This is a genomic window from Pseudomonas sp. MSSRFD41 (assembly GCF_014230245.1).
Taxonomy (GTDB): domain Bacteria; phylum Pseudomonadota; class Gammaproteobacteria; order Pseudomonadales; family Pseudomonadaceae; genus Aquipseudomonas; species Aquipseudomonas piscis.
Genome location: NZ_JACKZK010000024.1, coordinates 1 through 56,146, shown reverse-complemented (window position 1 = coordinate 56,146; position 56,146 = coordinate 1). Strand labels below are relative to the sequence as shown.

The following is a 56,146-nucleotide window of genomic DNA, read 5'->3' as shown; positions in this document are numbered from 1 at the left end:
TGGCGACAGTCTGGGCGGACCTTCCGGCAGCCGTTTCATGATCGAGGACTGGGGCTATCCGGATCTGGGGATCTACATCTGCGACTGCCCGTCCGCCGGGCACGACATGGTGGCCCTGGACTACCGCGAGTGCGGCCCCCAAGGCGAGCCGCGGGTGGTGCACGTGGACCAGGAAGGCGACTACGAGGTGACCGTCCTGGCCCCGAATTTCGAGGCCTTCGTCCGTGGCCTGGTGTCCTGGGAGGTCTACGACACCTCCGAGCAGGACTACCTGGATGACCTGCACAAGGTGGCCAATGCCGAATTCTCGCCGATGCTGGCCGAGCTGCTGGAGCACTTCGCCCAGGTGCCGGACCTGGGCCCGCGCATCCGCCACATCGCCCTGGGCATCGTCCAGGACAAGCGCTACTTCGCCCTGCATGCCGACCCCTTGTCGCAACTGCTGTACGACCTGCAGTTCTGGCTGTACCAGGAGCGCCACGGGGTCATCGGCAAGCAGCAGTACCTGCAGGACTACCGCGAGATGATCGCCTTCGCCAAGGGCTTCGGCACCGGCGGTTACGCCCCGGACTTCATCGACGCCTGGTGGCGCGCGCGGATGGCCGGTGGCCAGTTGCTCCAGGTCGGCGGCGGCTTTGCCTTCAGCGCCGATTATCGCCAGCACTTGCTCGACCAGCTGGCCGGCTTTCCCGCCACCCCACTTGATCTGCAGGAGCAGCCATGAGCAAGGCCACGATCCGCATCACCGGCGAGCAGACCCTCTCCGACAACTGGTATGTGCTGAAGAAGTACAGCTTCGAACTGCGCCGCCGCGACGGCAGCTGGCAGGCCCAGACCCGCGAGGTCTATGACCGCGGTAACGGCGCCACCATCCTCTTGTACAACCTGGAGCGGCGCACGGTGCTGCTGACCCGGCAGTTCCGCATGCCGGCCTATGTCAACGATCACGACGGCTACCTGATCGAGACCGCCGCCGGGCTGCTGGACAACGCCAGCCCCGAGGTGCGCATCCGCCAGGAAGCCGAGGAGGAAACCGGCTACCGGGTCGATGAGGTGCAGAAGGTCTTCGACGCCTTCATGAGCCCCGGCTCGGTGACCGAGCGCGTGCATTTCTTCATTGCCCGCTACCAGGCCGAGGACCGGATCGACGACGGCGGCGGCCTGGAGCACGAAGGCGAGGACATCGAAGTCCTGGAACTGGATATCGACCAGGCCCTGGGCATGATCCACAGCGGGGAGATCGCCGACGGCAAGACCATCATGCTCCTGCAATACCTGCAGCTGCATGTGCTCAAGCCCCGCAGCCTGATGGTGCTGGTGGCCGGTCCTTACCGTTCCGGCACCGGGGACGATCCGGCGCTGCTGGCGCGCAACGTCGAGGCCATGGAGCAGTGTGCGGCGCAGGTCCTGGCCGCCGGGCATTTCCCGCTGCTGGGGGAGTGGGTGGCCCTGCCCATGACGCGCCTGGCCGGTTCCACGGCAGTGGGCGATGAAGTCTACGAAGCGCAGTTCCATGCCTATGCTGCACGCCTGTTGCAGCGCTGCGACGCGGTGTTGCGGATCGGCGGGCCATCGGCCGGTTGCGATGCCATGCTCGAGCAGGCGCGGCGCCAGGGCCTGGCCATCTACCATGGGGTCGAACAGTTGCCGGTAGTCGCCGTCGAACGCAGCTGAGCCATCCAGCTTCTCCTCCCTCGCGCCAGCGGCGCCCGGGTTCACCCGGGCGTTCCGCCGACGTCTGTCCATCCGTACAATGTGGCTGCCAGCCCCGTGGAAAGATACTGCCTATCGTCTCTAGGCAAGCGCGAGCTTCGTCGAACGCCGCGCGGGAGCCGCAGGGACGCGCTGGCGGGCCAGTTCGTCAGGGTGCAGGCGGCGGGCCGTCTGCGAGGGGTCAGGCCGGATCGGCGGCAACGCCCTGGCGCACCGGCAGGACCACGCGGAAAGTGCTGCCGTGGCCCGGCTGGCTGTGGACGGTGATCCGCCCCCCGTGTTTCTTGACGATGCCGTAGGACAGCGATAGCCCCAGCCCGGTGCCCTGGCCGATGGGCTTGGTGGTGAAGAAGGGGTCGAAGATCTTCTGCAGGTGTTGCTCGTCGATGCCGGAGCCACTGTCGCTGACCTCCAGCCAGACCCACTGGTCCTCGACGCCGGTGCGCAGGGTGATGGTGCCGCGTTCCGGACCGATGGCCTGGGCGGCGTTGACCACCAGGTTCATCACCACCTGGTTGAGCTGCGAGGGCAGACACTCGATGTCCGGCAAGGGTTGGTACTCCTTGATCACATCGGCCTTGTACTTGATCTCGTTGGCGACGATGTTCAAGGTCGAGTCGATACCTTGTTGCAGATTCGCCAGTTGCCACTGCTGGTCGGTGTCGACGCGGGAGAAGTTCTTCAGGTCCTTGACGATCTGCTCCACCCGGCCGATGCCTTCCTTGGACTCCTTGATCAACTGCGGGATGTCCTGGCGAAGGAAATCCAGTTCGATGCTGTCGCGCAGGCTGCCCAGGCGCTGGCGCAGGGCCCCGTCGGCGATGGCCTCTTCGCTTTGCCGGTAGGCCTCGAGCATCTGGTCGATCTGTTCGAGGTATCCGGCCAGGCTGCCCAGGTTGGATGAAACGAAGCCAATGGGGTTATTGATTTCGTGGGCGACCCCAGCGGCGAGCTGGCCCAGGGACGCCAGTTTCTCGGATTGCACCAGTTGGTTTTCCAGCTGCTTGCGTTCGTCGATCTCCTGGCGCAGCGCCGCCCCGGCCCGTTCCAGGTCCTCGGTGCGCTGTTGCACCAGATGTTCCAGATGATCCATTTGCAACTGCGCCCGGGCAGTCATTTCCCATTTGCGGGTCAGGGTGCTGGCCAGTTGCTGGACTTCGATATTGTCGAATGGTTTCTTCAGGATCAGCAGCCGGTCGTAGCCTTGCAGGCGTTCCAGCAATTCTTCCCAGGAATAGTCGGAATAGGCGGTGCAGACCACCACTTGCAGGCGCTGGTCGCGCAGCCAGAGCTGTTCGATGGTCTGCGCCCCGTCCCAGCCCTGGGGCATGCGCATGTCGACGAAGGCCAGGGCATAGGGCCGCTGCTGCTCCATGGCTCGGCAAAGCTTGTCCAGGCCCTCCTGGCCACCATAGGCCGATTCCAGTTCGAAGGCCTGCTGGCGGCTCTTGCCCTGGCTACCGAACAACTGGCTTTCGAGGTCGTCCAGGGCGTCGTTCGTAGCCGGCGCGGGAGTGAGGATCTTGCGAAAGTCCTCATGGATCGACGGGGTATCGTCGATGAGCAGGATACGGCGGTTGGTCAAGTCGTCCATTATTGGCCCTCGGCACTGATCAGGGGGATGTCCAGGGTGAAGGTGGCGCCGGTCCCCGGGCCATCGCTGTGTACGCTCAGTTGCCCATTCATCTCTATCGCGGCCAGGGCACAGCTGTGCAGGCCGAAGCCGTGGCCTTCCTTGCGAGTGGTGAAACCATGGACGAAGATCTTGGTCAGGTTCTGCGCGGTGATGCCTTCGCCTTCATCCTTGACCCGGATACGCAAAGTCCGCCCATCGACCACGTGGGCGCTCAAGGTCAGTTTGCGCGAGTGTTCGTCCAGGCTGGACATGGCGTACTTCGCATTGCTGATCAGGTTGATCAGGATGAGCAACAGGCGATGCTTGTCGCCCATGATCGGCGGCACATCGGCATAGTCGCGGATCACCGTGACCTGGTGGCGAGTCAGGGCGCCGGAATTCATCCGCAGGGCATCGTCCATCAGGTCGGCTACCCGCAGGGGCTCGACCAGGCGCGAGGCCCCGGCGTAGGACTGCTGGGTGGCGACGATTTCCTTGATGTGGTCGACACTGCGGCTGAGCTGGGCCAGTTCCTCGCCCATGCTCTGCTGTTCGTCGGCAATGGCTACCACCAATTGGTTGAGGTAGCCGGGAAGCATCTTGCCTTTTTCGTCTTCACAGAAGAAACGCCCCAGGTCGTCGCTGTGCTGGTTGACCAGTTGCATGGCCTTGCCCAGTCCCAGGGCCTTGCTGCTACGCAGCTTGCGGCTGAGGATCTCGCTGGAGATATTGACGCTGTTGAGCACGTTGCCGACGTTGTGCAATACATTGGTAGCGATCTCCGCCATGCCGGCCTGGCGTGCGGTATCCAGCAGTTCGCTCTGGGTTTCCTTGAGCTCCCGGGTACGTTCCTCGACCCGCTGCTCCAGATGTTCGTTGGCGCTCTGCAAGTCGGTGTTGACCCGGCTGATCACGGCATAGCTGCGTATCAGGCGCAGGGCCAGGTACAGGATCAACAACACCAGGAGCACCGAGAACACCAGCAGGTACCGATGGGCCTTCTGGTCTTGTATATCCGCCTGCAACTGGTCGCTGTTGAGCAACACGGTGATGTCATCCAGGCGTTCGGCTACCGGGATCGAGGTGATCCGTTCGAGCAAATCGTTGACGATCGGCTGTTCCCGCAGGATGACCGAGACGTGGTTGCTGAGGATTTCCACCGGATCGTACATCGCCTCGGGCAGGCGTGCCTTGTTCACCGCCAGCTTGTTCAGGCCCACCAGGATGTCCGCCGCCTTGTCGTCGCTGGAGACCTGGGCGAACTCGAGGCTGCTGAGCAGCAAGTCATAGGTGTCGATCGCGATGTTCTGCTGGGATATCCGTTGCTGGTCATCCAGGTCGGACAGTTGCCGCTGGATGTCATCCTCGGCACTGGGCAGGAAGGCCAGGGAGTTGCGCAGTATCGAGTTGTGCGACTTGAAGCGTTCAACCAGTTCGGCCTTTTCCCGGAAGGCCTGGAGAAACGCTTCCTGGCTGGTTTGCCAGGCTTGCAGGTTGCTGTGTGGCTGTTTGGAGACCTGATCGAACTGGCTCCAGAGCTGGTTGATCTGTTGCACCGGAGATACCAGTGGATCGTAGTTGTGGGTGATGGCGATCCGTGCCTTGAGCACTTCGGTTTCCCATTGGGCGTTCAACTGCTTGATGTGCCCGACCAAGTCCCTGGACAGGGTGTAGTTGGTCGATGGGTCCGTCACCATCTTCAGGTAGAAGAACCCGAGCGCCGTGACCAGTGTCCCGGCCAGCAGGATCAGCAATGTAGTGGGCAGGCGGCGAGATGCTTTCATAGGGGCTTGCCTTCCCATTCGCCGGTCAGGGTCTTGAGGAACTTGACGATCAGGCTGGTATCCAGGGGGTTTGGCGGGCGCCCCAGCTGGTACTTGAACATCACTTCCACGGCCTGTTCCAGGGTCTGGGCCGAACCGTCGTGGAAGTATGGCGCAGTGACTGCCACGTTACGCAGGCTGGGAACCTTGAAGACATTGCGGTCCTGCTCGTCGCCAGTGACCAAAAAGCGTCCCAGGTCAGCGTCGGTGGGCGAGCCCCGAGCGCCGAAATAGTCGCCCATCACACCGAACTTCTGGAACATATTGCCCCCGATATTCACCCCTTGGTGGCAAGCGATGCAGCCATAGTCCTTGAAGCGCTGGTAGCCATATTTCTCCTCCAGGCTGAGGATGTCGGTATTGCCCAGCAGGTACTGGTCGAAGCGTGAGTTGCGGCTCAGCAAGGTCCGCTCGTAAGTGGCCAGGGCGTTGCGCACGTTGGCCGCGGTGAGGGCATCCGGATAGAGCTGGGCGAAGGCTTGGCGATATTCCGGGGCCTGGTCCAGGGTCTGCAGCAGGCCCTCCCAGTTGTTGCCCATCTCGATGGGACTTTGCAGCACGCCGTCGATCTGCTCCTCGAGGGTTTCGGCACGGCCATCCCAGAACTGGCGGAAGTTCAGTGCAGCGTTGAACACGCTTGGGGCATTGACCCGGGTGAACTGGCCTTTGATGCCTGGTGACCTGGGCTGTCTGTCGGTGCCACCCAGGTCCAGGCGATGGCAGCTGGTGCAGGAACGGCTGTTATCCACCGACAGGCGCGGATCGTTGAACAACCGGCGGCCCAGTTCGACCCGCTGGGGATCCAGGTCGGGAGGCGGGGGCAGGGGCTTGAGAGGTTCATCCAGGGGCGCGGCCAGGGCAGGCAGGCTGCCCCAGGCCAACAGCAGGCCCAGCACGGTATGGACGAAGTACCGGCGGCTGGCCGGCAGGCATTCACTGGGCATGACCGGCCATCCATGGGCGCAACGCCCGGTTGTCGAGTAAACGGGCAAAATCTTCGGCCGGCAGGGCCTTGCTGAAATAGTAGCCCTGGCCTTCCTCGCAGCCTTGTTGCTGGAGGTACGCCAGCTGCTGTGCGGTTTCCACCCCTTCGGCGATGACGTTCAGGTTCAGGCTGCGCCCGAGGTTGATGACGGCGCCGACCAGGGCCGCGTCGCGGGGTTCGTGGCTCAAGCCCTGGACGAAGGATTGGTCGATCTTGAGCACATCCACTGGAAACTTGCGCAGGTAGCTCAGGCTTGAATAACCGGTGCCGAAATCATCGATGGCCAGACGTATCCCCATGGCCTTGATGGCTTGCAGGGTGGCCAGGGTCGTATCGACATTCTGCATCAGCACGCCTTCGGTGATCTCCAGCTCCAGCCATGCCGGGTCCAGCCCGCTGTCATCGAGCAGTACCCGGATGTGCTCGAGCAGGTGTGGCCGCCGGAAGTCGCTGGCCGACAGGTTCACCGACAGCCGGATGCGCTCCAGGCCTGCCCGTTGCCAGGCGCGGGCCTGGCCGATGGCCTCGCCCAATACCCAATGGCTGATGCGATTGATCAGGCCGCAGTCCTCGGCCACTGGAATGAATTGCGCGGGACTGATCCAGCCCTGCCGCGTGTCGTACCAGCGGATCAGCGCTTCGGCGCCCACCACTTCACCGGAGTCCAGATGGACCTTGGGCTGGTAGTGCAGCTGGAATTCCCCCTGTTCCAGGGCCAGGCGAATACCCGATTCCAGGCGCTGTTGTTCACGCGCGCGGAGGGTCATGTCCTCGGTGAAGAATGCGTAGCCGCCCAGCGCTTGATCCTTGCTGTTGCGCATGGCCATTTCGGCTTGCTTGATCAGGGCCAGGGTTTCCTGGCCATCCCCTGGGTAGAGGCTGATACCCAGGCTGGTGGTGACTCGCAGTTCGTGTCCGGCGATCTCGTGGGGCTGGTTGACCAGGGCCAGGATCTTCTGGGCGACGTTGTGTAAATGGGTCGGTTGCAGGGCGCAGATCAATACCACGAACTCATCGGAGCCATAGCGGAATACCGAGTCCGATTCACGCATGCCATGTTGCAGGCACTGGGCGATCCTTTGCAGCAGTTCATCGCCCGCCGGATAGCCCAGGGCATTGTTGATCCGCTTGAAACGGTCCAGGCCAAGGAACATCACCGCCAGTTCCTGCTCATAGCGCCGGGCGCGGGCCATGGCCTGGCCCAGGCGGTCGCCCAGCAGGACGCTCGACGGCAGCCCGGTGAGCAGGTCGTAATGCAACAGGTGCGAGACCCTGAGCAGTTCGGCGACCCGTTCTTCGATGGTTCGTTGCAGGTCGTCCAGCTTCTGCCGGGCATCCTGTGCCATCTGCCATTTCCAGGTCAGGGCGCTGGCCATCTGGCGAATCTCCAGGCTGTCGAAAGGCTTCTTCAGGATCAGCAACCGATCGCCGAACGCTAGGCGTTGGGCCATGGTCTCCCAGGAATAGTCCGAATAGGCCGTGCACAAGGCGATCTGCAGGTCCGGATCGGCTTGCCACAGTCGTTCGACGGTTTCCAGGCCGTCCCAGCCAGGAGGCATGCGCATGTCGGTGAAGGCCAGGGCGTATGGCCGTCCCTGCGCTACCGCCTGCTCAACCAGGTTCAAGGCCTCCTGGCCTTGGTAGGCCGAGTCCAGTTCGAACGCGAGGGACGCCGGCGGGCGGGTGCCGAACAGTTCTCGTTCCAGGCTGACCATGGACGCCTGGGGAATGGCGTCCGGGCAAAGGATCTTGCGAAAGTCCTCATGGATCCGCGGGGTGTCGTCGACGATCAAGATGCGGCGGTTGGATGGGGGGAAAGGTACCTTCATTCCTCATCCTCCTGTGGGAGCGGCGCTCCCTTGTTTCTTTCCTTGAGCAACAGGATGGCTTGCTGCGGGCTGACCGCCTCGCTGAAATACAGGCTCTGTACGCTGGGCAACAGGCTTGGGGCAGGCGCGGCTGGTTGCTGAGGCGAAGGGGGAGCTCCTTCGGCGATGATGCCGATGTCCAGGTCCCGGGCGAAATTGACGATGGCCCGCAAGGTATTGGCGTAGCCCGGGTCTTGGGCGGCACCATTGATGAACCCATGGCCGAGCTTGAGATGATTGACCCGATAGGTCCTCAGGTAGTCGAACGAAGAATATTCGGTGCCGAAGTCGGCGATGGCGATCCTGACCCCCAGTTCGCGCAGTCTTGGCAATACATCGTTATGGGACCACTTGGTCTGGGCCAGGGTCGCTTCGGTGACATCGAAGCGCAGGTCCCAGGGCGCGATCCCCCATCGCGCGGTGGTACGCAATACATCGTAGATGAGCTCGGGCCCGCTCTTGAGCTGGGCCAGGGAGATCTTGAGCGCCATGACAGGTGGTGTCAGCCCCTCGGCGGACCACCTGTGCAGTTGCTGACAGGCGTGATCCAGGATCCAGCGTCCCAGGGCAATGATGGTTCCGGTCCTTTCCGCCACCGGTACGAAGTCAATGGCACGCAGCAGGCCTCGCCGCGGGTGTTTCCAGATGACTTGTGCCTCCATGCCCAGGACCCTGCCATCGTGCATGTCCAGTTCCGGTGCATATTGCAGCTCCAATTCATCGCCTTCGAGCGCCACGAGTAATTCACTGGCGATGACCATGCGCTCGGCCACTTCCTGAGTAATGGCATGGGAGTGGAAATGATACTGGTTGCGGCCCAGTTCCTTGGCCCGGTACAGCGCCATGTCGGCCTGGCTCAACAGGCTGTCGGCGTCGAGGCTGGAAGGGGTGTAGCTGCTGATGCCGAGACTGGCCGAGATGTGCACGGAATTACCGGACAAGCTGTAGGGCGCCTGCAGCGCATCGAGGATATTGCCGGCCATGGCGGCCGACTGGGTCGGATCGCCGACGTCCAGTTGCAAGATGGCGAACTCATCGCCACCCAGGCGCGCCACCACATCGTTTTCCCGCACGGTATAGCGGATGCGGCGGGATACTTCCTGCAACAGCTGGTCGCCCACCGGATGGCCCAGGGTGTCGTTGATCCGCTTGAAGTGATCCAGGTCCAGGTAGAACACCGCGAAGGCTGGCGCACCACGCCGGGCCGCGGCGAATGCCTGGTGCAGGCGCTCGATCAGGGTGGCGCGGTTGACCAGGCCCGTGAGCGCATCGGTGCGGGCCAGTAGTGCCATCTTTTCTTCGGCCTGCCGGCGTTCGGTGATGTCGAGGATGATGCCCTCGATCTCCAGGAGCCGGCCATCCAGGTCGCGGACCGGGACATAACGGTTCTCGACCCAGCGCCAGTCGCCTTGTCCGGTACGCAGGCGAAATTCGATCGAGGAGCCCTGGGCGTGGCGGTCGAGGACCCGGGCCATGGCGGCATCGACATTGGGCTGGTCATCCGGGTGGATCAGGGCTTGGGCCCAGTCGGCCGCGCCCACCAGGTTGCTGGCGCGATGGCCGTAGCGGGTGATGTTGTGGGAGATATACATCAGGGGAAACGATGGCTCGCCGCGCAGCCGGTAGAGAATCGTCGGGCTGTTCTGCACGATGATGTTGGCGTTGGACAGCTCCCTGGTACGTTCGCTTACCGCTTGTTCCAGTTCTTCCATCTTGAGCGCGGCATCCTCGGTCATTTGCCATTTCACCGTGAGGGTGTTGGCCATTTGCCGGATCTCGATGGCGTCAAAGGGTTTCTTCAGGATCAGCAGACGGTCGCCCAGCGCCAGCCGCTGGTCGATGTCTTCCCAGGAATAGTCCGAATAGGCGGTACAAAGCGCTACTTGCAGTTTCGGATCGGCTTGCCACAGCCTGGCAATGGTTTCCAGGCCATCCCAGCCCGGCGGCATGCGCATGTCGATGAAAGCCATGGCGTAGGGCCTGCCCGCGGCGAGCGCGGCCTCGAGCTTTACCAGGGCTTCCTGCCCCTGGAACGCCGAATCCATTTCGAAGCACTGCGCGGGCCTGTTGCCCGATGGGCCGAACAGCAGGGCCTCGGCTGCATCCAGAGGGCCCTGCGGCGCGTTGCACAGGATCTTGGCGAAGTCGTCGTGGATCGACCGGGTATCGTCGACGATGAGTACCCGGCGATTGATCCGTGTACAGGGCGTAATCATGCGGCAGCGCTCGCCGATCCACGTCCACATCCGCAACCCAACGGGATCATCCTTTTCCCCTCATCATGGACCTGTTCGCCGGACACCCGAACTCGGCGTATGGAGCATAGTTAGCTCGCCGTCATTTCGCCTGTGGTTGGCATGGCCGGTGGGGAAAAATCATCTAGCCTTGTCGAAGGCGGGCCACAGGGGGCGGTCCGTCCCCACCTCTTTGCTCGAGAACAGCCATGGAAGAACAACCAGCCCTGATCCCGGCCGAGCGGCCAAGAGTGCTCCTGGTCGATGATGAAGAGCCGATTCTCAACAGCCTGCGTCGCTTGTTGCGCGGCCAGCCTTATGAAGTACTGCTGGCCAACAGTGGGGCCCAGGCCCTGGATATCCTGGCGCGGCAGCCCGTGGACCTGGTGATGAGCGATGCGCGCATGCCCGGCATGGACGGTGCCACGCTCCTGGCGAAGGTGCGCGAGGGCCACCCGGCCACCCGGCGCATCCTGCTGACCGGCTATGCCGACCTGGACACCATCGTCAAGGCCGTCAACGAAGGCCAAATCCATCAGTACCTGAACAAACCCTGGAACGACCAGGAGCTGTTGCTGGTATTGCGCCAGAACCTGCAGTACCAGCAGGCCGAGCGGGAACTCAAGCGCTTGCAGCAGCGAGTGCTGGAGCAGAACCGCGAGCTGAAGGCCAACAACGCCACCCTGGAGCAACGGGTGGCCGCGCGGACCGCGGAGTTGCAGCAGACCGCGGACATGCTGGACCTGGCCTACGAAGAGCTCAAGCACAGCTACGTGACCGCAACCGAGGTGTTTTCCTTGTTGGCCAACCTGCGTCTTCCGGCGGACAAGCAGACCAACCGCAAGATCATCGAGCTGGTCAGGGCCTGCTGCAAGGATCGTGGCCTGGACGAAGCCGCGAGTCGCGACCTGACCATGGCCGCCGCTCTCTACAACATCGCCAAGCTGGGCTGGAGCGATGCCATGCTGACCGCACCGGCGGACCTGCTGCGCCATTCCGAGCAAGAGCGCTACCGGGCCTATCCGGGACAGAGTGAAACGCTGTTGATGGCCCTGGAACCGATGCAGGATGCCGCCCGGCTGATCTTGCATCACCAGGAGCGCTGGGACGGCAGCGGTTTTCCCCAGCATCTCAAGGGCGAAGCCATTCCCTGGGGCGCGCGACTGCTGAAGCTGGCTGTGGATTTCATTGAGCTGCAGTCCGGGCTGGTCCTGGAGCGCCACTTGAACAGCGACGAGGCCTTGTTGTTCATCCGCAAATATGCCGGCCGCCTGTACGACCCGAACCTGGTGGAGGATTTCGTCCGGGTGTGCGCGGCCTATCTCGACGACGTGACGGTCGATGACCCGACGGTGAAGGTCCTGGGGACCCGTGAGTTGAAGGGCGGCATGATCCTGCGACGCAACCTGAATGCCGACAATGGCATGTTGCTGCTCAATGCCGGCAAGGTGCTGAGCGAACCCCTGGTGCAGAAACTCATCGCCTTCGAGGCCATGGAGGGCGCGCGGTACAGCGTTTTCGTCCAGGAGCCGGATCCATCGGCGAGCGCGAAGAACCTCTCTCCCTAACCGCGGATCTTGCGCTCGACCCTGGGTTGCCGTCCTGCTTTCGTCCGGGTTCGCTGGTATCTTGGCGCGCCGACGCTGACCGGCTATCCGGGGGCGCCTTGGCGTTCCTGTCATGTTCCTGCAACGCCTGCGTGCCAATAAGGATCCGCCCTGTTGGATCGGCAGCGTCCCGCAATCCGGGCAGGGACACGTCTGTTTTTCAAGGAGAGGTCACGATGAGAAAGTTTTTCACCCTGCTGGCAGCCCTGGCGCTGACCCTGGGGATGGTGGGGGTCAGCGACGCGCGTTCGCCCAAGCAGCAACGCGATTCGGTAGCCGGCAGCTTCGACTACTACTTGCTGAGCCTGTCCTGGTCGCCGACCTTCTGCCTGATGCATCCGGACAACGAGCAGTGCTCGGGCAAGGGCTACGGGTTCGTCCTGCATGGCCTGTGGCCGCAATATGCCCGGGGCGGCTGGCCGCAATCGTGTCCCCCCTTGACCCAGCTCAACCGCGAGGAAATCGCCAAGGGCCTGACCCTCTTCCCTACCGAGAAGCTGCTCAAGCATGAGTGGAGCAAGCACGGTACCTGCAGTGGCCTGGGTGCCATGGGTTACCTGGATAAGGCCGACCAGGCCCTGGGCAAGGTGAAGATTCCCGAGACCCTGCAACCCTCCACCAGCGTGCGCTACTACGAGGCGGCGGAAATCGCCCAGCAGTTGCGCCAGAGCAACCCGGGCATCACTGAAAATGGCGTGGCGGTCCTGTGCAGCGGGCCGGAGCTGTCTGAAGTGCGGGTGTGCCTGGGCAAGGACCTGGAGTTCGCCGACTGCGGCAAGGGCGTGAAGACCCAGTGCCGCTCCGGGCAGATCCGCGTTCCTCCGGTGCGCTGAACGGCCTGCCGGCTCCTGCCGCGAGGGCTGGAGCCGGTTTGCGGGCTACAAGGCGGCCAGCAGGCGCTGCAGGTGCCCGGCGGTTGCTGCGCTGCAATCCTCCATCGGTGCCCGCAACTGTGCTTCGAGCAATCCCTGATGGGCCAGCAAGGCCTTGACCGGCGCCGGATTGGGCTCGCTGAACAAGCCCTGGATCAACGGCGCCAGGCGCATGAAGGTGGCGCGGGCGGCGTCCAGCTGCTGGTCCACCACCTGGCGTTGCAACTGCACGAACAAGTCCGGGCGGATATGCGCCGAGGCGGCGATCGCGCCACTGGCGCCCAGGCAGAGCGCGTTGAACAGTTGCAGGTCTTCGCCGCACAGCACCTGCGCTTCACCGCTGGCCAGCACGGCCAGGGTCTTGTCCAGGTTGCCGCCACAGTCCTTGACCGCCGCGACCTGCGGGTGGCGGATGATCGCCAGCAACGTCTGCTGGTTCAGGGCCACGCCGGTGCGATACGGGATGTCGTAGATGATCAGCGGCACGCTGGATGCATCGGCCACGCAGCCGAAGAAGCTTTCCAGGGCGGCCTGGGAGGGGCGGATGTAGTAGGGCGCCGGCACCAGGAGGCCGGCCACCGGACGTTCCAGGATGCGTTGTTGCAGGTCCAGCAGGGCCGGCAGGTTGTTGCCCGCCAGCCCCATGAGCACTTTCCCGGCAGGCGCCAGTTCCAGCAGGGCGTCGAGCACCGCCAGTTGTTCGGCCTTGTCCAGGGCGGCGGCTTCACCGGTGGTGCCGCAGGCTACCAGTCCGGCCACGCCGCTCTCCAGCAGGTGGGCGGCGAGGCGGCGCAGGGCGGCGAAATCGATGGCGCCGTGGCGAAAGGGCGTGACGATGGGGACCCAGATACCTTGAAACGATGACATGCATATTCTCCTGATGCTTGACCGTCGGGTCGTCGTCAGAAGAGTAGAGGGGCGGTCGGCAAGGGGGTGTTCCGTGGCGAGGTCCTGTCAGCTCATCTGACGGGACACAGCGCCCCGGTCACATGAGCGGCTGTTTCTTCGATTTGCGGCTGCAGGCCATCCACGCCGGGGCCTTGGCAACTTGGCCAATGGCGCGCGGAGCGTGGAAGGTGGCGTGGGGCATGGTGGTGGCCGGCTCGCAAACAAGGCGCCCAGTTTCAATAACCGTCCGGCGTTTTGTCAATCCTCCCCGGGTGCGACGCAGGGTCCCGGGACCAGGCTTGTGCTACACCATCACGAAGCTTTCTCAGAAAGGTTTTCAGTTGCCAGGCTATGTATTGATCCACGTCAAGGATTTTGCAGATTGTTGCCGGATCGTTCCTGCCTCCACCGCGTATTCGATAGCGCTCACCAAGCCGCTATCTACACTCGACTCCACCGGCGCCGACTGCCGGGGAAGTCCTGCCGGGGGCAGGAGCAGTCTTCGAGTCATCGCAGGATGCGCAGTTGCGGTTCGATCATGACGGGCAATCAACAGACTTCCTGCGAGGTTTTTTCAAGGTGAAGAACAATCTCCCAGTGACCCAGCGCGAGCGGGTGTTCCCCGCCGAGCAGCGGCTCATCTCCGCCACCGACTCCCACGGCAAGCTGACCTACTGCAACGACGAGTTCGTCGAGGTCAGCGGTTTCACCCGCGAACAACTGATCGGCAGCCCGCACAACATCGTGCGCCACCCGGACATGCCGCCGGCGGTGTTCGCCCACATGTGGTCCTACCTCAAGGACGGCAAGAGCTGGATGGGCATCGTCAAGAACCGCTGCCAGAACGGCGACCACTATTGGGTCAATGCCTATGTCACGCCGATTTTCAGCGCGGGGGTGATCACCGGCTACGAGTCGGTGCGGGTCAAGCCCGAGCGCGAGCAGGTCGAGCGGGCCGCAGCCCTCTACCAGCGCATGCGTGGCGCCGACATGGCCATGCCCTGGAGCCAGCGGCTGCTGGTGGCTGGCGAGATCCTGCTACCGCCGCTGCTCGCCCTGGCCGCCATTGCCCTGGCCAGCTGGCTGGGTGGACCCTGGGCCGGATTGGCTTGCGCCGTGGCCGGGCTGTTCGCCGTGCAGGCCCATGGCGCCTATCGCACCCGGCGGCTGTTGGCGCGCATCAGCGCGGTGTCCCTGGGCAGCTTCGATAGCGAACTGATTGCCCGCACCTATACCGACGAGCGTGGGCCGGTAGCGCGCCTGCAGATGATCCTGATCAGCGAGGCGGCGAAGATCCGTACCGCCCTGAGCCGCCTCGGGGACTATGCCAACCAGGCCGCGGAGCTGGCTTCCACCAGCCAGAACCTGTCGCGCCAGGCGGAGTCGGCCCTGGGCAAGCAGCGTGACGAGGCGGACATGGCGGCCACGGCGATGAACCAGATGGCGGCGTCCATCGCCCAGGTCTCGGTGCATGTGCAGGACACCGCCTCGGCGGCCGACCGGGTCAACGAGCTGACCCATGTCGGTTCCGAGGAAGCCCGGCGGACCCGGGTCATGATCGAGAAACTGGCCGCTACCGTGGACACGGTCAGCCAGTCGGTCCAGGGCTTGGCCAATGAAACCCAGTCGATCCAGCTGGCGGCGAACATGATTCATTCCATTGCCGAGCAGACCAACCTCTTGGCGCTCAACGCCGCCATCGAGGCCGCGCGCGCCGGCGAGCAGGGCCGCGGCTTCGCGGTGGTGGCCGACGAGGTGCGGGCCTTGGCGTCCAAGACCCGGGAGTCGACCCAGAGCATCCAGCAGATCATCGCCACCTTGCAGGAGGTGGCCAGCCAGGCGGTGGAAGTGGCGCGCCAGGGCAGCGTCGAGGCGCGGTCCGGGGTGGCCCAGGTCATCAGTACCGAGCAGGCCCTGGATGGCATCAATACGGCGATGGAGCGCATCCAGCAGATGAGCCAGCAGATGGCCGCCGCTTCCGAGCAGCAGGCCCATGTGGCCGAGGAGATTTCCGGGCAGATCACCAATATCGCCCGGGTCTCGGACCAGAACGCGGATATCGCCGTGCACTCCTGCAGCATCGGCGGCGACCTTGAGTCCACGGCCCATGAGCTCAATGCCCTGGTCACGCGTTTCAATAGCTGAACGACGATTGCAGGGTTGTTTTCTTCAATACGTGATGTTGCTCGCTTCGTAACCTGTCGGCGGTCGATTCGATCCGGACAAGAGAGGCGAGAGATGAGCGTAGTGTTTTCCATGGCGGCCTTTGCCCTGGCCGCATCCATTACCCCGGGGCCGGTGAATATCCTGGCCCTGGGCAGCGGGGCCCGTTTCGGTTTCAAGGCCAGCCTGAGCCACGTCGCTGGCGCGACCTTGGGCTTTACCTTGCTGCTGGTACTGACGGGCCTGGGGTTGAACGAACTGTTGCGCCAGTGGCCGGTGCTGACCCAGGGCATCCGCCTGTTTGGCGTGGCGTTCCTGCTGTACATGGCCTGGAAGCTGGTGCGGGATGATGGTCGAGTGGCTGCCGACGGTCAGGTCCGCGCACCTTCGGCCTGGTACGGCGCCCTGATGCAGTGGCTCAATCCCAAGGCCTGGCTGGCTTGCGTGGCTGGCATCGGGGCGTTTGCCGCCGACGGCGATACGCGGCTGGTCTGGCTGTTCGCCGCGGTGTATCTCGTTATCTGCTACCTGTCGATTGCCTGCTGGGCCTATGCCGGCAGTTTCCTGCGCCACTACCTGGACAATCCTGCGGGCATGCGCCTGTTCAACCGCAGCATGGCGGCGTTGCTGGCCCTCAGTGCGGCGTACCTGTTTACCTGAGGCCCTGCTGGTACTGCCCGGGGGTTGCGGCCAAGTGCTGCTTGAACGCCCGCTGGAAGTGCGCCTGGTCGGCGAAACCGGCCTCCAGGGCCGCCTCGGCGATCGATGCGCCGCTGCGCAGGCGGGCCTGGGCGAACTGCACTCGCTGGTTGACCAGGTAGGCATGGGGCGGCATGCCGAACTGCTGGCCAAAGGCGCGGGTCAAGTAGGAGGCCGAGAGCTCGGCGGCCTGGCAGATATCTTCCAGGGCCAAGGGCTGGGTGCAGTGTTGGCGGATGTAGCGGGCGGCCCGTTCGAGCTTTTCGTTGCTGTCCCGGGGGCGGCTGTCGACCGGGTTCAGGCGCTGGTGCAGGTCGCTGAAGAATGCCACCGCACAGCGGTGCTTGTGCAGGGTATCGCCGCGTTCGTCCACCAGGACCTGGTACAGCGTCTCGAGCTCGGCAAACAATTGCGGGTCGTCGCTGTGGGGGGTACTGAACGGACGAAAGCCCGAAGCCGCATCGAAGCCCAGCTCATGCTGCAAGGCGGTCAGCCAGGGAGTGTCGACGTAGAGCATGCGATAAGACCAGGGCTGGTCGTCGATGGGGTTGCAGGCATGCACCACGCCGGGGTTCATCAGCACCACGGTGCCGGCACCGACCTGCCACTGTTCGCCTTCACTGAGGTAGGTGCTCTGGCCCGCGGTGATGCAGCCGATGGAGAACTGCTCATGGGCATGGCGGTTGTAGCAGACCTTGCGTCCATCGGCGATGGACCGGGCCTCGATGAAGGGCAGGGCCGGGTCGCGCCAGAAACGCGGGGCGATGTCAGGGTGCAGGGCGCTCTTCATCAGGGTCGTCCATTGTCCAGGGTGCCGGCGATTGTAGAGGGGATGGCTCAGGATTTGCCATCGAAGGCGCGCTGCAGGCGCTGGATATCCAGTTTTTTCATGCCCAGCAGGGCTTGCATCACCCGTTGCGAACGGCTCGGGTCGGGGTCGCACATCATCTGCGCCAGGACCTGCGGCACGATCTGCCAGGACAGGCCGAAGCGGTCCTTGAGCCAGCCGCATTGCTGGGCCTGTGGCGGGCCGCCAAAGCCCAGGGCGTTCCAGTAGTGGTCCAGTTCGGCCTGGGTCCGGCAATGCACCTGCAGCGATACCGCCTCGTTGAAGGTGAAGGCCGGACCGCCGTTGAGCGCGGTAAAGGCCTGGCCGTCGAGTTCGAACACCACGCTCATCACCGAGCCCTCGGCACGGCCATGGAACTCGAAGCCGGCCTTGCCGTAGTGACTCACGTGAGTGATGTGCGAGCGCTCGAAGACCGTGCAGTAGAACTGCGCCGCCTCCTGGGCCTGGTGGTCGAACCACAGGCAGGGTGTGATGGTCTGGATACGCTGCATGCTGGCGCCCCTCTGTCGACTGCTGCCCCTTGAACAAGCGTAGCCAAGCCCTGGCCGGGCACGGGCGATTGAATGCTTGCTGACACGGGTTTCTTCAGTGGTATCTTCGCTATCAGCCTCGAGCGGTCATAGAACGCCGCCGTGCGGGGGTGAAGCGCTACCTGAAATGCCTGCCGGTAGCAGGTCGGTAGTGACTGCAAGGGAGGGGAAGCTGATGCGCCTGCCGCGACTCAAGCTGTTTTTCACCCATCGCCTGGCGCTCCTGGCAGGGGCCGAGGCTTTGCGTTCGATCCGCGAGGGCCTGCTCTGGCTACTGCCGTGCCTGCTGGTTTCGGCGGTGCTGCTGATACTCGCCCAGTGTGTAGAGGCCCTCGGAGCTCCGGGGGCGGTGGTGGAACTGCTGACGGGGCTACACGATCGCATCAGCTCGATCATTCCCTTGCTGGTCGCGGCTTCCATCGGCTACATGCTGGCGATCCAGCATCGTCTGCCGCAGCTTCCCGTGGCCTTTCTCTGCCTGTCCCATGTGGTGATCGCCACCTACGTGTTGCGCGATTACCCGCTGGCGGCGGCGACGTTCGTGCTGTTCATCGCCATCGCCTCGCCACTGGCCAATGTTCCGATCATCGGCTGGCTGCACCGTCGGCGCTGGACCCGACTGATCGCCGAGGACCTGGTGGGCTACAACCTGCAGAGCACCATCAATATGGTGCTGCCGGGGATCGTCACTTCGCTGTTGCTGGTACTGGTGCTGCAACTGTTGCTGCAGATCCAGGAGTTTGCCTATATCCAGCGGCCGCTGGACCTCGACGAGCTGGGCAGTCCCTACCTGGGTGGGATGTTGCTGACGGCCAGCAATTCGCTGCTGTGGTTCTTCGGGATCCATGGCAGTCACGCCATGCAGCCATTCATGGACGTGATGGATCAGGCGGTGTCGCTCAATGCCCTGGACCAGGCGGTTGGGCGTCCTGTGCGCTATGCCCTCAACAGCGGCTTGCTGGGCTGTTTCGCCTTCATCGGTGGCTCTGGCGGTTCCTTGGCGCTGATCCTGGCGATCCTGGGTTTTTCTCGCAATCGCTCGATGCGCCTGTTGGCCCTGGCCAGCCTGGGGTTGTCGCTGTTCAACATCAACGAGCTGCTGTTGTTCGGCCTGCCGATCATCCTCAACCCGAGATTGCTGATGCCATTCATGCTGGTGCCCATGGTCAACGTCAGCCTGGCGTTGCTGGTGGTCCAGCAGGGGTGGGTGCGCCCGGCACTGGTGGAGGTGCCCTTCACCTCGCCGGTACTGCTCAATGCCTACCTCAGTACCCAGGGCGATTGGGGCGCGGTGTTGTTGCAACTGGTGCTGCTGGGGATCGGTACGCTGATCTACATTCCCTATATCCGCAGTATCCAGTACCAGGGCGAAGGCGCCGAGCAGGTCTACCTGAAGACCTTCGACACCACCTTTCATGGCCTGGAAGAGCGGGGCCGCCTGTTCGAACTGGACCCGATGGTGACCTCCTATCGGCAAGCGGCCCAGCAGTCCTTGCAATTGGCGCGAATCCAGCAGTTGAGCGAATACGACTTTCACCTGGAGTACCAGCCGCAGGTGGACAAGGACAGTGGCCGTTGCACCGGGTGCGAGGCGTTGATCCGCGCTCGGGACCGCGATGGCCAGGTGCGCTCGCCCTGGGAGTTGCTGCAGTGGCTGGGGCAGGCCAGGTTGATGCCCGAGGTGGATTTCTGGGTCGCTTCCCAGGCGGTACGCCAGCATCAGGCCTGGCGTCGCGAGGGCTTCGAGCTGCCGATCACGATCAATATCTCCAGTGCCACCCTGGCGTCGGCGGAGCATGGTCGGCGCCTGCTGGAGATCCTTGCCCGAGCCGGTGGCCAGGTGTCGGTGGAAATCACCGAGGATGCCCTGGTGGGCGATGCGCTGTTGACCCAGCGCTGGATCGGGCAACTGCATGCGCTGGGGGCACGGGTCTACATCGATGATTTCGGTACCGGTTTTTCCGCCTTGAGCTATTTGCACCAGTTTGCGGTGGATGGGATCAAGATCGACCGCAGCTTCGTTCTTGCCCAATGCGAGCCCAAGGGTGCACTGGTACTCAATGGCCTGCTGCGTTTTTGCGAGACCCTGGATCTCAAGGTGGTGGTGGATGGCGTGGAGACAGGCGAGCAGCTGGATTTCCTGCATTCAAGCTCGGAGTTGGTGATCCAGGGGTGGTACTACAGCAAGTCGCTGCCCGCCCGGCAGCTCCCCGAGTTCGTCAAGCAGCGGGCGCAGGATGCCATGGCGGCCCGCGGTACGTGAGCGGGCGCGTTATCGCCTGGCGACAGCTCTGGCCCAGGCACTGGCCATTTTGGACTACGCTTGCCGTCTTAGCCGCGAATGGAGTCAGCTATGTTGTACCCAAGCAAACCGAACAATGAGGCCCTGCGAATCCAGACCCTGCGGGCGCTCAATGTCCTCGACACGCCGCCGGAGGAACGGTTCGACCGCCTGACCCGCCTGGCCAAGCGCCTGTTCAACGTGCCTATCGCCCTGGTCAGCCTGGTGGATGGCGATCGCCAGTGGTTCAAGTCCTGCATGGGCCTGGAGGCCAGCGAGACGGCGCGGGATATCTCGTTTTGCGGGCACGCGATCCTTGGCGACCAGATCCTCACGGTCTGCGATGCCGAACAGGACATGCGTTTCCATGACAATCCGCTGGTGGTGGGCGACCCCGGGATCCGCTTCTACGCCGGTTGCCCGCTGACGGTGGCCAACGGCAGCAAGCTGGGCACCTTGTGCCTGATCGACGTCAAGCCCCGGGACCTGGACGACGAGGAACGGGCGCTGCTGCGGGACCTGGCGCGCATGGCCGAGCAGGAACTGGCGGCCGTGCAGATGGCCAGCATGGATGAGCTGACCCTGCTGTCCAACCGCCGTGGTTTCGAGGCCCTGGCCCGGCACGCGCTGGGCGTCTGCAGGCGCCTGGAGAAACCGGCGACGCTGCTGTTCTTCGATCTCAATGATTTCAAGCAGATCAACGACACCTATGGCCATGCCGAGGGCGACGGGGCATTGAAGACCTTCGCCGATGTGCTGCGCATCGCCTTTCGTGAGAGCGATGTGATCGGCCGCTTGGGCGGCGATGAGTTCGTGGCGTTGTTGACCGCCGCCGATCATGTGGAAACCTCGAACATCATGGCCCGATTGCGCGAGATCCTCGATGAACGCAACGCCACGTTGAAGCGCGGCTACGACATTCGCTTCAGCGTTGGCCAGATCGAATACAACGCCGAGCGCCATCCGGACGTGGAGGCGCTGCTGGCCGATGCCGACAAGGCCATGTACCTGCAAAAGCAGGCCAGCAAGCGCCAGCATCGAGACTGATCGGCAGGCAGTGGCTCAGGCCCCGGAGCCTGGTTTGAGTCGCGTCAGGCAGCGTCTTGGGATGTTGCCCTGATAGTAGGTACTGACCAGGAATTTCCCGGGCTTGTTGACCTTGAGATTGAGGAATTCATCAGCGCAGGCGGGAAATCGCTCGACGAACTCGCCCTGCGTCGGGTCGTAGATGAACACCCGGTGGATCGTGTAAGTACCCATCCCATCATCGACATGCCAGATGGCGAAGTCGCCGGCCCCATCGAAGTTGAAATCGTCGAGCTCGATGTGCAGTGGCTTTTCGGCCTGCACCCGCAGTTCTCTGGATTGGGTGTGACCGTTGCGTTGTACTTCCAGGTTGACCTGCTGGCCATGCAGGGCAAGCGTGACGGTGCTGTGCTTGTCCGGCTGGAAAGTCATCGGTTGGGCCTGGACGCTCATTGCGAAAAGACCGCCCAGGGCCATCATGGTCCATTGTTTGTCATGCATGGATTTGGCATCTCCGGTGATGAGGCAGGGCCTCGTCACCGGTCTCCTGTCAGGGGTTATCCGGCGTTTGCCGGTACCAGGAACGCGGCTTCCAGCAATTGCCGGGTATAAGGGTGTTGCGGCGCGTCGAAGATCTGCCGGGCGTCGCCTTGTTCCACCACCTGGCCGTGCTTGATCACCATCAGTTGGTGGCTCAGGGCCTTGACCACCGCTAGGTCGTGGCTGATGAACAGGTAGGTCAGGTTGTACTTGCCTTGCAGCCTGCGCAGCAGCTCCACCACCTGGCGCTGGACGGTGCGGTCCAGGGCCGAGGTCGGTTCGTCCAGCAGGATCAGCCGGGGCTTGAGCACCAGGGCCCGGGCGATGGCGATGCGCTGGCGTTGGCCGCCGGAAAACTCGTGGGGGTAGCGGTGGCGGGTCTGCGGGTCCAGGCCCACTTCCTCGAGCGCCGCGATGATCGCCTGTTCTTGTTCCTGCAGGGTGCCGATCCCATGGATGCGCAAGCCCTCGCCAACGATCTGGCTTACGCTCATGCGTGGGCTGAGGCTGCCGAAGGGGTCCTGGAACACCACCTGCATTTCTCGCCGTAGCGGTCGTACCTGTTGCTGGGACAGGCAGTCCAGCTGCCGGCCTTCGAAGCGGATCAGGCCCTGGCTGGCGATCAGCCGCAGGATCGCCAGGCCCAGGGTCGACTTGCCCGAGCCGCTCTCGCCGACGATGCCCAGGGTCTGGCCCTGGGGCAGGCTGAAATGGATGCCGTCCACCGCCTTGAGGTGATCCACGGTGCGGCGCAGCAGGCCCTTCTTGATCGGGAACCAGACCTTGAGGTCATTCACTTCCAGCAGTGGCGCGCCGACCTGGCTGGCGACTGGCAGGCCACTGGGCTCGGCGGCCAGCAGTTCCCGGGTATAGGGATGCTGCGGGGCCCGGAACAGCTCTTCGCAGGGCGCCTGCTCGACGATGCGGCCCTTCTGCATGACGCAGACCCGATGGGCGATGCGCCGCACCAGGTTGAGGTCGTGGCTGATCAGCAGCAGGGCCATGCCCAGGCGCGTCTGCAGTTCCTTGAGCAACTGCAGGATCTTCAACTGCACGGTGACGTCGAGCGCCGTGGTCGGTTCGTCGGCGATCAGCAGTTCCGGCTCGCAGGCCAGGGCCATGGCGATCATCACCCGTTGGCGCTGGCCGCCGGACAGCTCGTGGGGCAGGGCCTTGAGGCGCTTGCGCGGCTCGGGGATGCCCACCAGCTCCAGCAGTTCCAGGGTGCGCCGGGTGGCGACCTTGCCGGTCAGGCCCTTGTGGATCGCCAGCACCTCGTTGATCTGCTTTTCGATGGTGTGCAGCGGGTTCAGCGAGGTCATGGGCTCCTGGAAGATCATGGCGATGCGGTTGCCACGAATGTGCCGGATGCTCTTTTCCTTCAGGGTCAGCAAATCGTGCCCGGCATAGTTGATGCTGCCCGACGGGTGCTGGGCCAGCGGGTAGGGCAACAGGCGCAGGATGGAGTGGGCGGTGACCGACTTGCCCGACCCGCTTTCGCCCACCAGGGCCAGGGTCTCGCCGCGCTTGATGTCGAAACTGAGGCCTTCGACCACGCGCTGGCGCTGTTGGCCGGCGACGAATTCCACCGCCAGGTCGCGGACTTCGATCAGGTTGTCCTGGGTCATGTCATTTCCTCGGGTCGAAGGCATCGCGGGCGGATTCACCGATGAACACCAGCAGGCTGAGCATCAGGGCCAGCACGGCGAAGGCGCTCATGCCCAGCCAGGGCGCCTGCAGGTTGGACTTGCCCTGGGCCACCAGCTCGCCCAGGGATGGTGCGCCGGGAGGCAGGCCGAAGCCGAGGAAGTCCAGGGCGGTGAGGGTGCCGATGGCGCCGGTGAGGATGAACGGCATGAAGGTCATGGTCGAGACCATGGCGTTGGGCAGGATGTGACGGAACATGATGGCGCCGTTCTGCATCCCCAGGGCCCGGGCCGCGCGCACGTATTCCAGGTTGCGCCCGCGCAGGAATTCGGCGCGCACCACGTCCACCAGGCTCATCCAGGAAAACAGCAGCATGATGCCCAGCAGCCACCAGAAGTTGGGCTGCACGAAGCTGGCGAGGATGATCAGCAGGTAAAGCACCGGCAGCCCGGACCACATCTCCAGGAAGCGCTGGCCGGCCAGGTCCACCCAGCCACCGTAGAAACCCTGGAGGGCGCCGGCGGTGACGCCGATGATCGAACTGAGGATGGTCAGGGTCAGGGCGAACAGCACCGACACCCGGAAGCCGTAGATGATCCGCGCCAGGACGTCGCGGCCCTGGTCGTCGGTGCCCAGCAGGTTGTCGCTGGAGGGCGGCGCCGGGGCTGGCACCCGCAGGTCGTAGTTGATGCTCTGGTAGCTGAAGGGAATCGGCGCCCAGAGCACCCAGGCATCCTTCTGCGCCAGCAGTTCGCGGATGTACGGGCTCTTGTAGTTGGCTTCCAGGGGGAATTCGCCGCCGAAGGTGGTTTCCGGGTAGCGCTTGAGCGCCGGGAAATACCAGCCGCCGTCGTAATGCACCACCAGGGGCTTGTCGTTGGCGATCAACTCGGCGCCCAGGCTCAGGACGAACAGCACCAGGAACAGCCACAGCGACCACCAGCCGCGCTTGTTGGCCTTGAAGCGCTCGAAGCGCCGGCGATTGAGGGGGGACAGGTTCATCTCAATGCTCCCGGCTGTCGAAGTCGATGCGTGGGTCGACCAGGGTGTAGGTCAGGTCGCCGATCAGTTTCACCACCAGGCCCAGCAGGGTGAAGATGAACAGCGTGCCGAACACCACCGGGTAGTCGCGGTTGATCGCGGCCTCGAAGCTCATCAGGCCCAGGCCGTCCAGGGAAAAGATCACTTCCACCAGCAAGGACCCGGTGAAGAAGATGCCGATGAAGGCCGACGGGAAGCCGGCGATCACCAGCAGCATGGCGTTGCGGAACACATGGCCATAGAGCACCCGGCGCTGGGTCAGGCCCTTGGCCTTGGCGGTGATCACGTACTGCTTGTTGATCTCGTCGAGGAAGCTGTTCTTGGTCAGCAGGGTCATGGTGGCGAAGTGGCCGATCACCAGGGCCGTGACCGGCAGCGCCAGGTGCCAGAAGTAGTCGAGCACCTGGCGCCCCAGGCTCAGTTGCTCGAAGTCGCTGGAGGTCAGGCCGCGCAGGGGAAACCAGTTGAGGTAGCTGCCACCGGCGAACACCACGATCAGCAGGATGGCGAACAGGAATGCCGGAATCGCGTAGCCGATGATGATCGCCGAGCTGGTCCAGACGTCGAAGTGGCTACCGTGGCGGGTGGCCTTGGCGATCCCCAGGGGGATCGACACCAGGTACATGATCAGGGTGCTCCACAACCCGAGGGAGATCGAGACCGGCATCTTTTCCTTGATCAGGTCCACCACCTTGGCATCGCGGAAGAAACTGTCGCCGAAGTCCAGGGTGGCGTAGTTCTTGATCATGATCCACAGGCGTTCCGGCGCCGACTTGTCGAAGCCGTACATGTGCTCGATTTCCTTGATCAGCGCCGGGTCCAGGCCCTGGGCGCCACGGTAGCTGGATCCGGCCACCGAGACCTCGGCGCCACCGCCGGCGATGCGGCTGGTGGCGCCGTCGAAGCCTTCGAGCTTGGCGATCATCTGCTCCACCGGCCCGCCCGGGGCGGCCTGGATGATCACGAAGTTGATCAGCAGGATGCCCAGCAGGGTCGGGATGATCAGCAACAGGCGGCGAACGATATAGGCCAGCATCTCATTGCACCGCTTCGGCCGCGGCCGCCTGGTTGTCCGGCGCCGGTTCCACGGCGGGCTTGGCATCGGGCTTGATCCACCAGGTATTGACCCCGATGTCGTACTTGGGCGCGACCTGCGGGTGGCCGATGTGGTCCCAGTGGGCCACGCGCCAGGTCTTGATGTGCCAGTTGGGGATCACGTAGTAGCCCCATTGCAGGACCCGGTCCAGGGCCTTGGCATGGGCCACCAGGCTGGCCCGGGAGTCGGCGTTGATCAGGCTCTCGACCAGCCGGTCGATGGCCGGGTCCTTGAGGCCGATGTAGTTGCGGCTGCCGGGCTTGTCGGCGCTGCTGGACATCCAGAACTCACGCTGCTCGTTACCCGGGGAGTTGGACTGCGGGAAGCTGCCGACGATCATGTCGAAGTCCCGCGAGCGGACCCGGGTGATGTACTGGGACACGTCCACCCGGCGGATCACCAGGTCGATCCCCAGGTCGGCGAGGTTGCGCTTGAACGGCAGCAGCACGCGCTCGAACTCGGTCTGGGCCAGCAGGAACTCGAGCACCACCGGCTTGCCCTGGGCGTCCACCATCTTGTCGTCGACGATGTGCCAGCCGGCCTCCTGCAGCAGCTGGTAGGCCTGGCGCTGTTGGGCGCGGATCATGCCACTGCCGTCGCACAGGGCCGGGGCGAAGGCCTGGGTGAACACCTGCTCGGGAATCTGCCCGCGCAAAGGCTCGAGGATCGCCAGCTCGTCCGGGCCTGGCAGGCCGGTGGCGGCCATCTCCGAGTTCTCGAAGTAGCTGCGGGTGCGGGTATAGGCGCCGTTGAACAGCTGCTTGTTGCTCCATTCGAAGTCCAGCAGCAGGCTCAGGGCATGGCGCACCCGCACGTCCTGGAACAGCGGGCGCCGGGTGTTGAAGACGAAACCCTGCATGCCGGTAGGGTTGCCGTTGGGGATCTGCTCCTTGATCAACCGTCCCTGGGCCACGGCCGGGACGTTGTAGGCGTTGGCCCAGTTCTTCGCGCTTATTTCCAGCCAGTAGTCGAACTGGCCGGCCTTGAGGGCTTCCAGGGCCACGGTGTTGTCGCGGTAGTAGTCGCTGGTGATGGTGTCGAAGTTGTAGAAGCCGCGATTGACCGGCAAGTCGCGGGCCCAGTAGTCCTTGACCCGCTCATAGCGGATCGAGCGCCCGGCCTTGACCTCGGTCACCCGGTAGGGGCCGCTGCCCAGGGGTACTTCGAGGTTGCTCTTGGCGAAGTCGCGGTGCTCCCACCAGTGCTTGGGCAGGATCGTCAGCTGGCCGAGGATCAGCGGCAGCTCGCGGTTGTTGCTGTGCTTGAACTTGAACAGGACCCGCAACGGGTCTTCGGCGATCACCTGCTCGACATCGGCGTAGTAGCCGCGATACAGCGGCGAGCCGGCGTTGGTCAGGGTCTGGAAGCTGAACACTACATCCTCGGCGCGCAGCGGGTGGCCATCGTTGAAGCGTGCCTCGGGCCGCAGGTAGAAACGTACCCAGCTGTTGTCCGGCGCTTTCTCGATCCGCCCGGCCACCAGGCCGTACTCGGTGAAGGGTTCGTCCAGGCTCTGGGCCATCAGGGTGTCGTACACCAGGCCGATATTGCTCTCCGGCACGCCCTTGCTGATGAACGGGTTGAGGCTGTCGAAGCTGCCGAAGCCGGCCATGCGGAAGGTCCCGCCCTTGGGGGCGTCGGGCTTGACGAAGTCGAAGTGCTGGAAGCCCGCCGGGTATTTCGGCGCTTCGCCGTAGAGGGTCACGGCATGTTGTGGCGTGGCCTGGGCGCAGCAGGCGATGACGCCGAGCAACAAGCCGCTGGTGCGCAGGAGCAGGGCACGCAGGGGCATCATTGGGTGGTCTCCAAGGACTTCAGCCACCAGGCGCCGAGACCCAGGGTATAGGGCGGCGTGGTGACGAAGGCGAACCGGTTACGGTAGGCCAGGCGGTGATAGTTGAGGTACCAGTTGGGAATCATGTAGTGCTGCCACAGTAGCACCCGGTCCAGGGCACGGCCGGCGGCCAATTGCTCATCGCGGCTCTGGGCCGCCAGGAGCTGCTCCAGCAGGTGATCGACGATGGGGTTGTCGATGCCCGCATAGTTCTTGCTGCCCTTGACCGCTACCTGGCTTGAGTGGAAGTACTGCCATTGCTCCAGGCCCGGGCTCAGGGTCTGGTTGAGGGTCATGAGGATCATGTCGTAGTCGAACTGGTCCAGGCGCTGCTTGTATTGCGCGCGGTCGACGGTGCGCAGGCGCGCGTCGATGCCGATGCTGGCCAGGTTCTCCACGTAGGGCTGGAGGATGCGCTCCAGATTGGGGTTGACCAGCATCAGCTCGAACCGCAGCGGTTGCCCGGCACTGTTCTGCAGGCGCTGGCCGTTGAGCTTCCAGCCAGCCTCACCCAGCAGCCCCAGGGCTCGGCGCAGGGTCTGGCGCGGGATGCCGCGGCCGTCGGTGCTCGGCAAGCTGAAGGGCTGGGTGAAGAGGCTGGCGGGCAACTGCTCGCGATAGGGCGAAAGCAACAGCCATTCGCGGCCCTGGGGCACGCCCGTGGCGCAGAACTCGCTATTGGGGTAGTAGCTCAGGGCGCGCTGGTAGGCGCCGCTGAACAGCGCGCGGTTGGTCCACTGGAAGTCGAACATCATGCCCAGGGCTTCACGTACCCGCGCATCGGCGAAGGTCGCGCGCCGGGTGTTCATGAACAGGCCCTGGGTCTGGGTGGGAATCTGGTGCGCCACCTGGGCCTTGATCACCTCGCCACGGCGTACCGCCGGGAAGTCGTAGCCGCTGGCCCAGTTCTTGGCCTGGTGCTCGATGTAGATATCGAACTCACCGGCCTTGAAGGCCTCGAACGCCACGTCGCTGTCGCGGTAGAACTCCACCTCGACCCGGTCGAAGTTGGCGAACCCGCGGTTGACCGGCAAGTCCTTGCCCCAATAGTCCTTGACCCGCTCGAACACCAGCTGGCGGCCCGGCTGCACCTGGGTGATGCGATAGGGGCCGCTGCCCAGGGGCGGGGTGAAGGTGGTGGCCTTGAAGTCGCGGTCCTTCCAGTAATGCTGGGGCAATACCGGCATTTCCCCCAGGCGCAGGATCAGCAGCGGGTTGCCGGCGCGCTTGAGCACGAAGCGGATACGCTGCGGGCCGAGGATGTCGACCCGTTGCACTTCCTGCAGGTTGGTGCGGTATTGCGGATGGCCTTCCTTGAGCAGCAGGCGGTAGGAGAACGCCACGTCCCGGGCGGTGATCGGCATGCCGTCGTGGAAGCGGGCCTCGGGGCGCAAGTTGAACACCACCCAGCTGCGATCCTCGCTGTACTCCACCGAGCGGGCGATCAGGCCGTAGCTGGAGGTGGGTTCGTCGCCGGAGGGCGCATAGAGGCCTGTGCCCACCATCAGCGGCTCGTTGAGCTCGTTGACCCCGTATTGCAGGAAGTTCGGCGTGGCCACCGGGCTGGTGCCCTTGAAGGTGTAGGGGTTGAGGGTGTCGAAGGTGCCGAAGGCCATGACCCGCAAGGTGCCGCCCTTGGGCGCGGCGGGGTTGACCCAGTCGAAGTGGGTGAAGCGGGCCGGGTACTTGAGCGTGCCGAACTGCGCATAGCCATGACTCTCGATGAGCGTCGCGCTAGCGGGAAAGCTCAAGGCCAGGCTGATGAGGAGCGGGAGCAGGAGACGCATCGAGTCAGAGATCCGATCCAGGCGGCTTGGGCTATGTGTCCGGTACAGTAACAGCTTGTATCGGCAGGAAAAAGCTCGTTCTGGCGGGACGCGCGGATGGCTCCGGAGCGGGGCGTGTCGGTATTGCCGGGTGCCCAGGGAAGCTCAGGCGCAGGGCTTGCCGGTGCTGGCACCGGCAGGCCCCGTCGGCACTCAGTGCGGCAGGTAGACGGTGAGCGTCTGGCCCGGCTTGAGGGCCTGGCCGGCCCGTGGGTTCCAGCGCTTGAGGTGCTGCATCTCGACGTTGAAACGCTTGGCCACCATGTACAGCGAATCGCCTTGCTTGACCTTGTACTGGGTCGACTTGCGTTTCTCGGTAGCGGCCACGGTGGTCTTCTTGCCGACGGCCTGGCGCGCGTCCTGCAGGACCAGGGTCTGGCCGACCTTGAGGTTCTTGCCGCTGAGCTTGTTCCAGCGCTGCAGGTCCTGGACCCCGACCTTGTTGGCCTTGGCAATCAGCGCCAGGTTGTCGCCGCGCTTGACCCGGTAGACCCGCTTGCGCAGCGAGTCGCGGCCTTCATCGCTGGCGAACGCAGCCTTGAGCGAGCGCTTGCTGATCAGTTCCTCGGGTTTCATGGTCGACAGGCTGGTGGTCAGCAACTGCGCCTTGGAGGTCGGCACCAGCAGGTGTTGCGGACCGTCGATGGTGGTGCGCTGCTTGAACGCCGGGTTGAGCTGGAACAGCTCGTCCTCATCGATGTTGGCCACCGCCGCGACCTTGGACAGGTCCATGCGCTGGTTGATCTCCACCACCTGGAAGTAGGGCTCGTTGGCGATGGGGTTGAGGTTGATGCCGTAGGCCTCGGGGGCCAGCACCACCTGGGACAGGGCCAGCAGCTTGGGCACGTAGGCCTGGGTTTCCGATGGCAGCGGCAGGTTCCAGTAGTCGGTGGGCAGGCCCAGCTTCTCGTTGCGCTCGATGGCCCGGCTGACGGTGCCTTCGCCGGCGTTGTAGGCCGCCAGGGCCAGAAGCCAGTCGCCGTTGAACATGTCATGCAGGCGGGTCAGGTAGTCCATGGCCGCGGTGGTCGAGGCGGTGATGTCGCGGCGGCCATCGTAGAAGCGGGTCTGGCGCAGGTTGAAGGAGCGGCCGGTGGCCGGGACGAATTGCCACAGGCCCACGGCATCGGCCCGGGAATAGGCCAGCGGGTTGTAGGCACTTTCGATCACCGGCAGCAGGGCCAGCTCCAGCGGCATGTTGCGCTCTTCAAGACGCTCGACGATGTAGTGGATATAAAGGCTGCCGCGCTCGCTGGCGTTCTGCAGGAAGGACGGATTGCTGGCGAACCACAGGCGTTGTTGTTCGATACGCGGGTTGACGCCCAGGTTTTCTTGCAACTGGAAGCCCTGGCGCATGCGCTCCCAGACGTCCTGGGGTACTTGCGGGCTGGGCTGTTTGCCGAGCCAGATGGGTTTCTGCTTGATGCGGGCGTTGAGATTCGGAGTGTGTGTCGCTTCAGTCTGCGGGACGTGACCGGTGCTTTGGCAGCCCGCAAGAGTCGCCGACACAGCTACCGCGATGGCCTGGGCCAAGCGCGTCAATGCGTCTGAACTGATGGCGTAACGAATAAATGACGACATTGGCTGGAAGTCAGTTCCGGGCAAAAATGTCGGGCGATTCTAGAAAGCACCCGAAGAGCGGTCAACCATTCAGAATTTCTATGCCAATGCCGGGGTCTCTTAGAATTTATCTTTCCAGGCTCTCAACGCCGCAAAGACCGCACTCTGCGACGGGGTATCCCGGCCGTTCCGTTCGTCTGCTTTTTGTTTAACAGATGTTTCACCCGTACGCAGGAATGGGTTGGTCAGCCTCTCCAGGGCCAGGGTCGATGGCAGGGTCATGACGCCTTGCTCACGCATTTGCACTACCTTCTCCAGGCGCTGGGCGATGTCCGGGTTGTCCGGCTCCACGGCCTGGGCAAAGCGCAGGTTGCCCAAGGTGTATTCGTGGGTGCAGTAGACCAGGGTGTCGTCCGGCAGCGCCGCGAGGCGGCCCAGGGACTGGTGCATCTGTTCGGCGGTGCCCTCGAACAGGCGACCGCAACCGGCGGCGAACAGGGTGTCGCCACAGAACAGCAGGCCCCGGTGGTAGTAGGCGATGTGCCCCAGGGTATGGCCGGGCACCGCCAGGACCTGGAAGTCCCAGCCGAGGATGTTGAGCTGGTCTTCGTCGTCCAGGGCCACATCGCGGGCGGGGATCTTCTCCCGGGCCGGGCCATAGACCCTGGCGCCGCTATGCTGTTTCAAGCGCTCGATGCCGCCGACGTGGTCGTGGTGGTGATGGGTCGCCAGGATGTCGCTCAGGCGCCAGTCCGGGTGTTGTTCCAGCCAGGCCAGTACCGGTGCCGCATCCCCCGGGTCGACGACGGCGCAGCGTTGGCTGCGATGATCTTGTAACAACCAGATGTAGTTGTCGGTGAAGGCGGGCAGGGCACTGATCTGTATCATCTTCGGATTCGCCAAGGGGAAAACAATGGCGCATCTTAGAACTTCCTGGCGTGTTGGAGAATGCAATGACCGATAAAGCCTTCGCTCAGGCAGATCCCGACTGGCTGGCCCTGATCAGCACGGCCCGGGACTGGCTGTCCGGGCCGCTGGGGCAATTCCTGCTGGATGAAGAGCGGCGCATGCTCGAAGAGGAGCTGGGACGGTTTTTCGGCGGTTACCTGGTGCACTACGGCCCTTCGGCGCAGACCCCGCCGCCGGCACCCCAGGTCCAGCGCAACGTTCGCCTGGGAGCGCCGCTGCCGGGGGTGGAGATTGTTTGCGAGGAGCAGGCCTGGCCCCTGAGCGAACATGCTGCCGATGTAGTGGTGCTGCAGCATGGCCTGGATTTCTCGCTGTCGCCCCATGGCTTGCTGCGCGAGGCGGCCAGCAGCGTGCGTCCGGGAGGCCACCTGCTGATCGTCGGGATCAATCCCTGGAGCACCTGGGGCTTGCGCCGGGTATTCGCCCACGACGGCTTGCGCCAGGCCCGTTGTATCGCACCCTCGCGCGTCGGCGACTGGCTCAACCTGCTGGGCTTCGCGCTGGAGAAACGGCGCTTCGGGTGCTATCGTCCGCCGCTTGCTTCGCCAGCATGGCAGGCGCGGCTGGCCGGTTGGGAGCGCCGGGCCGGCGAATGGCAGCTATCGGGGGGCGGTTTCTACCTGCTGGTGGCGCGCAAGATCGCCGTGGGCCTGCGCCCGGTACGCCAGGTCCGGCGCGAGCCGGTGGGCAAGCTGGTGCCGCTGCCCATGGCCAAGGTCAACCGGCGCAACAGCGAGCCCTGACCCGCTGCTGCAACCCTCTCTTTATATAGATCGGCCGGGCTTGCCCGGCCTTGGCCCTGTCGGCGGTGGCTGGCGGGGCGATGGCAATTTCTGATGGAAGGCGTGGATGAGCGATAGCGTAGAAATCTTTACCGACGGTGCCTGCAAGGGCAATCCCGGCCCGGGTGGCTGGGGCGCGCTGCTGGTGTGCAAGGGCGTCGAGAAGGAACTCTGGGGGGGCGAGGCCAATACCACCAACAACCGCATGGAGCTGCTGGCGGCGATTCGCGGCCTGCAGGAACTCAAGCGCCAGTGCGACGTACAGCTGATCACCGACTCGCAGTACGTGATGAAGGGCATCACCGAGTGGATGGTCAACTGGAAGAAGCGCGGCTGGAAGACCGCTACCAAGGAGCCAGTGAAGAATGCCGACCTGTGGCAACAGCTGGACGAGCAGGTCAACCGGCATCAGGTCACCTGGAAATGGGTGCGCGGCCATACCGGCCACCATGGCAACGAGCGGGCCGACCAGTTGGCCAACCGTGGCGTGGACGAGGTCCGTGGCAGCAAGGGCTGATGGCTGTCGTCCTGCCGTTCAATGCATTCATGTGCGCTGGGCCGGTCTTGCCGCCCCCGTGCGCAGTCTCCGGGCGGGGCGTGCTAAAATCCCGCTCTTTGCCAGATTGAGAACTGACCACTGATGGCCAACAGATCTATTGTCCTCGATACCGAAACCACCGGTATGCCGGTGACCGACGGCCACCGGATCATTGAAATCGGTGGCGTCGAGTTGATTGGCCGACGCCTGACCGGGCGTCATTTCCACGTCTACCTGCAACCTGATCGCGAGAGCGACGAGGGCGCCATCGGCGTCCATGGCATCACCAACGAATTTTTGGTGGGCAAGCCGCGTTTCGCCGAAGTGGCCGATGAGTTCTTCGAATTCATCAAGGGCGCACAGCTGATCATCCACAACGCGGCGTTCGACGTTGGCTTCATCAACAACGAATTCGCCTTGCTGGGCCAGCATGAGCGGGCGGATATCACCCAGCACTGCAGCATCCTCGATACCTTGCTGATGGCCCGCGAGCGGCACCCGGGCCAACGCAACAGCCTCGACGCCTTGTGCAAGCGCTATGGCGTCGACAACTCCGGCCGTGAGTTGCACGGCGCCCTGCTCGACTCGGAGATCCTCGCCGACGTCTACCTGACCATGACCGGCGGCCAGACCAGCCTGTCCCTGGCCGGCAATGGCGCCGATGGCGGGGCGGGCGAGGGTCGTGCCCAGGCCTCGGCGATCCGGCGCCTGTCGGCCGATCGGCCACGCGGACGGATCATCATGGCCAACGAGGCGGAACTGGCCGAGCACCAGGCCCGCCTGGAAGCCATCGCCAAGTCCGCTGGCGGCCCGGCGCTCTGGACTCAACTGCTCGACACCCAGCATTGATCCTGTAGCCGCTGTCGCAGCCTCTCGGGCCCGGCGGCGGCTCCAGCCGGTTGTTGTTCCAGTGCGACGTTTTGTTACAGGGTGTCCCCAGCCGGGGTGACACGCCAGCCGTGCAGCTTCTACCCTGAGTCCATTGGCGGGGCTTACCCGTCGTCTCAGGACTTGTCGCCCCATGTATAAAGACCTGCAGTTCCCGATCCTGATCGTGCACCGTGATATCAAGGCCGACACGGTCGCGGGGGACCGGGTGCGGGGTATCGCCCGGGAGCTGGAAAAGGATGGCTTCAGCATCTTTTCCGCAGTGGACTATGCCGAGGGCCGGTTGGTGGCCTCCACCCATCACGGCCTGGCCTGCATGCTGATCGCCGCCGAGGGGGCGGGGGAGAACACCCACCTGTTGCAGAACATGGTGGAGTTGATTCGCCTGGCCCGGGTCCGGGCGCCGCTGTTGCCGATCTTCGCCCTGGGCGAGCAGGTGACCCTGGAAAACGCCCCCGCCGATGCCATGAGCGAACTCAATCAGTTGCGCGGCATCCTCTACCTGTTCGAAGACACTGTGCCATTCCTGGCCCGGCAAGTGGCCCGCGCCGCCCGGGGTTACCTGGATGGCCTGCTGCCACCCTTCTTCAAGGCCCTGGTACAACACACCGCCGACTCCAACTATTCCTGGCACACCCCGGGTCACGGTGGTGGCGTGGCCTATCGCAAGAGCGCGGTGGGGCAGGCGTTCCACCAGTTCTTCGGCGAGAACACCCTGCGTTCGGACCTGTCGGTATCGGTGCCGGAGCTGGGTTCGCTGCTCGACCATACCGGGCCCCTGGCGGAAGCCGAGGCTCGCGCGGCGCGCAATTTCGGTGCCGACCACACCTTCTTCGTGATCAATGGCACCTCCACGGCCAACAAGATCGTCTGGCATTCCATGGTCGGTCGCGATGACCTGGTGCTGGTGGATCGCAACTGCCACAAATCGGTGCTGCACTCAATCATCATGACCGGGGCGATCCCGCTGTACCTGTGCCCGGAGCGCAACGAACTGGGAATCATCGGCCCGATCCCGCTGGGCGAGTTCAGCGTCGAGTCGATCCAGGCCAAGATCGACGCCAGTCCGCTGACCCGTGGCCGGGCACCCAAGGTCAAGCTGGCGGTGATCACCAACTCCACCTACGACGGCCTGTGCTACAACGCCGAGTTGATCAAGCAGAGCCTGGGCAACAGCGTCGAGGTGCTGCACTTCGACGAGGCCTGGTACGCCTATGCGGCGTTCCACGAGTTTTTCGCTGGGCGCTACGGCATGGGCACCTCGCGTTCGGCCGATAGCCCGCTGGTGTTCACCACCCACTCGACCCATAAGCTGCTGGCCGCCTTCAGCCAGGCGTCGATGATCCATGTGCAGGACGGTGGGGGCCGGCAACTGGATCGTGACCGCTTCAACGAAGCCTTCATGATGCACACCTCCACGTCCCCGCAGTACAGCATCATGGCTTCGCTGGACGTGGCCTCGGCCATGATGGAAGGCCCGGCCGGCCGCTCGCTGCTGCAAGAAATGTTCGACGAGGCCCTGAGCTTCCGCCGCGCCCTGGCCAACCTGCGGCAGAACATCGCCGCCGATGACTGGTGGTTCTCGGTCTGGCAACCGGAGCGGGTCGAGGGCATCGACCAGGTATGCACCGCCGACTGGCTGCTGGAGCCCGAGGGCGAGTGGCACGGCTTTGCCGGTGTCACCGATGACTACGTGTTGCTCGACCCGATCAAGGTGACCCTGGTCATGCCTGGGCTGACCGCGGGAGGGGCCTTGAGCGAGCACGGGATTCCGGCGGCGGTGGTCAGCAAGTTCCTCTGGGAGCGTGGGCTGGTGGTGGAGAAGACCGGCCTGTATTCGTTCCTGGTGCTGTTCTCCATGGGCATTACCAAGGGCAAATGGAGCACCTTGCTCACCGAGCTGCTGGAGTTCAAGCGCAGCTACGACGCCAACGCCAGCCTGGCCAGTTGCCTGCCCAGCGTCGCCAGCCAGGACCCGCAGCGCTACCAGGGCATGGGCCTGCAAGACCTGTGCGACCAACTGCATGCCTGCTATCGGAGCAATGCCACCGCCAAGCACCTCAAGCGCATGTACACGGTGCTGCCGGAGGTGGCGATGAAACCCGCCGATGCCTATGACCACCTGGTGCGCGGCGATGTCGAGGCGGTGTCGATCGATCAGTTGCAGGGGCGCATCGCTGCCGTGATGCTGGTGCCCTATCCGCCGGGCATCCCATTGATCATGCCCGGCGAGCGCTTTACCGAGTCCACCCGTTCGATCATCGACTACCTGGCGTTCGCCCGGGATTTCGACAGTCGCTTCCCCGGGTTCGTCGCCGATGTGCACGGCCTGCAACATGAGGACCTGGACAACGGACGGCAGTACACCGTCGATTGCGTCCGGGAGTGAAGAGAGAGTGTCCATGCCGCCTGCAATCTGCCCGCCTCAGGGGCTCGCGGTCCGTGTTGCCGATGACGGTTTCGCGGCCTATATCAACGACAGCGACTTCAGTTTCCAGGTCGAAGCCTACGCCGAGGCCGAGCGCGGTGTGGCGGTGGCCAGTTGGCCGTTGCGCCAGGTTGCGCCTTATCGCAAGTGCTACGGCATCGACCCGGAGGAATTCAGCAGCTACCGCGATGCTCCGGACAGCGAGGTCTTCATGGCCTACCTGGATGAGCATCCGGTGGGGCATGTGGTGGTCAGTACCAACTGGAACGGCTATGGCCATATCGATGAACTGGCGGTACATGCCCCGGCGCGGCGCCATGGGGTGGCCAGGGCCCTGCTGGAGGTGGCGCAGTTCTGGAGCCGCAACAAGGGCCTGCCGGGGGTAATGCTGGAAACCCAGAACAACAACCTCGGTGCTTGCCGCTTGTACGAACGTTGCGGCTACGTGGTGGGCGGCGTGGATCACTTGCGCTATCGCGGCATCGACCCGCAGACCGCTGAAACGGCGATCTTCTGGTACCTGCTGTTCGCCGAAGAGCCAGCCTAGCCTGCCAGCAACGCCGTGGCTTGCTCGGCCAGCAACTCCAGCAGGGCATTGAGCAGGGGCGAGCTGTCGCTGCCGTGGCGGCGCAAGGCGTAGAGGGTGACGCCCACGGGTGGCGACAAGGGGCTGATGTCGAGCCCCGAGCCCCGGGCCCCGGCGGCGGTGAACGGGTCGACGATGGCCAGGCCTTCGCCGGCCTCCACCAGGCTGCGCATCATCTGGTAGGTCTGGACCCGGGTCTGGATCACCGGGCTGGGCCGCAGGTTCTGCAACTTGCCGGCCAGGGCCGCGCTCAGCGGGTCGTGTCCCTCCAGGCCCACCATGGCCTGGCCGGCCAGGTCCTGCAGGGACACGTATTTCTGCTTGGCCTGCAGCCAGCCATGGGGCGCCAGCAGGAACAGCTTGCCCTGGGCCAGGGCCTGGCTGTGGATGTCCGGATGTTCGGGGTCATGCAGGCTCAGGCCCAGGTCGCAATGGCGCAACAGCAGGCTGTCGATGATCTCTCGGGTGCTCTGGCACAGGAGGCTGCACGGCGTATCGGCGAAGCGCCGGCGCAGGGCGGCGATGCAGTGGGGCACCAATTGCTGGACCAAGGGGGCGGTGCCGACGATGCGCAGAGGCGGCGCCTGGTGGAACCTCAGGCTGTCGGCCAGGCGTTGCACGGGTTCGAAGGCGTCATAGACCCGGGTGATTGCACCCTGCAGCTCCCGCGCTTCGCGGGTGGCCTGCAAGCGTCCGCGCACACTGGCGAATAACATGAAGCCCAGCTGGCTTTCCGCATCGCGCAGCAGGGCCTCGACTTCGGCCACCGATAGCTGCAGCAATTGGGCGGCGGTGCCCAGGTGAGCGGTTTGCAGGAGCGCCTGAATCACTTCGATATGACGTAAACGCATGCTTGAAATCCATATCCAGCCGGTTAGGGACGCAAGCGTCGAATCCTACCCCAAGTCCGCGCCCGGAATCTGTAGCGGTTGTCGCAGGGGCAGGCCGGGGCGAATGCCCGGCGCGCAAGGAGGGGAGATCGCAGGTCAGGGAGTCACGGGGAAGTCGGGTTCGCGTACCAGGGTCACGTCCAGTTGCACCAGCAGGAAGTTATTGTCGTCGAGCTTGCGAACCCGGTCACCGATGGCCAGGCGGTAGGTGGTCACGGGTTCCGCGCTGGCCTCGCCATCTTGCGCTGGCATGGATTCCTGGAATTCGTGGACGGAATACACCCGCCCCTCGGCATCTCTTGCATGGAACTGTCCGACAAGTACTTCTGCCATCTTTTTAGAGCCTCTGGAGATAGAACACGCAAATTTCGGTGTTGTAGACCCAGCTGGCGGGGCGGAAGTTTTGCCCAGGGGAAAAAATATTCGAGGGCGCCTGGCGCCGGGGTAGCAGAGTCCGCCTTGGCTCATCTATAACTAGCACTTCCCCCAAGCCAACGGTTGGAAACTCCAATGAGCAATGTCTACAAGGTTGCCGTACTGGTCGGCAGTTTGAGAAAGCAGTCCCTGAACCGCAAGGTTGCCTTGACCCTGGCTGAGCTGGCCCCGGCCAATCTCCAGCTGAACATTGTCGAGATCGGCGACTTGCCGTTCTACAACGAGGACATCGAGGCGACTCCCCCGGCCAGCTACGTGGCGTTCCGCCAACGGATCGTCGAGGCCGATGCGGTGCTGTTCGTGACCCCCGAGTACAACCGCTCGGTGCCGGCGGTGCTGAAGAATGCCATCGACGTCGGTTCGCGCCCCTACGGCAAGAACAACTGGAGCGGCAAGCCGGGAGCGGTGATCAGTGTGTCCCCGGGGGCCATCGGCGGTTTCGGCGCCAACCATCACTTGCGCCAGTCCCTGGTGTTCTTGAATGTGCCATGCATGCAGCAGCCCGAGGCCTACCTGGGCGGCGCCGGTTCCGCATTCGATGAGTCCGGCAAGCTGGCGGAGGCCACCCGGCCATTCCTCCAGGGGTTCATCAACGCCTTCGGCCAGTGGGTCGAGCAACAGAAGCGCACCTGAGTTCCCTCCAGTTCGGCGGTCCCGGCTTGCGAAATGGCGGGACCGTCGCTCCTCAAGCCCTACCCATGGGGCGTTGCCCGCGAGTCATGGATGCCTGCCAAGACATGCTGATTGCCCTAGCGATCTTCCTGCTGACCATCATCCTGGTGATCTGGCAGCCCCGGGGGCTGGGCGTGGGCTGGAGCGCGCTGGGCGGTGCGCTGCTGGCGCTGCTCTGCGGGGCAGTGCAGCTCGCCGATATCCCGGTGGTATGGCAGATCATCTGGAATGCCACCGGCACTTTCGTCGCCTTGATCATCATCAGCCTGTTGCTGGACGAGGCCGGCTTCTTCGCCTGGGCCGCGTTGCACGTGGCGCGCTGGGGGCAGGGCAAGGGCCGGAGGCTGTTTGCCTGGATGGTACTGCTCGGGGCACTGGTCTCGGCGTTGTTCGCCAACGATGGCGCGGCGCTGATCCTGACGCCCATCGTCATCTCCATGCTCCTGGCCTTGCGCTTTTCCAGGGCAGCCACCCTGGCCTTCGTCATGGGCGCCGGGTTCATCGCCGACACCGCGAGCCTGCCGCTGGTGGTGTCGAACCTGGTGAACATCGTTTCCGCCGACTTCTTCGGTATCGGTTTCAACCGCTACGCCGCGGTGATGCTGCCGGTGAACCTGGTAAGCGTCGTCGCCACCCTGGTGGTGTTGCTGTGGTTTTTTCGCCGGGATATTCCCCAGGCCTATGACCCCCGGCAACTGGCCGACCCGGCAAGCGCCATTCACGATCGCGGCACCTTTCTCGCCGGCTGGTGGGTGCTGTCGATCCTGCTGCTGGGCTGCTTCGCCCTGGAACCCCTGGGCATTCCCATCAGCGCCATTTCAGCGGGCTGCGCCTGCCTGTTGTTGAGCGTGGCTGCCCGGGGCCAGAGGATTTCCACGCGCAAGGTGCTCAAGGAGGCCCCGTGGCAGATCGTGCTGTTCTCCCTGGGCATGTACCTGGTGGTGTATGGCTTGCGCAATGCCGGGCTTACCGCGCACCTGGCCGGCTGGCTGGACGCTTTCGCCGCCGGCGGGGTCTGGGGTGCGGCGCTGGGCACCGGGCTGCTGGCAGCCGGCTTGTCGTCGGTGATGAACAATCTGCCGGCGGTGCTGGTCGGCGCCTTGTCCATCGACGCCAGCCAGGCCACGGGCGTGGTCAGGGAGGCGATGGTCTACGCCAACGTGATCGGCAGCGACCTGGGGCCCAAGATTACCCCCATAGGCAGCCTGGCGACCTTGCTCTGGCTGCATGTGCTGGACCGCAAGGGCATTCATGTCGGCTGGGGTTACTACCTGCGGGTCGGGCTCGTGCTGACCCTGCCGGTGTTGCTGGCGACCCTGGCGGCGCTGGCCCTGCGCCTGTTGCTCTGAGGCGGGCTAGGGCTGGGGTACGGCGGGCAGGTCGGGCCACTGGTCGGCTACCAGGAACAGGCGCTCGGCCTCGATCCAGTCGCCTTCGGCGCTCTCTTGCAGGCGCACCAGCAGTTGCGCCGGAGCCTGGGGATCGAGCTCGGCCAGCCATTGCTGCAACTGGGCGGCGCTCCAGGTGTGTTCGCCGGGGTAGCGCGCCGGGGCCAGCCAGGCATGCCGGGGCAGGGGCTGCCAGCGTCCCGGCGGACTCTTGCCGATGAACGCCGGCCAGTCGCGCTGATGCAGCCAGCGCCCGCGCAAGTGCTGCGGATGGGCGCCCAGGGGCGGGTCGGCATGGCCCGGCCAGGGATACAGCAGATAGCCGCCGAGCCACAGGTGGGCGCTGGGTTGGCCGACCTCCAGCGCCGCCAGGGTGGCGTGGCTTTCTTCCCGGGCCGAAAGCGGCAGCTGGTGCGCGGCCAGGTGGGCCAGCTTGCGGTCCAGGCGGTCGTGGCAGCCCGGGCCCAGCCATTGCGCGCTATCGCCGCCGGGCCCTTGCTGCGGGCCGAGGTAGAGCTTGATCGCCAGTTCCAGGTGGTGCACCCCGTCGCGGTCGCGCAGGAGCATGTCCAGCTCGCCCAGGGTATGGCCGTCACGGCGGATCGGCAGGTTGGCCGCCAATAGCTCCACTCCCGGGGCGTGCTGCACGGCGAACTGCCAGAGCCGCTCGTAGTACAGGCCCAGGCGCCGGGTCGGGCTGCGGCTGAGCCACTGGCGCAGTGCGCCGCTGTCCTGGTCCTGCACTTGTAGCCAGTGGGCCAGCCGTTGCGGCTCCAGGGTCCAGTCGCTGCCGGCCAGGGGGTGGCGTTGGGGCCAGGGCGTGGCGCTGAGCATTGGCGGGGCGAGGATCACCCAGGCCAGATCGCGCACTTCGGGCTGGCGTAGCTGGCGGGGGAGGTTGAGCAAATCGGCGAACGGGAGCATGTTGCGAGCATAGACGCAAACCGCGGCGGCTCGCGATAAATACCTGCCACCCGGGCGCCGGCCGAGCCTGTACGGCTGAAAGGATTTTGTCTGGCGCCGGGTTTCGCCCATAATCCTCGGTTTCGCCCGAACCCCCGCAGGAGCCCCATGGAGCAATTTCGCAATATCGGCATTATCGGTCGCCTGGGCAGTTCCCAGGTGCTGGACACAGTTCGCCGACTGAAAAAGTTTCTGCTCGAACGCCACCTGCACGTGATCCTCGAGGACACCATCGCCGAAGTCCTCCCAGGCCACGGCCTGCAGACCTCCTCGCGCAAGCTCTTGGGCGAGGTCTGCGACATGGTCATCGTGGTCGGTGGCGACGGCAGCCTGCTGGGCGCCGCCCGGGCCCTGGCGCGTCACAATATCCCGGTGCTGGGGATCAACCGCGGCAGCCTGGGCTTTCTCACCGATATCCGTCCCGACGAACTGGAGATCAAGGTCGCCGAGGTGCTGGACGGCCATTACCTGGTGGAGAACCGTTTCCTGCTGCAGGCCGAGGTGCGCCGGCATGCCGAGGCCATCGGCCAGGGCGATGCCTTGAACGACGTGGTGCTGCACCCGGGCAAGTCGACCCGGATGATCGAGTTCGAAATCTACATCGACGGCCAGTTCGTCTGCAGCCAGAAGGCCGACGGCCTGATCGTCGCCACTCCCACCGGCTCCACGGCCTATGCCCTGTCCGCCGGTGGCCCGATCATGCATCCCAAGCTCGATGCCATTGTGATCGTGCCGATGTACCCCCATACCTTGTCCGGACGGCCGATCGTGGTCGATGGCAACAGTGAGCTGAAAATCGTCGTGTCCAAAGATATGCAGATCTATCCGCAGGTTTCCTGCGACGGGCAGAACCACTTCACCTGCGCACCGGGCGATACCATCACGGTCAGCAAGAAGGCCCAGAAGCTGCGCCTGATCCATCCGCTGGACCACAACTACTACGAGGTCTGCCGGACCAAGCTCGGCTGGGGCAGCCGCCTGGGTGGTGGAGGCGACTGATGCTCGATCCCGCGCGTAGCTACGACCTGGTCGGTGACGTGCACGGTTGTGCCCTGACCCTCGAACACCTGCTGGACCGGCTCGGTTACCACAAGCAGGGCGGCGTTTGGCGGCACCCGTCACGCATGGCGGTGTTCCTTGGCGACATCATCGATCGCGGCCCGCGGATTCGCGAGGCTTTGCACATCGTCCACGACATGGTCGAGGCCGGCCAGGCGTTGTGCATCATGGGCAACCACGAGTTCAACGCCCTGGGCTGGAGCACCCCGGCGGCCGAGGGCAGCGGCAAGCAGTTCGTGCGCGAACACACCCCGCGCCATGCCCGGCTGATCCACGAGACCCTGGTCCAGTTCGAACAGCACCCCGGCGACTGGCACGACTTCCTTGAGTGGTTCTACCGGATGCCGTTGTTCGTCGACGCCGGGCGCTTCCGCGTGGTGCACGCCTGCTGGGATTCGACGCTGATCGCCCAGCTACGCCAGCGCTACCCGGACGGCTGCATCGATCGCGACTTCCTGCAAGCCTCGGCGCTGCCTGACAGCTTCGCCAGCCATGCTTTCGACCGCCTGCTGCGGGGCACCGACATGCGCCTGCCCCATGGCCTGACCATGACCAGCGGCGATGGCCTGACCCGTTCGTTCTTCCGCACCAAGTTCTGGGAAGACGATCCGCAGACCTATGGCGACATCGTCTTCCAGCCCGATGCCTTGCCCGAGCCGGTGGCTCGCACGCCGTTATCCCGGGACGAGAAGAACAGCCTGCTGCGCTACGGGATCGAGGAGCCGCTGCTGTTCGTCGGCCACTACTGGCGCAGCGGTACGCCGGCGCCGATCCGGCCCAACCTGGCTTGCCTGGATTACAGCGCGGTGCTCTACGGCAAGCTCGCCGCCTATCGCCTGGACCAGGAAACGCGCCTGGACCCGAACAAGTTCGTCTGGGTCGACGTCGAGCGGCCCGAGGTAAGGCGATGAGTGCTGTAGCGATTTTGCGCCTGCCCCTGGCCACCGACCTCAGCGGTTTCGTCAAACTCTTGCAACGCATGCAGGTGCCTCATCGGGTCAGCGAGGAAGCCGGGGAGCAGGTGCTGTGGGTGCCCGAGTCCCTCCGCGAGGACGTGCTGGACCTGTATCAGCGCTTCCCAAAGGGCGATCCCGAGCAACAGCTGGACATTCCCCAGGCCACTGCCTCCGAGGGGCCTGGCCTGGCCCAGCAGCTGTGGCGCAGCCCGGTGACGGCACTGGTGCTGGTCCTGAGCCTGGTGGTCTGCGGCATCACGTTGCTGGGGGACAACCTGCAAGTGCTGAGCTGGTTCACCTTCCTCGATTTTCGCGTAGCCGGCGACTACCTGCAGTTCCGCCCCCTGGCCGACGGCCTGGCGGCAGGGCAGTGGTGGCGGCTGGTGACGCCGATGCTGATCCACTTCGGCATCCTGCACATCGCCATGAACGGCATGTGGTATTGGGAGCTGGGGCGGCGCATCGAGTGGCGCCAGGGCAGCATCAACCTGCTGGGCCTGACCCTGTTGTTCAGCCTGGTTTCCAATTACGCGCAATATCATTTCAGCGGCCCCAGCCTGTTCGGTGGTTTGTCCGGGGTGCTGTACGGCCTGCTGGGGCATTGCTGGATCTATCAATGGCTGTCGCCCAACCCCATTTATCGCCTGCCCCGTGGTGTGCTGGTGATGATGCTGGTGTGGTTGCTGCTGTGCCTGTCCGGGCTGGTCTCGATGATCGGCTTCGGTGAAATCGCCAATGCCGCCCATGTCGGCGGGTTGCTCGTCGGTTGCCTCACTGGTTTGTTGGGCGGCTTGTACAGCCGCCGTAAACTGGCCCTCTAATTCCTGGAGTCCTGTATGTCGTCCTTTGTCGAAATGATCGAAAACATCACCCCCGATATCTATCGCAGCCTGAAGCTGGCGGTGGAGATCGGCAAATGGTCCGATGGCCGCAAGCTCACCCCCGAGCAGCGTGAGCTGTCGCTGCAGGCCATGATCGCCTGGGAAATGCACAACCTGCCCGAGGAAGAGCGCACCGGCTACATGGGCCCGCAGGAGTGCTCGTCCAAGGCCGAGGCCGTGCCGAACATCCTGTTCAAGTCGGATGCCATCCATTGATCGAGATCGGCCGCGGCTCCATCCGTAAAATGTCGACCCGTCTGGACGGGCCGAACGTGCAATATGCCTTCCGCCTGGGCGACAGCGAAGTGCCGGTCAATCCCTTGATCGGCAGCAAGCTGCGCCTGGAATACCTGGGGGCAATCCACTGCACCCATTGCGGGCGCAAGACCAAGACCAGCTTCAGCCAGGGCTACTGCTATCCGTGCATGACCAAGCTGGCCCAGTGCGATGCCTGCATCATGAGCCCGGAGCGTTGCCACTACGACGCCGGCACTTGCCGCGAGCCGTCCTGGGGCGAGCAGTTCTGCATGACCGACCACGTGGTCTACCTGGCCAACTCCTCGGGGATCAAGGTCGGCATCACCCGGGCCACCCAGTTGCCCACCCGCTGGCTCGACCAGGGCGCCAGCCAGGCGCTGCCGATCATGCGCGTGGCCACCCGCCAGCAATCGGGTTTCGTCGAGGATCTGTTCCGCACCCAGGTAGCCGACAAGACCAACTGGCGGGCCTTGCTCAAGGGCGACGCACAGGCCGTGGACCTGGTCCAGGTGCGCGAGCAGCTGTTCGCATCCTGCGCCGAGGGTTTGCTGGCCTTGCAGCAGCGTTTCGGTTTGCAGGCGATCCAGCCGGTGCACGATATCGAGCCCCTGGAAATCCGCTATCCGGTCGAGCAGTACCCGGCCAAGATCGTCAGCTTCAACCTGGACAAGAATCCGATCGCCGAAGGCACCCTGCTGGGGATCAAGGGCCAGTACCTGATCTTCGACACCGGCGTGATCAACATTCGCAAGTACACGGCCTACCAGCTGGCCGTGCATCAGTAGAAGGAATTCGCCATGCGCACCGAACAGCCGAAGATGATCTACCTGAAGGACTATCAGGCCCCCGAGTACCTGATCGACGAGACCCACCTGACCTTCGAGTTGTTCGAGGATCACAGCCTGGTCCACGCGCAACTGGTGATGCGCCGCAACCCGGCCCGTGGCGCCGGGCTGCCGCCCCTGGTGCTCGACGGCCAGCAACTGGAGCTGCTGTCGGTGAGCCTGGCCGACCAGCCCCTGGGTGCGGCCGACTACCAGCTGGACGACAGCCACCTCACCCTGCATCCGACCAGCGCCAGCTTCACCGTGGATACCAGCGTGCGGATCCACCCCGAAAGCAATACCGCCCTGGAAGGCCTGTACAAGTCCAGCGGCATGTTCTGCACCCAGTGCGAGGCCGAGGGGTTTCGCAAGATCACCTATTACCTGGACCGCCCGGACGTGATGAGCAAGTTCACCACCACCGTGGTGGCCGAGCAGCACCGCTACCCGGTGCTGCTGTCCAACGGCAACCCGATCGCCAGCGGCCCGGGCGAAGACGGCCGGCATTGGGCGACCTGGGAAGACCCGTTCATGAAGCCGGCCTACCTGTTCGCCCTGGTGGCGGGGGACCTGTGGTGCGTCGAGGACAGTTTTTGCACCATGAGCGGCCGCGACGTGGCGCTGCGCATCTATGTCGAGCCGGAGAACATCGACAAGTGCCAGCACGCCATGACCAGCCTGAAGAAGTCCATGCGCTGGGACGAGCAGACCTATGGCCGGGAATATGACCTGGACATCTTCATGATCGTCGCGGTCAACGACTTCAACATGGGCGCCATGGAAAACAAGGGCCTGAACATCTTCAACTCCAGCGCCGTGCTGGCTCGCGCCGAAACCGCCACCGACGCGGCCCACCAGCGGGTCGAGGCCATCGTCGCCCACGAGTATTTCCACAACTGGTCGGGCAACCGGGTGACCTGCCGCGACTGGTTCCAGCTGTCGCTCAAGGAAGGTTTCACGGTATTCCGCGACGCCGGGTTCTCCTCGGACATGAACTCGCGCACGGTCAAGCGCATCCAGGACGTGGCCTACCTGCGTACCCACCAGTTCGCCGAGGACGCCGGGCCCATGGCCCATGCCGTGCGCCCGGAGAGCTTCATCGAGATCTCCAACTTCTACACCCTGACCGTGTACGAGAAGGGCTCGGAAGTAGTGGGCATGATCCACACGCTGCTGGGCGCCGAGGGCTTCCGCAAGGGCAGCGACCTGTACTTTGCGCGCCACGACGGCCAGGCCGTGACTTGCGACGACTTCGTCAAGGCCATGGAAGATGCCAACGGCATCGACCTGACCCAGTTCAAGCGCTGGTACAGCCAGGCCGGCACCCCACGACTGGCAGTCAGCGAGGCCTATGACGCAGCGGCTAGGACCTACAGCCTGACCTTCCGCCAGAGCTGCCCGCAGACGCCGGACAAGGTCGACAAGCTGCCGTTCGTGATCCCCGTGGCACTGGGCCTGTTGGACGCCGCGGGCAACGACCTGGCGCTGCGCCTGGTCGGCGAAGACGCCGCCGTTGGTACCAGCCGTGTGCTGTCGGTGACCGAGGCCGAGCAGACCTTCACCTTCGTCGACGTCGCCCAGCGTCCGCTGCCGTCGCTGCTGCGTGGTTTCTCGGCGCCGGTGAAGCTGAGCTTCCCCTACGATCGTGACCAGCTCATGTTCCTCATGCAGCATGACAGCGATGGTTTCAACCGTTGGGAGGCCGGCCAGCAACTGGCGGTGCAGGTACTGCAGGAACTGATCGCCCAGCACCAACAGGGCCAGGCCCTGGCCATGGATCAGCGACTGGTGACCGCCCTGGGCAGCGTGCTGGCCGACGAAAGCCTGGACCAGGCCATGGTCGCCGAGATGCTGTCGTTGCCGGGCGAGGCCTACCTCACCGAGATCAGCGAGGTAGCGGACGTCGAGGCCATCCACGTGGCCCGCGAGTTCGCCCGCAAGCAACTGGCCGAGCAGTTGTTCGCTGCCTTGTTCAGGCGCTACCAGGCCAATCGCGAGCAGTCCCGGGCCACCGCCTATGTGGCCGAGTCCGAGCACTTCGCCCGCCGCGCGCTGCAGAACATTGCCTTGTCCTACCTGATGCTGGCCGGCAAGCCGGAGGTCCTGGCGGCCGCCATCGAGCAATTCGACAGTGCCGACAACATGACCGAGCGCCTGACCGCGCTGGCGGTGCTGGTCAATTCGCCGTTCGAGGCCGAGAAGGCCCAGGCCCTGGCGGTGTTCGCCGAAAACTTCAAGGGCAATGCACTGGTCATGGACCAGTGGTTCAGCGTCCAGGCGGCCAGCCCGTTGCCCGGCGGCCTGGAGCGGGTCAAGGCGTTGATGCAGCATCCGGCGTTCAACATCAAGAACCCGAACAAGGTACGGGCGCTGATCGGGGCCTTTGCCGGCCAGAACCTGATCAACTTCCATGCCGCCGACGGTTCGGGCTACCGCTTCCTGGCGGACCTGGTGATCCAGCTCAACAGCCTCAACCCGCAGATCGCCTCCCGCCAGCTGGCGCCGCTGACTCGCTGGCGCAAGTACGACAGCGCCCGGCAAGCGTTGATGAAGGCCGAGCTGGAGCGCATTCGTGCCTCGGGCGAGCTGTCCAGCGACGTGTTCGAAGTGGTCAGCAAGAGCCTGGCCTGACCTGCCCCTGGGCACGGCAACCCTGTCGTGCCTTCGCGCCCGGTGCTGCCCAGGCAGCGCCGGGCTTTTTGTTTGCGCACTCCCTCTCTTAAGTCCCGGCGAGCTGTCGGCAGGCTGCGATGAGCGCTGCCTGGGTATCGATCACTTCGACGAATGCCCGAATATTCAGGCCCGGCGCTGGGGGCTGCGATTAACAAAAGATAACGTGGCGTCGATTGTCAGACGTTTCCAAAGCCCGATAGGATAGCCCGCAGCCAAAGGGGCTCTAGCTTGCAGGTTTCAGGACGATCGGCTGGATCGGACGAACACCCGCCAGACCCTGCAGGTGCCCTGAGAGGTTGAACGACCTGACAATAATAATGGGGAGAGGTCCATGAGTGAGCCTGTCATGGGTGTGGTTGCTGGCCGCCCGCCGGCGTTGCGTAGGGTCGCATCGTTGGCCGCAGCGCTCTTGCTGTTGAGTGTCGCGACACTGCCGGCACCGGTCCTGGCCGCTGCCAGCGCTGCGGATACGGTTGTCTATTCCATCGAATCGCCCAAGGCGGCGAAGAACCTGATGCTCGATGTGGTCCACGCCGGCAAGCGCCTGGTGGCGGTGGGCGATCGTGGGCACATTCTCTATTCCGATGACCAGGGCGCAAGCTGGGTCCAGGCCAAGGTGCCCAGTCGCCAACTGCTGACCGCGGTGTATTTCGTCGACGAGCAACATGGCTGGGCCGTGGGCCATGATGCGCAGATCCTCGCCAGCCAGGATGGCGGTGTCACCTGGACCCGGCAGTTCCAGGACCTCAAGCGCGAGGCACCGCTATTGGACGTATGGTTCAAGGACGCCCGGACCGGTTATGCGGTGGGGGCCTATGGCGCTTTCCTGGAAACCACCGATGGCGGCCAGCACTGGGAAGACGCCAGCGAGCGCCTGGACAACGAAGACCAGCTCCACCTCAACGCCATTGCCCAGGTCGGGGGCTCGGGGCTGTTCATCGTCGGTGAGCAGGGCAGCATGTTCCGCTCCGCCGATGAGGGGCAGACCTGGGAGCGCCTCGAGGGCCCTTACGAGGGCTCGCTGTTCGGTGTGATCGGCACCGGCCAGCCGGCGACCCTGCTGGTCTACGGCCTGCGCGGCAACCTCTACCGCTCCACGGATTTCGGTGGCACCTGGGAACAGGTGCGGCTCGAAGCCACGCGCGGCGCCCTGGAATTCGGCTTGTCTGGCGCCACGCTGCTCGACGACGGCTCGCTGGTGATAGTCGGCCATGGCGGTAGCGTGATCCGCAGTACCGACCAGGGCCAGAGCTTCAGCGTATTCAACCGTCCGGACCGCATTTCCCTGTCATCGGTGAGTGCGGCCGGCAACGGCAACCTGATCCTGGCCGGGCAGGGCGGCGTTCGCGTCGCGGCGGCAACGGGCGCTGAACTCGGCAATAAATAGGCCGGGCACATAATAAGAAGGTGGGGAATTCCATGAGCAGTCATCACCAGGACAAGGCGAACTTTCTCGAACGCCTGATTTTCAACAACCGCCCGGCAGTCATCTTCATCTGCTTGCTGGTCAGCGTCTTCCTGTTCTGGCAGGCAACCCTGATCCGACCCTCCACCAGCTTCGAAAAGATGATTCCGCTCAAGCACCCGTTCATCGAGCGGATGATGGAGCACCGCAATGACCTGGCCAACCTGGGCAACACCGTACGGATCTCGGTGGAGGCCAGGGACGGCGATATCTTTACCCAGCAATACATGGAGACCCTCAGGCAGATCAACGACGAGGTGTTCTACATCCCGGGCGTCGACCGCTCCGGGCTCAAGTCCCTGTGGAGTCCCAGCGTGCGCTGGACCGAGGTCACCGAGGAAGGTTTCGCCGGCGGCGAGGTGATCCCCCAGAGCTACAACGGCTCCGCCGCGAGCCTCGACAAGCTGCGCAACAACGTGCTCAAGTCCGGCCAGGTGGGGCGCCTGGTAGCCAACGATTTCAAGTCCAGCATCGTCGATATCCCACTGCTGGAGTCCTATCCGGACCCGCAGGACCAGGGCAAGCTGCTGGCCCTGGACTACCAGAAGTTCTCCCACCAGCTGGAAGAGAAGATCCGCGACAAGTTCGAGGCGCAGAACCCCAATGTGAAGATCCACATCGTCGGTTTCGCCAAGAAGGTCGGCGACCTGATCGACGGCCTGATCATGGTGGTGCTGTTCTTCGGCGTGGCCTTCGTCATTACCCTGGTGCTGTTGTACTGGTTCACCTGGTGCATCCGCAGCACCATCGCGGTGCTGATCACCACCCTGGTGGCGGTGGTCTGGCAACTGGGGCTGATGCATGCCATCGGTTTCGGCCTGGACCCGTACTCGATGCTGGTGCCGTTCCTGATCTTCGCCATCGGCATTTCCCACGGGGTGCAGAAGATCAACGGCATCGCCTTGCAATCCAGTGATGCCGACAACGCCCTGACCGCGGCGCGGCGCACGTTCCGCCAGCTGTTCCTGCCGGGCATGATCGCGATCCTGGCCGATGCCGTGGGTTTCATCACGCTGCTGATCATCGATATCGGGGTGATCCGCGAACTGGCCATCGGCGCCTCCATCGGCGTGGCGGTGATCGTGTTCACCAACCTGATCCTGCTGCCGGTGGCGATTTCCTATGTCGGCATCAGTCAGCGCGCCGTGGAGCGCAGCAAGAAGGACGCTTCTCGCGAGCATCCGTTCTGGCGCCTGCTGTCCAACTTTGCCAGCCCCAAGGTCGCTCCCGTGTCCATTGCCCTGGCCCTGGTGGCCTTCGGTGGCGGTCTCTGGTACAGCCAGAACCTGAAGATCGGCGACCTCGACCAGGGCGCGCCGGAGCTGCGTCCGGATTCGCGCTACAACAAGGACAACAACTTCATCATCAGCAACTATTCCACCAGCTCCGACGTGCTGGTGGTGATGGTCAAGACCGCCGCCGAGGGCTGCTCGCGCTACGAAGCCATGGCGCCGATCGACGAGCTGATGTGGAAGATGCAGAACACCGAGGGCGTGCAGTCGGCGATTTCCCTGGTGACCGTGTCCAAGCAGATGATCAAGGGCATGAACGAGGGCAACCTGAAATGGGAAACCCTATCGCGCAACCCCGATGTGCTGAACAACTCCATCGCCCGCGCCGACGGCCTGTACAACAACAACTGCTCCCTGGCCCCGGTGCTGGTGTTCCTCAACGACCACAAGGCCCAGACCCTCAATCGCGCTGTGCATGCGGTGCAGGAGTTCGCCAAGGAAAACAACAAGGATGGCCTGGAGTTCATCCTGGCCGCGGGTAACGCGGGGATCGAGGCGGCCACCAACGAGGTGATCAAGACCTCGGAGCTGACCATCTTGATCCTGGTGTACATCTGCGTGGCGGCCATGTGCATGATCACCTTCCGTTCCTGGGCGGCGACCCTGTGCATCGTCCTGCCGCTGGTGTTGACTTCGGTACTGGGGAACGCGCTGATGGCCTTCATGGGCATCGGGGTCAAGGTGGCGACCCTGCCGGTGGTGGCGCTGGGCGTGGGCATCGGTGTCGACTACGGCATCTACATCTACAGCCGCCTGGAAAGCTTCCTGCGGGCCGGGTTGTCGTTGCAGGAGGCCTACTACCAGACCCTGCGGTCCACCGGCAAGGCGGTATTGTTCACCGGCCTGTGCCTGGCCATCGGCGTGTGCACCTGGATCTTCTCGGCCATCAAGTTCCAGGCCGACATGGGCCTGATGCTGACCTTCATGCTGCTGTGGAACATGTTCGGCGCGCTGTGGCTGCTGCCAGCCCTGGCCCGCTTCCTGATCCGCCCCGAGAAGCTGGCGGGGCAGAAGGGCAGCTCGCTGTTCGCCCACTGAGCGGCGGCGGTCTAGCAGAGCCGCAACCCCATGAGGTTGCGGCTTTTTCATGGGCGCGTGATCCGGCTTCGAGGAGGCGCAATACTGGCCCGACCGCCCCGCGCCAATCGGCTATCATTGCGCCTTTCCAACTGATGACTGATCGCTATGACCGCTGCTACCGACACCTTGCTCAACGCTCTCCAGGCCTGCGACATGCTGGAGATCGATGGCCTGCACGCCTTCGACTTCACCCTCGATGACCAGCAATTGCTGATCGAGTGCATGGATGGCCGCGCCGCCAAGCGCTGGAGCTTCACCTTGGCCCAGGTGCAGGCCGCGAACTTCGACCAGGCCTTGCAGAGCTGGGTCGTGGAGGGCGACAGCGGCGAGCACCGCCTGGTGTGCATGAGCGCGTTCAGTGCCCGTGACGAAGAGGAAGATGACCATGAAGATGCGTAATTTCTGGCCGCTGCTGATCGCTGGCAGTGTCGGTGCCATGGCGGTGCAGGCCGCGCCGGTGGAGACCCAGGAACTGCTGGTGGGCTCCTACACCCAGGGCCAGAGCCAGGGGCTGTACCGCCTGCGCTTCAACGAGCGTACCGGGCAGATCGATCCCAAGCCGCTGCAGGTGGTCAAGAGCTCCAACCCGTCCTGGCTGACCCTGTCCAAGGACCTGAAGTTCGTCTTCGCGGTGAACGAGAACAGCCCGGGCCAGGCCGACCCCATCGGCCGGGTCAGCAGCTACAGCCTGGCTCCCAAGACCCATCAGCTGAACCTGATCAACCAGGTGCAGAGCCAGGGCAACGAGCCGACCCATTCCAGCCTGAGCGCCGATGGCAGCTACCTGTTCGTCAGCAACTACTCGGTGGACGTGGACCCGGGCGGTAGCCTGGCGGTGGTTCCGGTCAGCGCCGACGGCCATCTGTCGCCAGTGGTGCAGTTGAGCAGCCACCCGGCCAGCCGGGTCGATCCCGAGCGCCAGCAGTCGGCCCACGTGCACTCGTCGGTGTCCTCGCCGGATGGCAAGTTCCTGTTCGCCAGCGACCTGGGGGCGGACAAGATATTTGTCTACCGCTACGACCCCAAGGCCAATCCGGAGCACCCGCTGAGCGCCGCCGATCCGGCCTTCGTCCAGTTGCCGCCGGGCAGTGGCCCGCGCCATTTGCTGTTCAGCGCCGATGGCAAGCATGCCTACCTGACCCTGGAGATGAGCGCCCAGGTGGCGGTGTTCGACTACCAGGACGGCAAGCTGACCCAGCGCCAGATCCTCGACCTGGCGGCCAACGCCGGCAAGGAGAAGAAGGCCGCCGGAGCCCTGCATGCCTCCAAGGACGGCCAGTACCTGTACGTGAGCAACCGTGGCACCGCCAACCAGCTGCTGGTGTTCGCCATCGACCCGGCCAACGGCCAGCTCAAGGAAATCCAGCGCCGTTCGGTGGAAGGCGATCATCCACGGGAATTCAGCCTCGATCCGAGCAACCGTTATGTGCTGATCGGCAACCAGAAGAGCAACCAGATCGTGGTGATCGAGCGTGACGCCAAGACCGGTTTTCTGGGCAAGACCGTGCAAAAAATGCCGTTCGATGCCCCTAGCGATATCAAGTTCCTGGTGCGTCAATGAGCCGCAGGCCCCGGCATCCGGGGCCTGAGCGCTTCTATTAATGACACTGATATCGGCTACTGGTGCAAAGCATTTTTTCCCGCCAACCCTCGAGAGTAAGTTTGCTCCACGGCCCACACGGGCAAGTCAGCCAACCGAATACGAGGGTTACCCCATGAACTTCAATCTCTTCTCCGTGATCGCCGCCTCGGCCATTTCCGCCAGCGTGGCCCTGCCTGCCGGCGCCAACGTGGAAATCAGCCAGAAGAAATCCGCCACCCACACCTACACCGAGAAATACCTGCAACAGAGCGCCAACTTCTATGCCGCGCTGGATCACAAGGCCCATAGCTGAGCCTGACTCGTCATATCCAAGTATGCAGGAGCGACATCACTGGCGCAGTGATGTCGCTCCTGCATGACCTGTTTGCGACCAGGCGCACAGGACGGCGAATTTTGCTTGGTAGTGTCATATCGCCATGTGTTTAAATTTGGCGCTGAATTATTGACTCTTTCCCGAGCAAGGATCGATAGCATGGTGATGCGTCTGACTGTGGTTCTGCTGTTGCTCTATTCCAGCCCCATCCTGTCTTCCGCGCAACCGGTGGAAGGCGAACCCGAAACCTCCCGCGAACGCCTGACCAGCCTGTTGCAAGACTGAGGCTGGCGGCGCTCATCAGCGGCCTGGCCCGGCGCCAGTGCCCGCTGGGTAGTCGCGCGCTTCCGGCGGCCGCTGCCGACCTGGCGAGGCGGCGAGCGGTTGCCCGGCAGCCGTAGCTCCACGATCCGCCTGCCGCGCCATGCTCCCCGTCAAGCCAGGGCGAATGCCACCGCCGCCTGGGCGTGCAGCTCAGTGGTATCCAGCAGGGGCAGGGGGCTGTGCTCCGGCTTGAGCAGCAGGCCGATTTCGGTGCAGCCGAGGATCACCGCCTGGGCCCCCCGGGCCTGCAGCGACTGGATGACCTGCTGGTACTGTCTGCGCGATGGTTCGCGGATCACTCCCATGCACAACTCTTCATAGATGATCCGGTGCACGGCCAGGCGCTGCTCGGCATCCGGCACCAGCACTTGCAGGCCCTGGTCGGCCAGGCGCTGCTTGAGGAAGTCCTGCTCCATGGTGAAGGCCGTGCCCAGCAGGCCGACCTTCAGGGTGCCGGCGGCCAGCGCCGCCTGGGCGGTGGGGTCGGCAATGTGCAGGAAAGGCAGGTTCGTCGCCGCCTGGATCGGGGCGGCCACCTTGTGCATGGTGTTGGTGCACAGCACCAGGCAGTCGGCGCCGCCGGCCTCCAGGCGCCGGGCGGCGTCCACCAGGATCGCCGCTGCCGCGTCCCAGTCTCCGGCGTGCTGGGCCCGTTCGACAGGCCCGAAGTCGACGCTGTACATTAGCAGCCGCGCTGAACGCAGGGCGCCCAGGCGGTCGCGGACCTGCTGGTTGATCAGGCGATAGTATTCGGCGCTGGACTCCCAGCTCATGCCGCCGATCAGGCCGATGGTGCGCATCTGCTACTCCTTGGGTCGTGTTGGATGCGGCTCAGTCTGGCTTGCTCAAGGGCAGCGATCTATCAGGAAATTTCACATGCCCCAGGTGCTTGAACATCGCTTGCTGGACGGCCAGCTGGTCCTGCAGCTGCTGCCGGCTGCGGCCTATAGCGCCCGTGACCCGGTGCAATGGCAGACCCTGGGCGTGGCCCTGGAGCGCCAGTGCGGAGTGCATGCGATCGGCTCCGACCGGCGTGAGGATTTCGACACCTGGCCCGGAACCCTGGCCCTGACGCCCAAGGGGGTCGAAGTGTTTTCCGAGTCCGCCGAAGGGGGTGAGTACCTGCTGGCCCGTTGGCAGGGGCCGCTTTGGTCGGAGGCCGTCGAGCGGCGCCTGCAGAGCCCCGGACATGCCCGCGCCTTGGCCTTGGGGCGCGAGGCCCGACGGTTGTTGTTAATGCCGCAGCCCGACGAACTGGCCTTGGAGCAGTGCGCCCTGGCCTTTGTCGGCTTGCCCTGGCAGCCTACCACCAAGCCGCCGGTGGCCGATCTGTGCCGGGTACTGCAGCGAATGGCCGATGAGTACGCCCACCCCTTGTCCCTGGCGCAACTGGCCGTCACCTATGGGCATAACGAGTTGCGCCTGCTGCGGGACTTCAGCCGTGGGGTGGGCATGACGCCCCATGCCTGGCTCACCGAGATCCGCCTGCAAGCGGCCCGGCGCTTGCTGGAACACAGCGACCTGCCGTTGGCAGCCATTGCCCAGGACTGCGGTTTTGCCCATCAATCGCACCTGGGCAGTGCCTTGCGCAAGGGCCTTGGGTTGACGCCACGCCAGTACCGTTTGCGGTTCCAGCAGCGCGAGCCGTGACGGCTACATCTGCAGGTTGATCCAGCCCGGCTTGGCTTCCTCCGGAGCCACGGCGTCGATCTTCTTGCCGGTGGCGGCCTCCACCCGGCGCGCCACTTCCGGATCGTCGGCGAAGGGAATCAGGCTGGCCTCGTCCAGGCTCTTGGCGCTCTGGTGGCGCAGGCAGTACTCGATGCAGAGGTAGAGAAACGCCACCCCCAGCAGGTTGAACAGAATGTCCATGACGGTCTTGCTCCCTGGAATGACAACGCCGGCCCGAGGCCGGCGTCTGGAGGCGGATCAGGCGATCCGGGCGTCGCTCAGCGCCAGCCGGGAATCAGCCACGCGCACGGTACGCCAGGTGTTGTAGGCCATCAGCAGCATGCCGCTGAGGAAGAACACGCCGCCGGCGAAGCGCACCACGAAGCCCGGATGACTGGCCACCAGGCCCTCGACGAAGGAATAGGTGAGGGTGCCGTCTTCGTTGACCGCGCGCCACATCAGGCCCTGGGTAATGCCGTTGACCCACATCGAGGCGATGTAGAGCACGGT

49 protein-coding genes and 1 pseudogene (1 of these 50 cut by a window edge) are annotated in these 56,146 nt (G+C 64.2%); 28 read left to right on the top strand and 22 right to left on the bottom strand.

What is annotated here, in order from left to right:
* Positions 1 to 724 carry the 3' portion of an SMI1/KNR4 family protein gene (locus H7A76_RS26465; RefSeq protein ID WP_185701243.1) on the top strand. It extends 263 nt beyond the left edge of the window, so 724 of the gene's 987 nt are visible here — the last part of the coding sequence; the start codon falls outside the window, past its left edge; it ends in the stop codon at positions 722 to 724.
* A complete protein-coding gene (gene nudK / locus H7A76_RS26460) occupies positions 721 to 1,674 on the top strand; it encodes a GDP-mannose pyrophosphatase NudK (protein WP_185701242.1) in 954 nt (317 codons plus the stop codon). The genes H7A76_RS26465 and nudK overlap by 4 nt, the downstream gene beginning before the upstream one ends.
* A gap of 220 nt (positions 1,675 to 1,894) precedes the next feature.
* On the opposite strand, the gene H7A76_RS26455 is transcribed toward nudK, so the two are convergent.
* From H7A76_RS26455 to H7A76_RS26435, 5 genes are read right to left on the bottom strand one after another with little or no spacing between them, the layout of a single operon-like run.
* Positions 1,895 to 3,307, bottom strand: coding sequence for an ATP-binding protein (locus H7A76_RS26455; protein ID WP_185701241.1), 1,413 nt, complete (start codon positions 3,305 to 3,307; stop codon positions 1,895 to 1,897).
* Positions 3,307 to 5,112 carry a DAHL domain-containing protein gene (locus tag H7A76_RS26450; protein ID WP_185701240.1) on the bottom strand — a complete coding sequence of 602 codons (1,806 nt, stop codon included), beginning with the start codon at positions 5,110 to 5,112 and terminating at the stop codon, positions 3,307 to 3,309. Before H7A76_RS26450 ends, H7A76_RS26455 begins: the two co-directional genes overlap by 1 nt.
* Complete coding sequence (locus tag H7A76_RS26445) at positions 5,109 to 6,095, bottom strand: cytochrome-c peroxidase (RefSeq protein ID WP_185701239.1); 987 nt, start codon at positions 6,093 to 6,095, stop codon at positions 5,109 to 5,111. Before H7A76_RS26445 ends, H7A76_RS26450 begins: the two co-directional genes overlap by 4 nt.
* Positions 6,085 to 7,965 carry a putative bifunctional diguanylate cyclase/phosphodiesterase gene (locus H7A76_RS26440; protein WP_185701238.1) on the bottom strand — a complete coding sequence of 627 codons (1,881 nt, stop codon included), beginning with the start codon at positions 7,963 to 7,965 and terminating at the stop codon, positions 6,085 to 6,087. The genes H7A76_RS26445 and H7A76_RS26440 overlap by 11 nt, the downstream gene beginning before the upstream one ends.
* The gene (locus tag H7A76_RS26435) at positions 7,962 to 10,220 is read right to left on the bottom strand and encodes a diguanylate cyclase domain-containing protein (RefSeq protein WP_185701237.1); all 2,259 of its coding nucleotides are present in this window, start codon (positions 10,218 to 10,220) and stop codon (positions 7,962 to 7,964) included. Before H7A76_RS26435 ends, H7A76_RS26440 begins: the two co-directional genes overlap by 4 nt.
* 227 nt (positions 10,221 to 10,447) lie before the next feature.
* On the opposite strand from H7A76_RS26435, the gene H7A76_RS26430 reads away from it, so the two are divergent.
* The gene (locus H7A76_RS26430; RefSeq protein WP_185701236.1) at positions 10,448 to 11,806 is read left to right on the top strand and encodes an HD domain-containing phosphohydrolase; all 1,359 of its coding nucleotides are present in this window, start codon (positions 10,448 to 10,450) and stop codon (positions 11,804 to 11,806) included.
* Positions 11,807 to 12,021: 215 nt separating this feature from the next.
* Complete coding sequence (locus H7A76_RS26425; protein ID WP_185701235.1) at positions 12,022 to 12,678, top strand: ribonuclease T2 family protein; 657 nt, start codon at positions 12,022 to 12,024, stop codon at positions 12,676 to 12,678.
* 45 nt (positions 12,679 to 12,723) lie between these two features.
* On the opposite strand, the gene dapA is transcribed toward H7A76_RS26425, so the two are convergent.
* On the bottom strand, positions 12,724 to 13,584 hold the full coding sequence (gene dapA, locus H7A76_RS26420; protein WP_185701234.1) for a 4-hydroxy-tetrahydrodipicolinate synthase: 861 nt from the start codon (positions 13,582 to 13,584) through the stop codon (positions 12,724 to 12,726).
* 600 nt (positions 13,585 to 14,184) lie between these two features.
* On the opposite strand from dapA, the gene H7A76_RS26415 reads away from it, so the two are divergent.
* Both H7A76_RS26415 and H7A76_RS26410 read left to right on the top strand, forming a co-directional pair.
* Entirely contained in the window at positions 14,185 to 15,750 is a 1,566-nt protein-coding gene (locus H7A76_RS26415; RefSeq protein WP_185701233.1) for a PAS domain-containing methyl-accepting chemotaxis protein, read from the top strand.
* A 93-nt stretch (positions 15,751 to 15,843) separates the two neighbouring features.
* Entirely contained in the window at positions 15,844 to 16,428 is a 585-nt protein-coding gene (locus H7A76_RS26410; protein ID WP_185701232.1) for a LysE family translocator, read from the top strand.
* Here H7A76_RS26410 and H7A76_RS26405 read toward each other — a convergent pair.
* On the bottom strand, positions 16,421 to 17,257 hold the full coding sequence (locus H7A76_RS26405; RefSeq protein ID WP_185701231.1) for an AraC family transcriptional regulator: 837 nt from the start codon (positions 17,255 to 17,257) through the stop codon (positions 16,421 to 16,423). The two genes, H7A76_RS26410 and H7A76_RS26405, sit on opposite strands and share 8 nt — an antisense overlap.
* A 47-nt stretch (positions 17,258 to 17,304) precedes the next feature.
* On the bottom strand, positions 17,305 to 17,808 hold the full coding sequence (locus H7A76_RS26400; protein ID WP_185701230.1) for a VOC family protein: 504 nt from the start codon (positions 17,806 to 17,808) through the stop codon (positions 17,305 to 17,307).
* 214 nt (positions 17,809 to 18,022) lie between these two features.
* Between H7A76_RS26400 and H7A76_RS26395 the strand changes: the two genes are divergently transcribed.
* Both H7A76_RS26395 and H7A76_RS26390 read left to right on the top strand, forming a co-directional pair.
* Positions 18,023 to 20,110, top strand: a complete 2,088-nt coding sequence (locus H7A76_RS26395; protein WP_185701229.1) for an EAL domain-containing protein — start codon at positions 18,023 to 18,025, stop codon at positions 20,108 to 20,110.
* A 90-nt stretch (positions 20,111 to 20,200) separates the two neighbouring features.
* Positions 20,201 to 21,175: a sensor domain-containing diguanylate cyclase gene (locus tag H7A76_RS26390; protein ID WP_185701228.1), complete on the top strand. Its 975-nt coding sequence runs from the start codon at positions 20,201 to 20,203 to the stop codon at positions 21,173 to 21,175.
* A gap of 15 nt (positions 21,176 to 21,190) precedes the next feature.
* On the opposite strand, the gene H7A76_RS26385 is transcribed toward H7A76_RS26390, so the two are convergent.
* The 8 genes from H7A76_RS26385 to gloB form a co-directional block, all read right to left on the bottom strand.
* Complete coding sequence (locus H7A76_RS26385) at positions 21,191 to 21,655, bottom strand: XAC2610-related protein (RefSeq protein WP_185701227.1); 465 nt, start codon at positions 21,653 to 21,655, stop codon at positions 21,191 to 21,193.
* Positions 21,656 to 21,711: 56 nt separating this feature from the next.
* The gene (locus tag H7A76_RS26380; RefSeq protein WP_185701226.1) at positions 21,712 to 23,322 is read right to left on the bottom strand and encodes an ABC transporter ATP-binding protein; all 1,611 of its coding nucleotides are present in this window, start codon (positions 23,320 to 23,322) and stop codon (positions 21,712 to 21,714) included.
* A 1-nt stretch (position 23,323) separates the two neighbouring features.
* Positions 23,324 to 24,343: an ABC transporter permease gene (locus tag H7A76_RS26375; protein WP_022639046.1), complete on the bottom strand. Its 1,020-nt coding sequence runs from the start codon at positions 24,341 to 24,343 to the stop codon at positions 23,324 to 23,326.
* Position 24,344: 1 nt separating this feature from the next.
* Entirely contained in the window at positions 24,345 to 25,418 is a 1,074-nt protein-coding gene (locus tag H7A76_RS26370; RefSeq protein WP_185701225.1) for a microcin C ABC transporter permease YejB, read from the bottom strand.
* Between the two features lies 1 nt (position 25,419).
* A complete protein-coding gene (locus H7A76_RS26365) occupies positions 25,420 to 27,273 on the bottom strand; it encodes an extracellular solute-binding protein (RefSeq protein WP_185701224.1) in 1,854 nt (617 codons plus the stop codon).
* Positions 27,270 to 29,099 (bottom strand): extracellular solute-binding protein, encoded by a 1,830-nt coding sequence (locus H7A76_RS26360; RefSeq protein ID WP_185701223.1) that lies wholly within the window; start codon positions 29,097 to 29,099, stop codon positions 27,270 to 27,272. Before H7A76_RS26360 ends, H7A76_RS26365 begins: the two co-directional genes overlap by 4 nt.
* A 192-nt stretch (positions 29,100 to 29,291) precedes the next feature.
* Positions 29,292 to 30,719 carry a transglycosylase SLT domain-containing protein gene (locus H7A76_RS26355; RefSeq protein ID WP_185701222.1) on the bottom strand — a complete coding sequence of 476 codons (1,428 nt, stop codon included), beginning with the start codon at positions 30,717 to 30,719 and terminating at the stop codon, positions 29,292 to 29,294.
* Positions 30,720 to 30,818: 99 nt separating this feature from the next.
* A complete protein-coding gene (gloB, locus tag H7A76_RS26350; RefSeq protein WP_185701221.1) occupies positions 30,819 to 31,586 on the bottom strand; it encodes a hydroxyacylglutathione hydrolase in 768 nt (255 codons plus the stop codon).
* A gap of 65 nt (positions 31,587 to 31,651) precedes the next feature.
* Between gloB and H7A76_RS26345 the strand changes: the two genes are divergently transcribed.
* The 5 genes from H7A76_RS26345 to H7A76_RS26325 all read left to right on the top strand — a co-directional run bounded on the left by H7A76_RS26345 (position 31,652) and on the right by H7A76_RS26325 (position 36,850).
* On the top strand, positions 31,652 to 32,410 hold the full coding sequence (locus H7A76_RS26345) for a class I SAM-dependent methyltransferase (protein ID WP_185701220.1): 759 nt from the start codon (positions 31,652 to 31,654) through the stop codon (positions 32,408 to 32,410).
* Positions 32,411 to 32,516: 106 nt separating this feature from the next.
* Entirely contained in the window at positions 32,517 to 32,966 is a 450-nt protein-coding gene (rnhA, locus tag H7A76_RS26340; protein WP_185701219.1) for a ribonuclease HI, read from the top strand.
* A gap of 123 nt (positions 32,967 to 33,089) precedes the next feature.
* Positions 33,090 to 33,836 carry a DNA polymerase III subunit epsilon gene (gene dnaQ / locus H7A76_RS26335; protein WP_185701218.1) on the top strand — a complete coding sequence of 249 codons (747 nt, stop codon included), beginning with the start codon at positions 33,090 to 33,092 and terminating at the stop codon, positions 33,834 to 33,836.
* Between the two features lie 172 nt (positions 33,837 to 34,008).
* On the top strand, positions 34,009 to 36,264 hold the full coding sequence (locus tag H7A76_RS26330) for an Orn/Lys/Arg decarboxylase N-terminal domain-containing protein (protein WP_185701217.1): 2,256 nt from the start codon (positions 34,009 to 34,011) through the stop codon (positions 36,262 to 36,264).
* A gap of 13 nt (positions 36,265 to 36,277) precedes the next feature.
* Positions 36,278 to 36,850 (top strand): GNAT family N-acetyltransferase, encoded by a 573-nt coding sequence (locus tag H7A76_RS26325; RefSeq protein ID WP_185701216.1) that lies wholly within the window; start codon positions 36,278 to 36,280, stop codon positions 36,848 to 36,850.
* Here the strand turns inward: H7A76_RS26325 and H7A76_RS26320 are convergent.
* Both H7A76_RS26320 and H7A76_RS26315 read right to left on the bottom strand, forming a co-directional pair.
* A complete protein-coding gene (locus H7A76_RS26320) occupies positions 36,847 to 37,740 on the bottom strand; it encodes a LysR family transcriptional regulator (protein WP_185701215.1) in 894 nt (297 codons plus the stop codon). The two genes, H7A76_RS26325 and H7A76_RS26320, sit on opposite strands and share 4 nt — an antisense overlap.
* 135 nt (positions 37,741 to 37,875) lie before the next feature.
* Positions 37,876 to 38,112, bottom strand: a complete 237-nt coding sequence (locus H7A76_RS26315; RefSeq protein WP_185701214.1) for a hypothetical protein — start codon at positions 38,110 to 38,112, stop codon at positions 37,876 to 37,878.
* A 177-nt stretch (positions 38,113 to 38,289) separates the two neighbouring features.
* Here H7A76_RS26315 and H7A76_RS26310 point away from each other — a divergent pair, with 177 nt between their 5' ends.
* Entirely contained in the window at positions 38,290 to 38,847 is a 558-nt protein-coding gene (locus H7A76_RS26310) for an NADPH-dependent FMN reductase (protein WP_185701213.1), read from the top strand.
* Between the two features lie 104 nt (positions 38,848 to 38,951).
* Positions 38,952 to 40,235 carry an arsenic transporter gene (locus tag H7A76_RS26305; protein ID WP_185701212.1) on the top strand — a complete coding sequence of 428 codons (1,284 nt, stop codon included), beginning with the start codon at positions 38,952 to 38,954 and terminating at the stop codon, positions 40,233 to 40,235.
* A gap of 6 nt (positions 40,236 to 40,241) precedes the next feature.
* On the opposite strand, the gene H7A76_RS26300 is transcribed toward H7A76_RS26305, so the two are convergent.
* Entirely contained in the window at positions 40,242 to 41,198 is a 957-nt protein-coding gene (locus tag H7A76_RS26300; RefSeq protein ID WP_185701211.1) for a DUF1853 family protein, read from the bottom strand.
* 147 nt (positions 41,199 to 41,345) lie between these two features.
* Here H7A76_RS26300 and H7A76_RS26295 point away from each other — a divergent pair, with 147 nt between their 5' ends.
* The 12 genes from H7A76_RS26295 to H7A76_RS32495 all read left to right on the top strand — a co-directional run bounded on the left by H7A76_RS26295 (position 41,346) and on the right by H7A76_RS32495 (position 53,926).
* Positions 41,346 to 42,236, top strand: coding sequence for an NAD(+) kinase (locus tag H7A76_RS26295; protein WP_085597474.1), 891 nt, complete (start codon positions 41,346 to 41,348; stop codon positions 42,234 to 42,236).
* Complete coding sequence (locus H7A76_RS26290) at positions 42,233 to 43,207, top strand: metallophosphoesterase (RefSeq protein ID WP_185701267.1); 975 nt, start codon at positions 42,233 to 42,235, stop codon at positions 43,205 to 43,207. Before H7A76_RS26295 ends, H7A76_RS26290 begins: the two co-directional genes overlap by 4 nt.
* Positions 43,204 to 44,073: a rhomboid family intramembrane serine protease gene (locus H7A76_RS26285; protein ID WP_185701210.1), complete on the top strand. Its 870-nt coding sequence runs from the start codon at positions 43,204 to 43,206 to the stop codon at positions 44,071 to 44,073. Before H7A76_RS26290 ends, H7A76_RS26285 begins: the two co-directional genes overlap by 4 nt.
* A gap of 15 nt (positions 44,074 to 44,088) precedes the next feature.
* A complete protein-coding gene (locus H7A76_RS26280; protein WP_085597477.1) occupies positions 44,089 to 44,349 on the top strand; it encodes a YeaC family protein in 261 nt (86 codons plus the stop codon).
* The gene (locus tag H7A76_RS26275) at positions 44,346 to 45,176 is read left to right on the top strand and encodes a DUF2797 domain-containing protein (protein WP_185701209.1); all 831 of its coding nucleotides are present in this window, start codon (positions 44,346 to 44,348) and stop codon (positions 45,174 to 45,176) included. Before H7A76_RS26280 ends, H7A76_RS26275 begins: the two co-directional genes overlap by 4 nt.
* A gap of 12 nt (positions 45,177 to 45,188) precedes the next feature.
* Positions 45,189 to 47,846, top strand: coding sequence for an aminopeptidase N (pepN, locus tag H7A76_RS26270; protein WP_185701208.1), 2,658 nt, complete (start codon positions 45,189 to 45,191; stop codon positions 47,844 to 47,846).
* A 373-nt stretch (positions 47,847 to 48,219) separates the two neighbouring features.
* Positions 48,220 to 49,275, top strand: coding sequence for a WD40/YVTN/BNR-like repeat-containing protein (locus H7A76_RS26265; protein WP_185701207.1), 1,056 nt, complete (start codon positions 48,220 to 48,222; stop codon positions 49,273 to 49,275).
* Between the two features lie 32 nt (positions 49,276 to 49,307).
* Positions 49,308 to 51,683, top strand: coding sequence for an efflux RND transporter permease subunit (locus tag H7A76_RS26260; protein ID WP_185701206.1), 2,376 nt, complete (start codon positions 49,308 to 49,310; stop codon positions 51,681 to 51,683).
* Between the two features lie 147 nt (positions 51,684 to 51,830).
* On the top strand, positions 51,831 to 52,124 hold the full coding sequence (locus tag H7A76_RS26255) for a DUF5629 family protein (RefSeq protein ID WP_185701205.1): 294 nt from the start codon (positions 51,831 to 51,833) through the stop codon (positions 52,122 to 52,124).
* Positions 52,111 to 53,286 carry a lactonase family protein gene (locus tag H7A76_RS26250; RefSeq protein ID WP_185701204.1) on the top strand — a complete coding sequence of 392 codons (1,176 nt, stop codon included), beginning with the start codon at positions 52,111 to 52,113 and terminating at the stop codon, positions 53,284 to 53,286. The genes H7A76_RS26255 and H7A76_RS26250 overlap by 14 nt, the downstream gene beginning before the upstream one ends.
* 154 nt (positions 53,287 to 53,440) lie before the next feature.
* Entirely contained in the window at positions 53,441 to 53,620 is a 180-nt protein-coding gene (locus tag H7A76_RS26245) for a hypothetical protein (RefSeq protein WP_185701203.1), read from the top strand.
* 180 nt (positions 53,621 to 53,800) lie between these two features.
* Positions 53,801 to 53,926, top strand: coding sequence for a hypothetical protein (locus tag H7A76_RS32495; protein ID WP_260498087.1), 126 nt, complete (start codon positions 53,801 to 53,803; stop codon positions 53,924 to 53,926).
* Positions 53,927 to 54,075: 149 nt separating this feature from the next.
* Here H7A76_RS32495 and H7A76_RS26240 read toward each other — a convergent pair whose 3' ends face one another.
* A complete protein-coding gene (locus H7A76_RS26240) occupies positions 54,076 to 54,765 on the bottom strand; it encodes an aspartate/glutamate racemase family protein (protein WP_185701202.1) in 690 nt (229 codons plus the stop codon).
* 76 nt (positions 54,766 to 54,841) lie between these two features.
* Between H7A76_RS26240 and H7A76_RS26235 the strand changes: the two genes are divergently transcribed.
* Complete coding sequence (locus H7A76_RS26235; protein ID WP_185701201.1) at positions 54,842 to 55,615, top strand: helix-turn-helix domain-containing protein; 774 nt, start codon at positions 54,842 to 54,844, stop codon at positions 55,613 to 55,615.
* Positions 55,616 to 55,618: 3 nt separating this feature from the next.
* On the opposite strand, the gene H7A76_RS26230 is transcribed toward H7A76_RS26235, so the two are convergent.
* Complete coding sequence (locus H7A76_RS26230) at positions 55,619 to 55,837, bottom strand: cbb3-type cytochrome c oxidase subunit 3 (RefSeq protein ID WP_185701200.1); 219 nt, start codon at positions 55,835 to 55,837, stop codon at positions 55,619 to 55,621.
* A 57-nt stretch (positions 55,838 to 55,894) separates the two neighbouring features.
* Positions 55,895 to 56,146: pseudogene (locus tag H7A76_RS26225) on the bottom strand (cytochrome C oxidase Cbb3); the annotation flags it as partial.

What these genes read in the sequence shown, in the direction of transcription:
- H7A76_RS26395 (WP_185701229.1), top strand. Translation starts at nt 18,023, where the DNA reads ATGCGCCTGCCGCGACTCAAGCTGTTTTTCACCCATCGCCTGGCGCTC.
- H7A76_RS26255 (WP_185701205.1), top strand. Translation starts at nt 51,831, where the DNA reads ATGACCGCTGCTACCGACACCTTGCTCAACGCTCTCCAGGCCTGCGAC.
- H7A76_RS26330 (WP_185701217.1), top strand. Translation starts at nt 34,009, where the DNA reads ATGTATAAAGACCTGCAGTTCCCGATCCTGATCGTGCACCGTGATATC.
- H7A76_RS26390 (WP_185701228.1), top strand. Translation starts at nt 20,201, where the DNA reads ATGTTGTACCCAAGCAAACCGAACAATGAGGCCCTGCGAATCCAGACC.
- H7A76_RS26365 (WP_185701224.1), bottom strand. Translation starts at nt 27,273, where the DNA reads ATGATGCCCCTGCGTGCCCTGCTCCTGCGCACCAGCGGCTTGTTGCTC.
- H7A76_RS26400 (WP_185701230.1), bottom strand. Translation starts at nt 17,808, where the DNA reads ATGCAGCGTATCCAGACCATCACACCCTGCCTGTGGTTCGACCACCAG.
- H7A76_RS26410 (WP_185701232.1), top strand. Translation starts at nt 15,844, where the DNA reads ATGAGCGTAGTGTTTTCCATGGCGGCCTTTGCCCTGGCCGCATCCATT.
- H7A76_RS26425 (WP_185701235.1), top strand. Translation starts at nt 12,022, where the DNA reads ATGAGAAAGTTTTTCACCCTGCTGGCAGCCCTGGCGCTGACCCTGGGG.
- dapA (WP_185701234.1), bottom strand. Translation starts at nt 13,584, where the DNA reads ATGTCATCGTTTCAAGGTATCTGGGTCCCCATCGTCACGCCCTTTCGC.
- H7A76_RS26300 (WP_185701211.1), bottom strand. Translation starts at nt 41,198, where the DNA reads ATGCTCCCGTTCGCCGATTTGCTCAACCTCCCCCGCCAGCTACGCCAG.
- H7A76_RS26285 (WP_185701210.1), top strand. Translation starts at nt 43,204, where the DNA reads ATGAGTGCTGTAGCGATTTTGCGCCTGCCCCTGGCCACCGACCTCAGC.
- dnaQ (WP_185701218.1), top strand. Translation starts at nt 33,090, where the DNA reads ATGGCCAACAGATCTATTGTCCTCGATACCGAAACCACCGGTATGCCG.
- pepN (WP_185701208.1), top strand. Translation starts at nt 45,189, where the DNA reads ATGCGCACCGAACAGCCGAAGATGATCTACCTGAAGGACTATCAGGCC.
- H7A76_RS26250 (WP_185701204.1), top strand. Translation starts at nt 52,111, where the DNA reads ATGAAGATGCGTAATTTCTGGCCGCTGCTGATCGCTGGCAGTGTCGGT.
- H7A76_RS26370 (WP_185701225.1), bottom strand. Translation starts at nt 25,418, where the DNA reads ATGCTGGCCTATATCGTTCGCCGCCTGTTGCTGATCATCCCGACCCTG.
- H7A76_RS26375 (WP_022639046.1), bottom strand. Translation starts at nt 24,343, where the DNA reads ATGAACCTGTCCCCCCTCAATCGCCGGCGCTTCGAGCGCTTCAAGGCC.
- H7A76_RS26360 (WP_185701223.1), bottom strand. Translation starts at nt 29,099, where the DNA reads ATGCGTCTCCTGCTCCCGCTCCTCATCAGCCTGGCCTTGAGCTTTCCC.
- nudK (WP_185701242.1), top strand. Translation starts at nt 721, where the DNA reads ATGAGCAAGGCCACGATCCGCATCACCGGCGAGCAGACCCTCTCCGAC.
- H7A76_RS26430 (WP_185701236.1), top strand. Translation starts at nt 10,448, where the DNA reads ATGGAAGAACAACCAGCCCTGATCCCGGCCGAGCGGCCAAGAGTGCTC.
- H7A76_RS26455 (WP_185701241.1), bottom strand. Translation starts at nt 3,307, where the DNA reads ATGGACGACTTGACCAACCGCCGTATCCTGCTCATCGACGATACCCCG.
- H7A76_RS26435 (WP_185701237.1), bottom strand. Translation starts at nt 10,220, where the DNA reads ATGATTACGCCCTGTACACGGATCAATCGCCGGGTACTCATCGTCGAC.
- gloB (WP_185701221.1), bottom strand. Translation starts at nt 31,586, where the DNA reads ATGATACAGATCAGTGCCCTGCCCGCCTTCACCGACAACTACATCTGG.
- H7A76_RS26320 (WP_185701215.1), bottom strand. Translation starts at nt 37,740, where the DNA reads ATGCGTTTACGTCATATCGAAGTGATTCAGGCGCTCCTGCAAACCGCT.
- H7A76_RS26240 (WP_185701202.1), bottom strand. Translation starts at nt 54,765, where the DNA reads ATGCGCACCATCGGCCTGATCGGCGGCATGAGCTGGGAGTCCAGCGCC.
- rnhA (WP_185701219.1), top strand. Translation starts at nt 32,517, where the DNA reads ATGAGCGATAGCGTAGAAATCTTTACCGACGGTGCCTGCAAGGGCAAT.
- H7A76_RS26385 (WP_185701227.1), bottom strand. Translation starts at nt 21,655, where the DNA reads ATGCATGACAAACAATGGACCATGATGGCCCTGGGCGGTCTTTTCGCA.
- H7A76_RS26440 (WP_185701238.1), bottom strand. Translation starts at nt 7,965, where the DNA reads ATGAAGGTACCTTTCCCCCCATCCAACCGCCGCATCTTGATCGTCGAC.
- H7A76_RS26355 (WP_185701222.1), bottom strand. Translation starts at nt 30,719, where the DNA reads ATGTCGTCATTTATTCGTTACGCCATCAGTTCAGACGCATTGACGCGC.
- H7A76_RS26405 (WP_185701231.1), bottom strand. Translation starts at nt 17,257, where the DNA reads ATGAAGAGCGCCCTGCACCCTGACATCGCCCCGCGTTTCTGGCGCGAC.
- H7A76_RS26235 (WP_185701201.1), top strand. Translation starts at nt 54,842, where the DNA reads ATGCCCCAGGTGCTTGAACATCGCTTGCTGGACGGCCAGCTGGTCCTG.
- H7A76_RS26305 (WP_185701212.1), top strand. Translation starts at nt 38,952, where the DNA reads ATGCTGATTGCCCTAGCGATCTTCCTGCTGACCATCATCCTGGTGATC.
- H7A76_RS26280 (WP_085597477.1), top strand. Translation starts at nt 44,089, where the DNA reads ATGTCGTCCTTTGTCGAAATGATCGAAAACATCACCCCCGATATCTAT.
- H7A76_RS26450 (WP_185701240.1), bottom strand. Translation starts at nt 5,112, where the DNA reads ATGAAAGCATCTCGCCGCCTGCCCACTACATTGCTGATCCTGCTGGCC.
- H7A76_RS26230 (WP_185701200.1), bottom strand. Translation starts at nt 55,837, where the DNA reads ATGGACATTCTGTTCAACCTGCTGGGGGTGGCGTTTCTCTACCTCTGC.
- H7A76_RS26325 (WP_185701216.1), top strand. Translation starts at nt 36,278, where the DNA reads ATGCCGCCTGCAATCTGCCCGCCTCAGGGGCTCGCGGTCCGTGTTGCC.
- H7A76_RS26445 (WP_185701239.1), bottom strand. Translation starts at nt 6,095, where the DNA reads ATGCCCAGTGAATGCCTGCCGGCCAGCCGCCGGTACTTCGTCCATACC.
- H7A76_RS32495 (WP_260498087.1), top strand. Translation starts at nt 53,801, where the DNA reads ATGGTGATGCGTCTGACTGTGGTTCTGCTGTTGCTCTATTCCAGCCCC.
- H7A76_RS26315 (WP_185701214.1), bottom strand. Translation starts at nt 38,112, where the DNA reads ATGGCAGAAGTACTTGTCGGACAGTTCCATGCAAGAGATGCCGAGGGG.
- H7A76_RS26345 (WP_185701220.1), top strand. Translation starts at nt 31,652, where the DNA reads ATGACCGATAAAGCCTTCGCTCAGGCAGATCCCGACTGGCTGGCCCTG.
- H7A76_RS26380 (WP_185701226.1), bottom strand. Translation starts at nt 23,322, where the DNA reads ATGACCCAGGACAACCTGATCGAAGTCCGCGACCTGGCGGTGGAATTC.
- H7A76_RS26295 (WP_085597474.1), top strand. Translation starts at nt 41,346, where the DNA reads ATGGAGCAATTTCGCAATATCGGCATTATCGGTCGCCTGGGCAGTTCC.
- H7A76_RS26310 (WP_185701213.1), top strand. Translation starts at nt 38,290, where the DNA reads ATGAGCAATGTCTACAAGGTTGCCGTACTGGTCGGCAGTTTGAGAAAG.
- H7A76_RS26260 (WP_185701206.1), top strand. Translation starts at nt 49,308, where the DNA reads ATGAGCAGTCATCACCAGGACAAGGCGAACTTTCTCGAACGCCTGATT.
- H7A76_RS26245 (WP_185701203.1), top strand. Translation starts at nt 53,441, where the DNA reads ATGAACTTCAATCTCTTCTCCGTGATCGCCGCCTCGGCCATTTCCGCC.
- H7A76_RS26265 (WP_185701207.1), top strand. Translation starts at nt 48,220, where the DNA reads ATGAGTGAGCCTGTCATGGGTGTGGTTGCTGGCCGCCCGCCGGCGTTG.